The organism is Bacillus cereus group sp. BceL220 (genome assembly GCF_051776965.1).
GTDB lineage: Bacteria > Bacillota > Bacilli > Bacillales > Bacillaceae_G > Bacillus_A > Bacillus_A cereus.
This window is the reverse complement of sequence record NZ_JBPWBC010000007.1, coordinates 1-57,671: the sequence shown is the minus strand read 5'-3', so window position 1 is coordinate 57,671 and position 57,671 is coordinate 1. Positions and strand designations below refer to the sequence as shown.

The following is a 57,671-nucleotide window of genomic DNA, read 5'->3' as shown; positions in this document are numbered from 1 at the left end:
GAACGATTATATCGTGATGCTAGAATTAGTCGTATTTTTGAAGGAACGAATGAAATTAATAGATTAACAGTTGCCAAAATGTTAATGAAGCAAATCGAACAATTAGAAGATACTGAAGTAGAAAGTGATGTAGCAAATGTCGAAAGAAACCATCGTTACATTTTATTAGCGAAAAAATTGTTGAAACAATCTTTGAAAACGCTCTCTAAAACTCCAGGTCTAAAAATCGACCAAGAACAAGAATATTCACGTGTAATTTCAAATATGTTGACGGACGTGTACGTCATGGAATCAGCGTTTTTACGTACGAGAAAAGCGGTAAGTAAAAATGGTGAGGAAAAAGAACGTACGAAGCAACTCATAACGGATGTTATTTGTGAAGAAGGATACCGTAAAGTAGAAGAAGCAGCGATTTCTGTACTTTCGGCGGCTGTCACAGAAGAACAAGATAGACATGTGATTTTAGCTGAAATCCGTCAATTATTAGTACCTTTATACACGAACGTATTTACGAAGAAGAGAGAAATTGCGAAAGCTATTATAAATCGCGGGAAATATATTGTGTAAATAGGAGGAAAGCGATATGAAAAAGATTGGTTTTATCGGTTTAGGTAACATGGGTCTTCCGATGTCAAAAAATCTAGCTAAATCAGGTTACACAGTATATGGCGTGGACTTAAATAAAGAGGCAGAAGCGTCCTTTGAAAAAGAAGGCGGAATTATCGGTCTATCAATCTCAAAACTAGCAGAAACATGTGATGTAGTTTTTACAAGTTTACCTTCACCTCGCGCTGTTGAAGCGGTATATTTTGGAGCAGAAGGATTATTTGAAAATGGTCACTCGAATGTAGTTTTCATTGATACAAGTACGGTATCGCCGCAGTTAAACAAACAATTAGAGGAAGCTGCAAAGGAAAAGAAAGTAAACTTTTTAGCAGCACCTGTGAGCGGCGGTGTAATTGGAGCCGAAAATCGTACATTAACGTTTATGGTTGGTGGATCAAAAGAGGTATATGAGAAAACGGAATCTATCATGGGCGTTCTAGGCGCGAACATTTTCCATGTTAGTGAGCAGATTGATAGTGGTACAACTGTTAAGTTAATTAATAACTTATTAATTGGTTTTTATACAGCTGGTGTAAGTGAAGCTTTAACATTAGCGAAAAAGAACAATATGGATTTAGATAAAATGTTTGATATTTTAAATGTAAGTTACGGTCAAAGCAGAATTTATGAACGTAATTTTAAAAGTTTTATAGCACCTGAAAACTACGAGCCAGGATTTACTGTGAACTTATTGAAGAAAGATTTAGGGTTTGCAGTTGACTTAGCTAAGGAAAGCGAACTCCATTTACCGGTAAGCGAAATGTTATTAAATGTATATGACGAAGCGAGTCAAGCTGGATATGGTGAAAACGATATGGCTGCTTTATATAAGAAAGTTAGCGAGCAATTAATTTCTAATCAAAAATAAATTATACAAAGGAGAGAATACAATGATTACAACTGAAATTAAACGAGTGAGAAATCACATTAACGGTGAGTGGGTTGAATCGACAGGTACGGAAGTAGAAGCAGTTCCAAATCCAGCGACTGGAAAAATTATCGCTTACGTTCCACTATCTCCAAAAGAGGATGTTGAAAAAGCTGTTGAAGCGGCAAAAGCAGCATTCGAAACATGGTCTAAAGTACCAGTTCCGAATCGTTCAAGAAATTTATATAAATATTTACAGCTATTACAAGAAAACAAAGATGAGCTTGCAAAAATCATTACGCTAGAAAATGGTAAGACGCTAACGGATGCAACAGGTGAAGTACAGCGTGGTATTGAAGCGGTAGAACTTGCAACATCTACGCCAAATTTAATGATGGGACAAGCGCTTCCGAATATTGCTAGCGGAATTGATGGATCAATTTGGCGCTACCCAATCGGAGTTGTTGCTGGTATTACACCGTTCAACTTCCCAATGATGATTCCATTATGGATGTTCCCACTTGCAATTGCTTGCGGTAATACATTCGTATTAAAAACATCGGAAAGAACGCCACTTTTAGCGGAGCGACTTGTAGAATTATTCTATGAAGCAGGTTTCCCAAAAGGCGTATTAAATTTAGTACAAGGCGGAAAAGATGTTGTAAATAGCATTTTAGAAAATAAAGATATTCAAGCTGTTTCGTTCGTTGGCTCTGAGCCGGTAGCTCGTTACGTATATGAAACAGGTACAAAACACGGAAAACGTGTACAAGCGTTAGCAGGTGCGAAAAACCATGCGATTGTAATGCCAGATTGCAATCTTGAGAAAACAGTACAAGGTGTAATTGGATCTGCATTTGCAAGTAGTGGAGAGCGCTGTATGGCATGCTCAGTAGTAGCAGTAGTGGATGAAATTGCTGATGAATTCATTGATGTATTAGTAGCAGAAACGAAAAAATTAAAAGTAGGCGATGGCTTTAACGAAGATAACTATGTTGGACCATTAATCCGTGAATCTCATAAAGAGCGCGTTTTAGGCTATATTAATAGCGGTGTAGCAGATGGGGCAACTTTATTAGTAGATGGCCGTAAAATTAATGAAGAAGTTGGAGAAGGTTACTTTGTAGGTGCGACAATCTTTGATGGCGTGAATCAAGAAATGAAAATTTGGCAAGATGAAATTTTTGCTCCAGTATTAAGCATTGTACGTGTTAAAGATTTAGAAGAAGGTATTAAACTAACAAATCAATCTAAATTTGCAAACGGTGCGGTTATTTATACGTCAAATGGTAAACATGCACAAACATTCCGTGATAACATCGATGCTGGTATGATCGGTGTAAATGTAAACGTTCCAGCACCAATGGCATTCTTCGCATTTGCAGGAAATAAAGCTTCATTCTTTGGTGATTTAGGTACAAATGGTACAGATGGCGTTCAATTCTATACACGTAAAAAAGTTGTAACTGAGCGCTGGTTTTAATATAGAGTAAACAGCCAAATCAGCTATTAAATGAAAACCACCACCACTATTAATAGTGGTGGTGGTTTTCATTTTGTTAATTATTTTTTTCAAAAGCTAGTTTAATACCAAATCCAATTAGGACGACTCCTGTTAGCCCTTGAATATAACGTTGCGTCTTTGGTTTTTTCATAAAAGCACTAATTTTATCAATTAAAAATATATAAAATGCAAACCAAATGACTGTTAAAACGAGGTAAGTAAGGCCCATTACAAGAAGTTGAATAAATGTATTATGATTTGGATTTAAAAATTGCGGTAAAAAAGTTAAAAAGAAGACTGCAACTTTAGGATTTAATAAATTTGTAAGAAATCCTTGGCGAAAGCAAGAAGTATGTTCGTTTTCATTATTCAAAGATAGATCATTTGTATCTAAGTTTTCTTTGTTTCTTACTGCTAAAAGGGCTTTAATACCGATATATATTAAATAGAGAGCCCCAACGTACTTGAAAATAGAAAATAAAAGAGCTGACTTTACAATAAGTGCAGAAAGACCAATTACAGCAGCTAAAGTATGAATTAATAGTGCAATACATGTACCAAACACTGTTTTCACTCCACCGACTTTACCAGCAACCAATGTGTTTTTCGTAGCCATTGCTGTATCTGGACCAGGTAAAATGATAAGGCAAATAGACATAATGATGAAAAGAAGATAATTTTCTATCATAGCTGCCCCTCCTTTTTATTTTTAGAATATTTGATTAAAATCAGTGTAGCACAAAAATGGATTTAATAAAATTAAATTTTATTAAAAATTATTAAATAAAAAAGGCTATATAGTAGCTGTAATTTCACTACTATATAGCCTCGATTTTATCCCGCTATTTGCGAGTAGTATGATTTCCACCGCACAAGATTTAGCTGAAGCAAAGAAGTTAGGTGGGGGATGAACAAAACACCCACTCATTACAGTTTCATTTTATGCATTAAGTAAATTAAAGAAACGATTCACATCTTCTTCTGAAACGTCACTTAACTGTTTATATTTATAATTCGGATTTTGATCTTTATCAACGACAACGGAGCGTACTCCTTCGAAGAAATCTTCATGTCTCATGAAGTTTTTAGCAAGTATAAGGTCCGTAGCGAAACATTCTTCAACGGATTTATCTTGTCCATCAATAAACTGTTTTAATGTTACTTTTAGTGAAATAGGTGATTTTGATAACAGTGTTTCTTTCATTTTTAGAGCAAAGGAGCTTTCATCTTTCTCCAATGAATGGATGATTTCTTCAATTGTATCGTAAGCAAAATGTGAATTAATTACTTCTAATGAAGGAGTCAGCTCGCTTTCTAAGTTTGGAGCAGTTGCGAATGTACGAATAACTTCTTTTAAATTAGTATGTACATCATCTTCTTTATGCCAATTTACACTTTCAAGTTCAGTAAGAAACTCTGGTAATGAATCAGATGTCATAAAGTAATCAGCAGCATTAATAAATAATACGTCAGAAGCTTTTAAAATAGATGCTGTTAAAGCAACGAAGCGTCCTGTATATCCAGGTGCTTTATTTAAGAAATATGCAGCTCCGACGTCTGGGAAGAAGCCGATATTCATCTCTGGCATTGCCCATTTCGTACGTTCAGTTACAATGCGATACTTCGCACCATTTGTAAGACCGACACCACCGCCCATTACAATTCCATCTAAACAAGCAATAATCGGTTTTGTATATTGATAAATATATGTATCAATTTCATACTCTTCTTCAAAAAAACGTTCTGCATGTTGCAATGCCACTTCATTGGAACGCGCTTCATAAAGAGTTTTAATGTCGCCACCTGCACAAAAACCTTTTGTGCCAGCTCCTTTTAACACGATAAGTGCAATACGCTCATCGTGTTCCCACTCTTTAAGTTTTTGTCCGATAGGTTGTAACATGTCATAAGATAAAGAATTAAGTGCTTTTGGACGGTTTAAAGTAATTGTTGCAACGCCGTTTTCACTAACAGAAAATAAAACGTGTTCAGTCATAATGCATCCTCCCTTACATATCTTCTTATTCTTAATTCTTGATATGTACTGAAATGTCCTTTATAAATTTTGTCAAAAGTTGACGGTAAATATTAATTTGGTCACCGCATATTTTGACGAGTTATCTTTGCAGGATTTCAGAGACTGAGGGGGAATATTACAACATTACTGTAAGTGTAATTATTTGAAGTTATAATGATAAAAGCGCTATTATATAGGTGTGAATTGTTCATTATCAATTCTAAAAAGAGTGTTTGAAGAAAAAATGAATCGTACAATTGTAATAAAAAATTTTACACTGAATTAGAAATAGAGAAAGGAGAAATCGGAATGCCAGGACCTTTACTATTGTCGGTTATTATTTTGTCTTCTTTAATGATAGGGATAACGCAGTATTTTCATCATACAGATACGACAGAAGAAGTGAAGGATAAAGTACGTCTCGTATTTCCGATTTTTATAATATCTATTTCATTCTGTATTTTATTAAATAAAGATGGGTACATTGTCGCAGTGTTCTCATTTTTCGTCGCAATCGTTTTAATTACCGTTTTATATTATGTAATGAAAGACTTTATACAAAAATAAAGATGTCACAATAGGCATTTTTATTTTGGAGAAAATATAAAATTTCACATACCGTATTTTATATAAAATACATAAAACATATAACAATAGAAAAGTGTGTACTTTGCTGTGTATGTACTTGTCAATCTTGCATAGCCACTATACTATTAAAATGTAGAGATTATAAAAAGGGGTTGTATCTATCATGAAATTTGAGATGCACACAAAAATTATTTCAAATGAAAAAGAAGTAAGATTACATATTGAAGAAAATATATTTCAATTAATATTGGATGGTTATCACTTATTTACAATTCAAGAAATATTGCCTTTATATAAATCAAATGAAGAAAGAATTGGAAGTGCAACGATATTGAAGCTAGAGTGGGAGAACGGAAAAACTACAATAAACTATCAACTCGTTTCACTAAAATCAGTAAATTAAAAGGAGTAGAAAAATATGAAGTTATTTCATACAGCGGATTGGCATTTAGGTAAGCTTGTTCATGGCGTGTATATGACTGAAGACCAAAAGATTGTATTAGATCAGTTTGTACAGGCTGTTGAAGAAGAAAAACCAGATGCTGTAATTATTGCAGGGGATTTATATGACCGAGCAATTCCACCTACAGAAGCAGTAGACTTATTAAATGATGTGCTGCAAAAAATAGTTATTGATTTACAAACACCAGTTATTGCAGTAGCTGGTAATCATGATAGTCCGGATCGTATCCATTTTGGGAGTAGTTTAATGAAAAAACAGGGATTACATATTGCAGGCCAATTTCAATTCCCGTATGAACCTGTTGTACTAAATGATGAATATGGAGAGGTACACTTCCATCTAATACCGTATGCAGACCCAAGCATAGTTAGACACGTGTTGAAAAATGAAGACGTACGTTCTCATGATGATGCGATGCGCATTTTTATGAATGAGCTCTCTGAAACAATGGATAAAGAAGCTAGACATGTATTTGTTGGACATGCATTTGTAACTTCTTCAGGAGAAGCGGAGGAGAATACAAGTGATGCAGAACGACCACTTTCAATTGGTGGTGCTGAATATGTAAATAGTCATTATTTTGATAAGTTTCATTACACAGCGCTTGGACATTTACATCAAGCGCATTTCGTACGTAATGAGACCATTAGATATTCAGGTTCACCACTTGCCTATTCAATTTCTGAAGAGAAACATAAAAAAGGTTATTACATTGTAGAACTGAATGAAACTGGTGAAGTAGCAATTGAAAAAAGGTTACTTTCACCACGTCGTAAAATGCGAACAGTAGAAGCGAAAATAGATGAATTATTACAGCACCCAGTAAGTGAAGATTACGTATTTGTAAAATTATTAGATGAAAACCCTGTCTTACAGCCAATGGAGAAAATACGATCTGTATATCCAAATGCAATGCACGTTGAAAGAGCGATGCAAAGGCGAGAACTCACAGATACAAATGAAGTAACTGTTTCAAGACATAAAACGGATGATTTATCTCTTTTAAAGGCTTTCTATAAAGAAATGAAAGGGTTAGATTTATCAGAAGAGAAAGAACGTCTGTTTATAGATGTATTACAAACAGTGCAAGAACGGGAAGGTGAACGAGGATGAGACCGATTCAGCTTATTATGACAGCATTCGGGCCATATAAACAGAAAGAAGTAATCGATTTTGAAGATCTTGGAGAACATCGTATTTTCGCTATTTCTGGGAATACGGGAGCTGGAAAAACAACGATTTTTGATGCGATTTGTTATGTGTTATATGGTGAGGCTAGTGGAGAGGAACGTAGTGATACGAGCATGCTTCGAAGTCAATTTGCTGATGATGATGTTTATACAAGTGTAGAATTAACCTTTCAATTAAAAGGGAAACGCTATGAAATAAAAAGACAACTTGGACATAAAAAACAAGGGAATAAGACCATTACAGGACATGCAGTAGAATTATATGAAGTTATTGATGGAGAAAACGTTCCAGCCGTCGATCGTTTTCATGTAACAGACGTAAACAAAAAAGTGGAAGATTTAATTGGGTTAAGTAAACATCAATTTAGTCAAATTGTTATGTTACCACAAGGTGAATTCCGAAAACTATTAACATCTGAGACGGAAAACAAAGAAGAGATTTTACGTCGTATTTTTAAAACGGATCGTTATAAATTAATGCGTGAGTTACTTGATCAAAAGAGAAAACAATGGAAAGATGTTTTACAAGAAAAACAAAAAGAGAGAGAGCTCTATTTCCGTAATGTTTTTAAATTACCAATCCGTGATGGAGCATTATTAGAGACATTAGCGGCACAAGAACATGTAAATACGCATCAAGTAGTAGAAGCGTTAGAACAAGAAACAACAGTGTATAAGGCAGAGGTTGAGCAATTACAAGTAGAACAAGATGTTCAAACGAAGCAATTAAAGGATGCAGAAACACGTTTTCATGCAGCAAAATCTGTAAATGAGAAATTTATAGATTTACAACAAAAGAATGAGAAATATAACACTTTACAAGAGAACCGTGCAGCAATTGAAAGGAAAGAAAAATCCTTTAAACGTGCGGAACAAGCAAAGCGCTTATTACCATTTGAACAATGGTATGAAGAAGCGATGCAAAATGAGCAGAAAGCTGAAAGTTTGTTAAAACAGATAATCGTCAAACAAGAACAGATAATAAACAGCTTTGAACTTGCTCAGGAGAAGTATGAAGTAGTAAAGAATAAAGAAGCTGAACGAGAAGAGGCTAAAAAACTTGTTCAAAGATTAGAAGAGTTACAAGCAATCATTGAATCATTAGCTGAGAGAAAGCTGAATTTACAAAATGCCGAAATTCAAATAGGGAAATTAAAAGAAAGTATGCAAAAGTTGGATCAACAACTAGAAGAGCATACAAGCCAAAAACAGAGAATGTCTGATGAATTGCATCAATTAGAACAAGCACTTGAGCAATATGTAGCTAAAGTAGAAGAACTAACGAATATGCGAGAAGATGCAAAAGTTTTAAAGCAAGCATATGATGTTTGGCAAGAAAAACAAAAATTCGAGCAAGAAAAAGAAGTGGCAAATAATAAAATGCACGTGGCAGTTCGTGCATATGAAAACATGGAGCGCCGCTGGTTAAGTGAACAAGCTGGTATATTAGCTCTTCATTTACATGACGGTGCATCTTGTCCGGTATGTGGTAGTACGAATCATCCGCAAAAAGCTACAGAGCAAAGTAATGCGATCGATGAAAAAGAGTTAAACGATTTAAGAGATAAGAAGAACATTGCTGAAAAATTACATGTGCAAGTAGAGGAGAAATGGAATTTTTATCGACTACAATATGAACAAGTGATAGAAGAAGTTGTGAAGCGTGGCTATAACTCCGAAAAATTAGTTGAAACATATAGTGCACTTGTTCAAAAAGGAAAACTATTAGCAGCAGACGTTAATACGTTAAAAGCAAGTGAAGAAACACGTAAGCAGATTGCTGCGAACATGAAAAGCGTAGAAGAAAAAATAGAAGAACTTCAGAAACAAAAACGGGAAGTAGAAACAATGCAGCACCGTACAGAAATGGAGTGCATGCAACTTCGTACGTCATATGAACATGATAAACGAAATATTCCAGAAAACTTGCAAACAGTACAAGCTTGGAAAGCACAGTTTGACCAAGCTATGCACGAACTTAGGTTAATGGAGGACGAATGGAAGAAAGTGCAGGAAGCGTATCAACATTGGCAAAATGAAAATATACGTATTCAAGCAGAACAGAAAGGTGCTTCTAATCAATTTGAAAGTGTAAAATTGAAGAAAGAAGAGACTTTCGCACGCTTTATGAAAGAGCTAGAACAAAGCGGATTTACAGATCAATTCACGTATAAAGAAGCCAAATTAAGCGATGCCGAGATGGAGATGTTACAGAAAGAAATTCAAGGTTATTATTCATCTCTTGAAGTGCTTGCAAAACAAATTGAAGAGCTAAACTCAGAATTAAAAGATAAAGAGTATATGGATATTACATCTTTAGGTGAACACATAAAAGAACTAGAAATTAATCTCGATATAATTAAAGAAAAACGTCAACGTGCGCAAAATGCGGTAACATATATTTCTGATTTACATGAAAACATTAGACGTATTGACGAACAAATTCACGAGGAAGAAAAAGCCTTCCAAGAACTTGTTGATTTATATGAAGTAATGAAAGGTGATAACGAAAGTCGTATATCATTTGAACGTTACATTTTAATTGAGTATTTAGAACAAATCGTTCAAATCGCAAACGAACGACTACGTAAATTATCAAATGGACAATTTTATTTAAAACGAAGTGAACGAGTTGAAAAAAGAAACCGTCAAAGTGGATTAGGCTTAGATGTGTACGATGCATACACTGGCCAAACGCGCGATGTAAAAACATTATCCGGCGGAGAGAAATTTAACGCATCACTTTGCTTAGCGCTAGGAATGGCAGATGTCATTCAAGCATATGAAGGTGGTATTTCTATCGAAACGATGTTCATCGATGAAGGGTTCGGTTCATTAGATGAAGAATCATTAACGAAAGCAGTAGATGCCTTAATTGACTTACAAAAATCAGGTCGATTTATCGGTGTCATTTCACACGTTCAAGAGCTGAAAAACGCAATGCCAGCTGTATTAGAAGTAACGAAGCAGAAGGATGGGTGTAGTCAGACTAGGTTTGTGGTGAAGTAAGCTTAGAAAATGGAGTAGGGAATCTACCGATACTTTTAGTGTCATATGTATGAATCATAAAACGTCGTCTCTTCATATTGGAGGCGACGTTTTATTTTATAAAATATCTATGAATTATCTGTAGAAGGCGGCGTATTCTCCAAACGATTATAAGTTTTAAAGGCTGAAATTGCTGAGATAACCCCGCCAACTAAAAATAAAGCGGATCCTCCAACTAAAATGATACGACTGACATATGTTTCCCGTGCTTCTTCGACTTCTTCTTGTAACGCTGTAGGCATATGAATTCCCCTTTATAAAAGTTGTTTTATAAATAGTATATACAAACGCCTAAAATGTGTTAAAATAACTGATGATTTTATGCAGTGGGTAATTAGATGAGTAGGATGGGAGCGCCTAAATAAATCTTCATCACAAATTTATGCGAACTTCACATAGAGCACATATTAACATTGTATTATGTATATGTACCAAATAAATAAATAAATAAAGTGAATGTAAGTTCTGTTTTCAAAAATTTAAAATCCTTTTATTTCTATATGAAAGTTTTAATCGAGGGTTTTAAAAAATTTGGAAATAGATCTTATGAATATGGAATTCATATAAAAGGGGAATGTCTTATGACAACATATACGAGTGAAATGAGAAAAACTTTAGTTTCAGAAGAAGATGTAGATATTTTAAAAATTATGGCGCATCCAATCCGACTGCAAATTGTAAATGAATTAAGTACGAGAAAAACTTGTAATGTAACACAATTAACAGAGTTACTGAATATTCCGCAATCTACTGTTTCACAACATTTATCAAAAATGAAGGGTAAAGTGTTACGAGCAGAGAGAAGAGGTTTAGAAATTTATTATCATATTAACAATTTAAAAGCGAGTAAGATTGTTAATGTTTTAGGGTATATAAACTAGTGAAATATTTTTATATAAAATAGCCCCTGCTGTTGAGCAGGGGCTATTTTGTGTTGTTTTATGTATTTGTATTTAAAACTTTATAGTTTTTATGATTTACAATTGTTCGATCAAATTCAAAAGTACCACCGCTTACATTTGTAATTTCAACTAAGACCGATTCAGTATAAAGTTTTAATACAGATCCTGTAATCTTTAAATTATTTCGTTGAAAAAGTATAGTATCCCCTACGTTTGCTTTCATAGTACCTCCTCATTAAAGATAGAAATATTTTTTATTATATATATTAAACCACGGATAGATATATTAGTGAATATTTAGTTTTATTTATTGGAAAAAAATTTGTTCTCTAATAGAAGAGTATAAAGTACTCCTATGTTAAAAGTTATATTTTATTTAAGTTTATCCCGCTATTTGCTGGGTAGTAAGACCCTCACCTCAAAATTCAGTGGAAACAAAGCAGTTAGGTGGGGGGCCTGCTGCCCATAAAAACCCGATTGGAGAGGGTTGATTAAAGTTTCACTTTTTAAAAAAGGGTTCAAAAACAAATGTAAATCGAGCTTATACAAAAACTACTTATTAAATAACTGTTACGTATTTAATAAGTAGTTTTTGTATTTCATCCTTCGTTTTTTGTAACTGATTCTATGTTTTTGACGCTCTATATTGTAAGTGCTTACATAAACAAAAACATCTTATACAATGAAGGTGTCAAATCAAAAGAGGTGACCAAAATGAACATAAAAAAAGTAAATTTAGCGAATAGCATTGAAATAGAAAGAGGAGGCGGAAAGGTATGAAAAAATCAACTGTTAATCCATGGTTTGTTGTCCTTGGTACATTCATAGTACAAATGGGGCTTGGGACGATATATACATGGAGTTTATTCAATCAGCCTTTAGTTAGTAAATACGGTTGGAGTCTTAACGCTGTTGCGATAACTTTCTCAATTACTAGTCTTTCTTTAGCATTTTCAACTTTATTTGCGAGTAAATTGCAAGAAAAATGGGGACTTCGTAAACTTATTATGATAGCTGGATTAGCATTAGGACTAGGATTAATTCTTAGCTCACAAGCGTCCTCATTAATATTGCTTTATGTACTAGCAGGAGTTGTTGTAGGTTATGCAGATGGTACAGCATATATCACTTCACTATCAAATTTAATAAAGTGGTTTCCAGAGCGTAAAGGTTTAATTGCTGGTATTTCTGTCTCTGCATATGGTTCAGGTAGCTTAATCTTTAAATACGTTAACGCACAGTTGATTGAATCAGTTGGTGTATCGCAAGCATTTATATACTGGGGTTTAATTGTTACAGCTATGATTGTAATTGGTGCTTGTTTAATCCATCAAGCTGCAGATCAAGGAGCAGTTCATGAAACAAAAACTAAGGAATACACAACGAAAGAAATGTTAGGCACAAAACAAGTATACTTATTATTTATCATGTTATTTACATCATGTATGAGTGGCTTATACTTAATTGGTATGGTAAAAGACATTGGTGTTCAACTTGTAGGACTTAGCGCAGCAACAGCAGCTAATGCGGTGGCTATGGTTGCAATCTTCAATACATTAGGTCGTATCATTTTAGGACCGTTATCGGATAAAATTGGACGTTTAAAAATCGTTACTGGTACTTTTGTTGTTATGGCGAGTTCAGTCTTAGTTCTAAGTTTTGTAGATTTAAATTATGGTATTTACTTCGTATGTGTAGCAAGTGTAGCGTTTTGCTTTGGTGGAAATATCACTATTTTCCCAGCTATTGTTGGTGATTTCTTCGGTATGAAAAACCATAGTAAGAACTACGGAATTGTGTATCAAGGATTTGGGTTTGGGGCGCTTGCAGGTTCCTTTATCGGTGCACTTCTAGGTGGATTCAAACCAACGTTCATGGTGATCGGTGTATTATGTGTCGTGTCATTCATTATCGCAATTTTAATTCAAGCACCTAAACAGAAAAAAGAACAAGAAGAAGAGTATCGCAGCGTAGCATAAGTATACAAATCTTCTATAACACTATGATTACGAAAAAGCATCCTATTCTATTAATTAGGATGCTTTTTTTATGAGTTATTTTAACAAGGTTAAATTACTTTTGGGATTTTTATAGATGTAAAAGTGAGTGGAATACCCATTTGGAATATATTAGAATATAATGAATTGATACATCGTATTCGAAATATATATTAAATCTTAAATGATAAAGAAGACATTCATTAGTATTTGTAAGATATATTTTCAGAAAAATATTGAGAAAATATATACTTGAGTTTTTCATAAAGCATTGTAAATGAACGTATCTCTAGTTTATCTTCTTCAATTTTAAAAAGAGGAGTTTGAATTTTATTTATAATATAAGTACATTTAATGCGTTTAGGTATGATTTTATTAAGAAGCATTAAAATACTTTATCTGAAAAATAAAAAAAGATTGACAAGTCTATTGAGAAACATTATCATTTCGGTGTAAGATAGTAAATGAAAAACATTATCAATAAAACGGATTTTAAAGTAATGCGCACTTGACCAATTAGTTTAGTAAGTGTATTATTTTTTACAACACAACTGATAATGAAAATCAATATCATTGATGTTACTTAATGAAATTAATGTTTATGTGAAAGGATAGAGAAAATGAACTTAGGGGAATTTGATGGGCAAACAGTTTTAGTAACAGGTGCAGCACAAGGCATAGGCAGTGTTGTTGCCAAAATGTTTTTAGAAAGAGGAGCCACAGTTATTGCGGTTGATCAAAATGAAGAGGGGTTAAATGTACTCTTAAATCAAAATGAATTAAATAAAACACGTATGAAAACGTTTCGTTTAGATGTGAGTAATAGCGCTGCTGTTGAAGACATGGTAAATCATATTGCAAATGAAATAGCGCCAATAGATATTTTAATAAATGTTGCAGGGGTTTTACGTATGGGACCAATTCATTCGTTAAGTGATGAAGATTGGAATAAAACATTCTCTGTAAATACTACAGGGGTTTTCAATATGTCCCGAGCGGTAAGTAAAAATATGATGTTAAGAAAATCAGGGGCAATTGTTACAGTCGGTTCAAATGCGGCAAATACGCCGAGAATGGAGATGGCAGCGTATGCTGCGTCAAAGGCTGCAACGACGATGTTTATGAAATGTTTAGGACTAGAGCTTGCGGCATACAATATACGCTGCAACTTAGTTTCTCCAGGTTCTACTGAAACTGAGATGCAAAGATTACTATGGGCTGATGAGAATGGAGCTAAAAATATAATTACTGGTTCTCAAAATACATATAGACTCGGAATTCCATTACAAAAAATTGCACAACCTTCAGAAGTTGCTGAAGCAGTGTTATTTTTAGCCTCAGATAGAGCAAGTCATATTACAATGCACAATTTATGTGTCGATGGCGGTGCTACGTTAGGAGTTTAATAAAAATTCAGGAGGTTATTATATTATGAATGAACATATAGCTGTAAAAGAATTGTCAGAAAAACTTTTAGAAGATTATAAGACTGAATCTTCATTCTTTTTCGCTTCACCAACTCGAACTATATTAGCAGAAGGAGAGTTTACTACAGTAAAGCATCGTGAAATTGAAAATTTCCCAGAGCTTGTGCAAGCGACATTAAGTAATGCGAAACAAGCTGGAAATCCAAATCCTATCGTTGTGGGTGCTTTGCCATTCGATCGTAGAAAAGAAGTCCAACTTATCGTACCAGAATATAGTAGGATTTCTGAGCGTTTACAATTGGATACAACAAATCAGCTTGAAACAAATGAGAACGTAACATTTGAAATGACGCCAGTACCAGACCCTGAAGTTTATATGAATGGTGTGAAGCAAGGAATTAAAAAAATACAGGACGGTGATTTAAAGAAAATCGTTCTATCTAGATCGTTAGATGTTAAATCTTCGGAAAAGATTGATAAGCAAAAACTTCTGCGAGAATTAGCAGAACATAATAAGCATGGTTATACATTTGCTGTGAATTTACCGAAAGATGAAAAAGAGAACAGTAAGACGCTAATTGGAGCAAGTCCTGAATTACTTGTTTCACGTAATGGTATGCAAGTTATTTCTAATCCGTTAGCTGGTTCAAGGCCACGTAGTGAGGACCCAATAGAAGATAAAAGAAGAGCAGAGGAATTACTTTCTTCTCCAAAAGATTTACATGAACATGCGGTAGTAGTTGAAGCGGTTGCCGCTGCACTTCGTCCGTATTGTCATACATTACATGTTCCAGAAAAGCCATCAGTTATTCATAGTGAAGCGATGTGGCATTTGTCTACAGAAGTGAAAGGTGAACTGAAGGATCCAAATACTTCTTCTTTACAATTAGCAATTGCCCTTCATCCTACGCCAGCAGTTTGCGGAACTCCGATGGAAAAAGCAAGAGAGGCTATACAGCATATTGAGCCATTTGACCGCCAGTTCTTTACAGGAATGCTAGGATGGAGCGATTTAAATGGAGATGGAGAATGGATTGTTACAATTCGTTGTGCTGAAGTACAAGAAAATACACTGCGTTTATATGCAGGAGCTGGAGTTGTTGCTGAGTCAAAACCAGAAGATGAGTTAGCAGAAACATCAGCTAAGTTCCAAACAATGCTAAAAGCTTTAGGGTTAAGAGATAGTTCACTTAATGAAAAATAGGGGGAAGAAAGAATGCTAGTAGGTTATACAGAATGGCCAAAAGAATTTGCCGATCATTATCGAGAAGAAGGATGTTGGCTTGGTGAAACATTTGGAGGAGTGTTAAGAGAGCGGGCTGAGAAATATGGAGATCGAATCGCGGTTGTAAGTGGTAAGAAGCATATAACATATAGTGAACTTGATAAAAATGCAGATCGTTTAGCAGCAGGTTTACTGAATTTAGGAATAAAGAAAGAGGACAGAGTTGTAATCCAGTTACCTAACATTATCGAGTTTTTCGAAATATGTTTTGCACTATTTCGAATTGGAGCGCTTCCTGTCTTTGCACTACCTTCACATCGAAGCAGTGAAATTAGTTATTTTTGTGAGTTTGGCGAGGCGAGCGCTTACGTTATTTCAGATAAGGCTCTCGGTTTTGATTATCGAAAACTAGCAAGAGAAGTGAAAGAGAAAGTGCCAAATTTACAACATGTAATTGTAGTGGGAGAAGAAGAAGAGTTTGTGAACATAAATGATCTGTATATGGATCCCGTCTCATTACCAGAAGTTCAGCCAAGTGATGTTGCATTTCTCCAATTATCAGGAGGCACAACAGGTCTTTCTAAATTAATTCCTAGAACACATGATGACTATATTTATAGTTTACGTGTTAGCGCTGAAATTTGTAATTTGAATGCAGAAAGCGTCTATATGGCAGTTCTTCCAGTAGCACACAATTACCCAATGAGTTCTCCAGGGACATTTGGAACTTTCTATGCGGGTGGAAAAGTGGTATTGGCAACTGGTGGTAGTCCAGATGAGGCATTTGCTCTTATTGAAAAAGAAAAAGTTACAATTACAGCGCTCGTTCCGCCATTAGCAATGATTTGGCTTGATGCTGCATCTTCTCGTAATGTCGATTTATCGAGCTTAGAGGTTATTCAAGTAGGTGGTGCTAAGTTTAGCGCTGAGGTTGCAAGACGTATACGCCCTACATTTGGATGTACGTTACAGCAAGTATTCGGTATGGCGGAAGGATTAGTGAACTATACAAGATTAGACGATCCGGAAGAAATTATTATCCATACACAAGGTAGACCAATGTCTGCACTCGATGAAGTACGAGTTGTTGATGAAAATGACAACGATGTACAACCGGGCGAAGTAGGTAGTTTATTAACACGAGGTCCATATACAATTCGTGGTTACTATAAAGCCGAAGAGCATAATGCACGATCATTTACAAAGGATGGGTTTTATCGCACAGGTGATCTTGTAAAAGTAAATGAACAAGGATACATCATTGTAGAAGGAAGAGATAAAGATCAAATTAACCGTGGTGGTGAGAAAGTTGCTGCGGAAGAAGTTGAAAATCATCTATTAGCACACGATGCGATCCATGACGTAGCAATCGTATCTATGCCTGACGATTATTTAGGGGAACGCACCTGTGCTTTTGTTATAGCTCGCGGACAAGTTCCGGCAGTAAGTGAATTAAAAATGTTTTTAAGAGAACGTGGTATAGCGGCTTATAAAATTCCAGATCGAATTGAATTTATTGAATCATTCCCGCAAACAGGAGTCGGAAAAGTCAGCAAAAAAGAACTACGTAAAGTCATTGCTGAAAAACTTATTACAGTAAAACAATAATAAAAATCGGAAGGAAGTGATTAGATGGCTATCCCATCTATTTCAGTATATAAAATGCCAATTGAATCAGAACTACCAAAAAATAAAGTGAATTGGACACCAGATCCGAAACGTGCAGTACTTTTAATTCATGACATGCAAGAATACTTTCTTGATGCATATAGCGATAAAGAATCACCAAAAGTAGAACTTATTTCAAATATTAAAATGATAAGAGAAAAATGTAAGGAACTTGGTATACCAGTTGTTTATACAGCACAACCTGGTGGGCAAACGTTAGAACAACGAGGTTTATTACAAGACTTTTGGGGTGACGGTATACCTGCTGGACCAGATAAAAAGAAAATTGTTGATGAACTTACTCCTGATGAGGATGATATATTCCTAACAAAATGGAGATATAGTGCATTTAAAAAGACAAATCTATTAGAAATTTTAAATGAACAAGGAAGAGATCAACTCATTATTTGCGGTATTTATGCGCATATTGGCTGTCTTTTAACAGCTTGTGAAGCATTTATGGATGGTATAGAGCCGTTCTTTGTAGCAGATGCAGTTGCTGATTTTTCACTAGAGCATCATAAACAAGCATTGGAGTATGCATCTAATAGATGTGCAGTAACGACATCAACAAACCTACTGTTAAACGATTTACAAAGTGTAAAAGATGATGAGAGTGAAGGAATCACTATACAGGAAGTGCATGAACTAGTTGCACAACTACTTCGTGAGCCAGTAGAGAGTATTGATATTGATGAGGACTTATTAAATAGAGGGCTTGATTCGGTCAGAATTATGAGTTTAGTAGAGAAGTGGCGTCGTGAAGGGAAAGAAATCACTTTTGCAGATTTAGCAGAACATCCAACTGTTGCAGGTTGGTACAGTTTACTATCTTCACAAACAGCACAGGTGCTGTAACAAATAGACTACATAATAAAGGGGTAGTAAAGAATGCCTAACAGTCAAAAGATTCGTCATTCGTTATCATCTGCGCAGTCTGGTATGTGGTTTGCGCAACAATTAGATCCGCTTAATCCAATTTATAATACTGGGGAATATGTAGAAATAAACGGAAATATTCATCAAGACATTTTTGAATTAGCTGTACGTAAAGTTGTAATGGAAACAGAAGCACTTCATGTTCACTTCGAAGAGGATGAAATTGGCCCATGGCAAGTTATTGAAGAATCACAGTTTCATATGCATTTTATTGACGTTCGTAAAGAAGAAAATCCTGAAGAAGCTGCTAAAGTATGGATGAAAAATGATTTATCTATGCCAGTCGATTTGAAAAAAGATACTTTATTTACTGAAGCACTTATTCAAGTTGAAAATAATCGTTTCTTTTGGTATCAGCGCATCCATCACATTGTGATGGATGGCTATGGATTTTCACTTCTTAGCCAAAAGGTAGCGAATGAGTATACATCACTTATAGAAGAAACAAAAACGAATGAAAAGCCATTTGGTTCTCTTGCAAAAGTCGTGCAAGAAGATATTGAGTATCGTGAGTCTAAACAATTTCAGGAAGATCGTACTTTTTGGTTAGAAAAATTTGCGGATGAACCAGAAGTTGTAAGTTTGGCAGAGCGAGCACCGAGAACATCAAATGGATTTTCACGAGAAACAGCTTATTTATCTAGTTCTAGCACGAAAACTTTATTAGAAGATATCAATATTTCGTTAACAAGTTGGCCGGAATTCATTTTCGCTGTAACAAGTATTTATATGCATAAGTTAACAGGTGCAAATGATATTGTTTTAGGTTTACCGATGATGGGACGTCTAGGTTCGGTATCTATTCATACACCAAGTATGGTAATGAATTTAGTTCCACTTCGTATTACAGTAACTCCAAATATAACTCTTGCGGAATTATTGCAGCAAGTTTCTAAAGAAATCCGAGATGTACGTCGCCATTATAAATACCGTCATGAGGAATTAAGAAGAGATTTAAAGTTACTAGGTGAAAATCAAAGGTTGTTTGGACCGTTAGTGAATGTTATGCCTTTTGATTACGGGCTTAATTTTGCTGGAAATCGTGGTATTATGCATAACTTATCAGCAGGACCTGTAGATGATTTATCGATAAATGTATATAAACGTTTTGATCAAAATGAGCTAATGATTCATTTTGATGCGAATCCCGAAGTATATAATGGCGCAGAGCTAGCATTGCATAAAGAAAGATTTATGAATCTATTTGAATTAGTAATAAATAATTATGAGAAAAACGAGTCGATTGGAAAAATAAACATTACTCTGGCTGAAGAAAATCATAAAGTTTTATTGGAATGGAATGAAACGAAGGAAGACGATGAGTTAATCAGTTTACCTATATCATTTGAAAAACAAGTGCAAAAAAATCCAAATAAACTAGCGATTACTTGTGACGGTGTAATCCTTACGTATAAAGAGCTAAATGAACGAGCGAATGAACTAGCACATTATTTAGTAGAAGAAGGAATACGACCAAATCAGTTTGTAGCTTTAGTATTCCCTAGATCAATAGAAATGGTAGTTAGTATGCTAGCAGTCTTAAAGGCTGGTGCAGCGTATTTACCAATAGATCCAGAATACCCAGCAGAAAGAGTTAATTATATAGTAAATGATGCAAAACCAGTTTGTATCATAACACATTCATCTGTTTCATCTAAGTTAGTTATAGAAAAGGATATGAAAAAAATTGTATTAGATGACGAAGAAACGAAACTAGCGTTACATACATATTCTCGTATGAATATAGCATGTAAGAATGATGTATCACTTTTAAACCCAGCCTATACAATATATACTTCAGGCTCAACAGGAAACCCAAAAGGTGTAATTGTTCCTATGAGAGGTTTAAGTAACTTTTTAATGGCTATGCAGCAAAAGTTTTCATTAAATGAAAATGATCATTTATTAGCAGTTACAACGTTTGCGTTTGATATTTCTGCTCTAGAAATTTATTTACCTCTTATTAGTGGTGCAAGTTTAACAATTGCGCAAAAAGAAGTCATACAAGAGCCATCAGCATTAACGACACTTTTACAAGAAGAAAGAGTGACAATTATGCAGGCTACACCGACGCTTTGGCAGGCGTTAGTAACTGATTATCCAGAGAAGCTACAAGGGCTAAATATACTTGTTGGTGGTGAAGCTCTCCCAGCGCATTTAGCAAATAAATTAAAAGAATTAGGTTGTTCAATAACTAATTTATATGGACCAACTGAAACGACGATTTGGTCTACTTTCATGAACATTGATGAAGGTGAAAAGGGTATACCACCTATTGGAAAGCCAATTTGCAATACAGAAGTGTATGTATTGGATGCAGGGCTACAACCAGTTCCACCTGGAATTATTGGTGAATTATATATTGCAGGGGAAGGACTTGCGCGCGGATATTTAGGAAAACCTGAGTTAACAGCTGAACGGTTTGTTGCAAATCCTTATGGAGAATCAGGGAAGCGCATGTACCGTACAGGAGATCTTGTGAAATGGCGTAGTGATGGTGCGTTAGAGTACATTAGTCGCGCAGATCATCAAATTAAAATTCGTGGATTCCGAATTGAATTAGCTGAAATTGAAACGGTATTACAACGACATGAAAATATTCAACAAGCGGTAGTAATGGTACGAGAAGATCGTGCAAATGATAAACGCATCATTGCGTATATCGTTGCAGAAGAAAAGGAACCGATTAATCTTTCAGAAATTCGTTCTTATGTTTCAGAAAGTTTAGCGAATTATATGATACCATCGGCATTTGTTGTGCTAGAAGAATTACCATTAACGCCAAATGGTAAGGTTGACAGAAAGAAATTACCTGCTCCTAATTTTAATGGAATGAACAACGAGAGAGTTGCTAGAAATCCGAAAGAAGAAATATTATGTGATTTATTTGCAGAAGTACTTGGTGTTTCTCGAATTAGCATTGATGATAATTTCTTTGAAATGGGTGGACATTCACTTCTCGCATCTCGTTTAATGGCAAGAATTCGTGAAACGTTAAGTGTGGAATTAGGAATTGGGAAACTATTTGAATCACCAACTGTTGCCGAACTGGCGAAACAATTAAACCATGCAAAAAGCGCAAGACCAGCTATTCAGAAAGCAAGTAGGCCAAATGAAGTTCCACTTTCATTTGCACAGCGCAGGTTATGGTTCTTAAATTGTTTAGAAGGTCCAAGTCCTACTTATAATATTCCGCTAGTCATTCGTATGAATGGAATATTGAATCGGGAAGCATTACAAGGTGCTTTTTATGATGTAGTTGAGAAACATGAAACACTTAGAACAATTTTCCCTAACGTATTAGGTAGTTCCTATCAGAAAATTTTAGATATGGAAAATTTAAATCTAGAAATGGTTATAACTAATACATGTAAAGATGAATTAGAAAGTGTACTTTCAGAGGCGGTAAGATATAGCTTTAACCTCGATATTGAGCCGGCAGTTCGTTTGCAACTTTTTACAGTGAGTGAAAACGAACATGTATTATTAATTTTATTACATCATATTGTAGGTGATGGCTGGTCATTACAGCCGTTAACGAGAGATTTTACAGCGGCGTATAAAGCACGATGTCAAGGTGACAGAGTTCAGCTGGAGACACTACCAGTTCAATACGCAGATTATGCACTTTGGCAACAGCAATTGCTAGGTGATGAAACGACACCAGAGAGTCTTATTTCAACACAATTAGATTTTTGGAAAGAAGAACTTAAAGGTTTACCAGACCAAATGGAGTTACCTACAGATTTCCAGCGTCCAATTGAGACGAGTTACCGCGGGGAAACAATTCATTTTCATATAGATGAAGGTATGCATAGTAGGTTAGTAGAGCTTGCACGTAAAAATGGAGTTAGTTTGTTTATGGTATTGCAAGCAGGGCTTAGTGCACTATTTACAAGATTAGGTGCAGGCACTGATATACCAATTGGAAGTCCGATTGCTGGAAGAAATGATGATGTACTTTCAGATATCGTTGGTTTATTTGTAAATACATTAGTGTTACGTACAAATACGTCAGGAGATCCAAGTTTTAAAGAATTATTAAATAGAGTGAAGCAGGTAAATCTTGCAGCTTATGAAAATCAAGATGTTCCATTTGAAAGGCTTGTTGAAGTGTTAAATCCAGTACGTACTCGAAACAGCCACCCGTTGTTTCAAGTTATGTTAGCTTTTCAAAATACACCAGAAGCAACGTTTAATGCACCAGATTTAGAAGCGAGCCTTGAAATTCAAAGCGTTGGTTCTGCAAAATTTGATTTAACATTTGAAATTAGTGAGAGTAACGAGGTTGATGGTACTCCGAACGGTTTATATGGATTACTAGAGTTTAGTACCGATTTATATAAACGTGAAACGGTTCAAAAACTAATAGAACGATTCATTTTGTTATTAGATGATGCAGCTACAAATCCAGATCAATCAATTGGCAGATTAGAAATATTAACTGTAGCAGAGAAAAATACAGTGTTAGAAAAGTGGAATGGTGGTTTTCAAATTGCACCAGAAATGACATTGCCACAATTGTTTGAAAAGCAGGCTCATATAAATCCAAATTCTATAGCTGTTGTCTTTGAAAATAAGAAATTAACTTATGAAGAGTTAAATAGAAAAGCAAATAAAATAGCTCGATTCCTAATAGCAAAAGGGATTGGTCCTGATCAACTCGTTGCTTTAGCGATGCCAAGATCATTAAACATGGTTGTAAGCTTATTAGCTGTTCTTAAAGCTGGTGCCGGATACCTTCCGTTAGATCCAGATTACCCAGCAGACCGCATTTCATTTATGCTACACGATGCGAAACCATCATGTGTTTTAACGAATTCAGAAGTGGAAATTGAATGTGATGAGGCACTAAAAGTTTTAGTTGATGATGTGAAAGTAATAGCAGAAGTTGAGAAATATAGTGATGACAATATTGATGAAGTGGAACGAATTAAGCCATTATCTCCATCACATATTGCTTACGTTATTTATACGTCAGGCTCAACGGGTAGACCGAAAGGCGTTATGATACCTCATCAAAATGTAGTAAGACTTTTAGGAGCAACTGATCATTGGTTCCAGTTTGACGGAAACGATGTTTGGACGATGTTCCATTCATACGCTTTTGATTTCTCGGTTTGGGAAATTTGGGGACCTTTATTATACGGAGGGCGTTTAGTTGTAGTGCCACATACTGTAAGTCGCTCACCGAAAGAATTTTTACAGCTTCTTGTTAAAGAAAAGGTTACGGTTTTAAACCAAACTCCATCAGCGTTCTATCAATTGATGCAAGCAGATCGTGAAAATAAAGAGATTGGCCAAAAATTATCTTTACGATATGTTGTTTTTGGAGGAGAAGCACTTGAGCTAAGTCGCTTAGAAGATTGGTATAGTCGACATCCTCATAACGCACCAAAGCTTATTAATATGTACGGTATTACGGAGACGACAGTACATGTTAGTTATATTGAATTAGATGAAACTATCGTCTCTTTACGAGCAAATAGTTTAATTGGGTGCAGTATACCTGACCTTAAAGTGTATGTGTTAGACAACTATTTACAACCAGTGCCACCTGGAGTAGTTGGAGAAATGTATGTTGCAGGTGCAGGGCTTGCGCGTGGATATTTAGGAAGAGCAGGATTAACGACTGAACGCTTTATCGCAGATCCATTTGGAAAGCCAGGTACAAGAATGTATCGTACAGGAGACTTAGCTCGCTGGCGTAAAGATGGGACGCTAGATTATATAGGACGTGCAGATCATCAAATAAAAATTCGTGGATTCCGAATTGAATTAGGAGAAATAGAAGCAGTCATAATGAAGCACCCTAAAGTTGAGCAAGTAGCCGTTATTGTACGGGAAGATCAACCAGGGGATAAACGGTTAGTTTCTTATATCGTTGCATCAAATAATGAAGCGATTGATACGAATGAAATGCGTCAGTTTGCTAGTGGTAGTTTACCAGATTATATGGTTCCATACACTTTTGTAGTAGTAAATGAGTTACCTTTAACTCCAAACGGTAAATTAGATAGAAAGGCATTGCCAGCTCCAGAATTTATCGCATCATCTTCTAGTCGTGGTCCAAGAACACCGCAAGAAGAAATGTTATGTGACTTGTTTACAGAAGTGCTAAGTGTACCTCAAATTGGAATTGATGACGGATTCTTTGATCTTGGTGGCCATTCACTCCTTGCAGTACAGCTTATGAGCCGCATTAAAGAGGCGCTTGGAGTGGAACTAAACATTGGTACTTTATTTGCAGCACCGACTGTTGCAGGGTTAGCTGAAAGACTTGAGATGGGGAATGGTCAAAGTGCACTTGATGTGTTGCTTCCATTACGAGCAAGTGGGGATCAATTACCACTATTTTGTGTACATCCAGCAGGTGGATTAAGTTGGTGCTATGCAGGACTTATGAAATCTTTAGGAACAGATTATCCAATCTATGGTGTACAAGCACGTGGTATCGCTAAAAATGAAGAACTTCCAAAAAGTTTAGAGGAGATGGCGGCGGATTACTTGAAACACGTTCGTGAAGTACAGCCTCATGGACCATATCGTTTATTAGGTTGGTCGCTTGGAGGAAATGTTGTGCATGCAATGGCGGCGCAATTACAAAATGAAGGGGAAGAAGTAGAATTACTCGTTATGCTTGATTCTTATCCTGGACACTTCTTACCGAATACGGAAGCGCCTACTGAAGAGGAAGCGTTAATCGCATTACTTGCTTTAGGCGGATATGACCCAGATAACATGGATGGTAAACCACTTACAATGGAAAGTGCAGTTGAAATCCTTCGTAAAGATGGAAGTGCATTAGCAAGTCTTGAAGAAGAGACTATATTGAACTTGAAAGAAACATATGTAAATTCAGTAGGGTTGTTAGGGAAATATGTACCGAAAGTTTATAACGGAGATATCTTATTCTTTAGATCTACTGTTATACCAGACTGGTTTGATCCTATTTCTCCAAATACGTGGCTAAATTATTTAGATGGGCAAATTGTGCAGCACGATATTGATTGTAGACATAAAGATCTATGTCAGCCAGGTCCACTTACGGAAATTGGACAAGTATTAGCGAAATATTTGCAGAATAAGAAAGGGGTAAGTAGAGTATGACGAATCCATTTGAAAATGATAATTACACATATAAAGTATTAATAAATGAGGAGGGCCAGTATTCTCTCTGGCCTGCTTTTCTCGATGTACCTATTGGCTGGAGTGTCGTATATGAAGAAGCTAGTAGGCAGAGCTGCTTAGAATATGTTGAATATAACTGGAAAGATTTGAATCCAAAAAGTAATCAAGTTCGTGAAAAAACATTAGCAGGAAAACGATAATGAAAGCAAAACTAAATCCAAAAGTAGTCGTAAGTATCATTTATATAACTGCGATGTTTATGGCTGCGATGGACGCAACGATTGTAAATGTAGCACTACAAACGATAAGTAAAGAACTACAAGTACCTCCATCTGCAATGGGGACGGTTAATGTTGGGTATTTAGTTAGTTTAGCTGTTTTCCTTCCGATTTCTGGTTGGTTAGGAGATCGATTTGGTACGAAAAGAGTATTTTTAATTGCTCTTTTCGTATTTACAATTGCCTCTGCTTTATGCGGAATGGCTAACGATATTACTTCATTGAATATTTTCCGTATCATTCAAGGTGCTGGTGGAGGGCTTTTAACACCGGTCGGAATGGCGATGTTATTTCGAACATTTTCACCAGAGGAAAGACCGAAGATTTCTCGGTTCATTGTACTTCCAATTGCTGTAGCACCAGCAATTGGTCCTATCATCGGTGGTTTCTTTGTAGATCAAATGTCTTGGCGTGGGGCATTTTATATTAATCTACCGTTTGGAATCGTTGCATTGCTCTTTGGACTTCTATTTTTAGCAGAGCATGTTGAAAAATCAGCTGGTCGCTTTGATTCTCTCGGCTTTATTTTATCAGCACCAGGATTTGCGATGCTCATATATGCGCTCAGCCAGGGGCCATCAAAAGGGTGGATTTCTCCAGAAATTATGAGTACTGGGATAGCTGGGGGTGTATTCATTACATTGTTTATAATCGTAGAACTGAAAGTAAAGCAACCGATGTTAGATTTACGCTTATTAAAAGAACCAGTCTTTAGAAAGATGAGCCTTATATCATTATTTTCATCAGCTGGTTTACTAGGAATGTTATTTGTTTTTCCACTTATGTATCAAAATGTGATAGGAGTTTCCGCGCTGGAATCAGGACTTACGACATTTCCAGAGGCGATTGGATTAATGATTTCTTCACAAATTGTGCCATGGTCATATAAAAAGTTAGGAGCGCGAAAGGTAATTTCTATTGGATTAATTTGTACGGCGATTATCTTTGTTTTATTAAGTTTTGTAAATCACGATACGAATCCGTGGCAAATCCGCGCATTATTGTTTGGTATCGGTATTTTCTTAGGTCAATCTGTCGGTGCGGTTCAATTTTCTGCCTTTAACAATATCACGCCGCCTTCTATGGGGAGAGCTACTACTATATTCAATGTGCAAAATCGACTAGGTTCAGCAATAGGAGTAGCTGTTTTAGCTAGTATACTAGCTGGTTTTGGAAGTAATAACGCTCAATCCGATTTTTTACCATATCAAGCAGCACTAATTGGATCAGCAATATTTTTGCTCATAGCACTACTATTTTCTTTACGTATTTCCGATAAAGAGGTAATGTCAAAGAAGAAAGAAAAAACATTATCTGTATCAGAAAAAGAGAAAGTACTTGTCAATGAATAACAATATACGTATGCTTTTTTATGAAAATTGATATTCGTTGAATAAAGGAGAGTTTACATGATAGAAAGTAAAGTTGTAGATTCTGTTCCAACTTTGAATGAGAATGATTGTCAAATATGGTGGGCAAGAATTTCGGATTTACAATCATGGCATTACAATTTACTAAATGATATAGAGCGAGAGAAAGCAAATTCGTATCATCATTCGGCAGATCGAGCTCGTTTTATAATAGGTTGCGTAATAAGTAGATTAGTTCTCGGTAAGATACTTTCTATGTCACCAGTCCAAGTACCAATTGATCGAATGTGCTCAGTATGTAAATTGCAGCATGGGAGACCACAATTACCAGAAGGTATGCCGCAATTATCCGTTTCACATTCAGGTGAGTGGGTTGTCGTTGCTTTTACAAAATCTGCACCTGTTGGCATAGATGTAGAACAAATGAATCCAAATGTAGATGTTATGAAAATGGCAGAAGGTGTATTAACAGACATTGAAATAGCGCAAGTTATGAAACTGCCAAATGAACAGAAAATAGAAGGATTTTTAACATATTGGACTCGAAAAGAAGCGGTGCTGAAAGCGACAGGTGAAGGACTAATGATTCCGCCAGTACATATTACAGTATCAGCTCCAAATGATCCTCCAAACTTGTTGGTTTTTAAGGATAGACAAGAGTTAGCAAGTAATACAATGATGGAAGATGTAAGGCCTAGTTTAGATTATAGGGCCTCTGTTGCAATATTCAGTAAGGAAGTGACTGAAATTACGCAATTAGACGCGGCAGCACTTTTAAATCTTAAATAAAAAAATTATAGAAGAGGTGTTCCTCATGTTAGTAGCGGAAAATAGAAAGAATGAATTCACTTATAACGTACAAGCAATTAAAAATATTTTATTTTCTGGAGATACATCATCCATTCATGCTTTAGAAAAGCTTTTAAATGATACAGTTCAGTTTGATGTTCTTGAACAAGAGGCACTTGGTAGACAGTACATTCCGAAAGAAGCAAAGAATTTCTTTGATAAAGATGGAACATTTCTTTACCGTGTATCTAATGTTAGTTATAAAGGAAAGGTGTTATCTGAAAATCTAATTTTTGCAGACACTTCGTTTTTACCGGACGCAATAAAGAGTGAATTAGAGAGTGGAAATATTCCTGTTGAAAAGCTTATAGAAAAGATGGAAGTAAGAAGAAACGTATTATATGAAGGATATCAGCCATCTGGAAATATTATTGAATTGTTTGATGGATGTTCTGTTACAGCGAATGTGTATCCAACTAGAAAGTATCAAATTGTAAGTAACTGCAAATGTGTATTTTATATTTGTGAAGTGTATCATGCAGAGAATATAAAGCAATTGCTTAAATAAAAACGAGAAACCAGCCTATAAAATGGCTGGTTTCTTGTTTATTTAACAGCTTCTTTTAATTCTTTACCTGCTTTAAATGCAGGAACTTTACCAGCTGCGATTTGAATTTCTTCGCCAGTTTGCGGATTACGTCCTGTACGAGCAGATCTTTCGCGCACTTCAAAAGTTCCAAATCCGATTAATTGAACTTTATCGCCAGATTGTAATGCATTAGCAATTGTGTCAAATACGGATTGTACAGCTGCAGAAGCGTCCTTTTGAGAAATATCAGCTGATTGTGCTACGTTTTTAATTAATTCTGTTTTGTTCATGTTTTCACCTCATAAAAAAATTTTTGGAATGAATGTTTTAGTATAATAGATAGTAAAGATAAAGCTATCACTATGATTAGAAAGAATACTATATAATTATGTTAATTTCGTTGCAAGAGACTGAATCCCTTCTATTATTTAGGGATTAATTAAGAATCGATGCATATAAAAAGCTTTAATATGAGGATGAGGGGGAGTATATGAATGATTTTTCGTGAAAAAAATGAGAAGGAAAGTATATTAATTCGTCAACATGATCATGGTTTTTTAGCTGGAGAGATTGCAAAACATATAAAAGAACACTTTTTTGAAAGTAAAACATATTTAAAAGAAACAGTTGATGCAATATATGAGCATGACAGAGGATGGATAGAGCTTGATAAAGTACCAATTTTGAATGATGCTAAAAATATTCCATATACATTTATGGATTGTCCAAGCCCATTACGTTTTGTTTTTTATACGATTGGTTTGAATGAAATTGAAAATTCTAATCCATACGGGGCATTGCTTTGTAGTAAACATTTTTTATCATTTCCACTAAACGAGGAAGATGAAGAGATGATGTCATTTTATAAACATGAATTAGAACGACAAAAAAGAATCTTGAAAACGTTAACAAAGGAACAGTTTGCGATGTTCGATAAACATTATAGATTATTAAAGTTTTGTGATGAACTTTCTTTATACGTATGTATGAATAAGCCTGGTGTCAAAAAGAAAGATGAAATTGATTTATTTAAAGATGGTTTTGAAGGAACAGAAATGTTTAATAGTAAAGAGGAGAAACTTATTCAAGCTGAATGGGTGGATGAGGAAACAATTCGGATTACACCATTTCCATTTCAAACGGAATTTTATACGTATGTAAAATATAAAACGATAAATAAGCATGAAATGAAAGAAAAAGGGATTGCAAAGGCTGATAGAGAATCAGAAATGAAGAAACAAACCATTCGTTTCATACAATAAGGAGGTAAAATAAATTGAAAGATTATATATTAAAACAGTGTGATTATCATGCTTGGGCTAATACAAGATTATTCAATCGATTAAAAGAGTTACCAAACTATGAGACAATTTTTAAGGAGCAGATACAGAGTGTATTTCCATCCATTAAGGATACTTTTGTGCATATTTATATTACAGATCAAGTGTGGTTACATATATTGCATGGTAAAAGTATGAATGAAGCAATACAAGACCGAGAAGATTTACGAAAACAAATTGAAACTAAATCGTTACATGAATTAGAAAAAATGTTTGAAAACATGGCAAATCAATATAAAGATTTTTTAATTACAATACAAGATGTGAATGCTGTATTTGTTATTGAGAATCCATATGTAGGGAAATTAGAAACTTCGATTTTAGAATTAGTGCAACATGTCGTAAATCATGGTACATATCATAGAGGAAATATAACAGCGATGATCCGTCAACTTGGTCATTCGTCGACAATGATGGATTTTGTACTGTATTTACATATGGTTAAAAAGCAGGGAGAGTAATATAGTTTGTAAGAAGGAGAGGCTTTAATTATAGAAGTCTCTCCTTCTATTTTATTCCGCATTCATGGTAGATCGACTGATTAAAGTTTTCTTAAGAAGCTTTATTTTCTTGTAATTGCTTAGCGTATTGTACAGCCTTATATGCATTGACTCTACCGTTTTTCCAGTACGTACCTGTACCACTAATTTTATCAGAAGTTGACTCAATAATTTGGCGAATTTGTGTATTACTATATCCTTGATTTGCTAAAAGAGCAGCGACTCCTGCAACATGAGGTGTTGCCATAGATGTACCACTTAATGATTGATACGTGCTTCCTTTATATGTTGAATATATATTTGAACCTGGTGCTGCAACATCTACCCAGCTACCATAAGTAGAAAATGAAGATTTTCTATCTGATTGATCTGTAGAACCAACTGCAATTACTTCGCTGTAATAAGCAGGGTAATTAGCTTTTGTATTTCCAGCATTTCCAGCAGCTGCAACTATAACAGAGCCTTTATTCCATGCATATTGAACGGCTTGTTGTAATGCAGTACCACCATTTGGAGCTCCTAAACTTAAACTAATTACTTTTGCACCCGAATCAGCAGCTTCTCGAATACCTTGTGCTACAGCATCAAGAGTACCACTTCCTTGATTATCTAATACGCGGACAGCATAAATTGAAGTTTGTGGGGCAACACCAGCAATTCCGACACTGTTATTCGTAAGTGCTCCAGTAATTCCAGCGCAATGTGTACCATGACCATTACCATCATCAGATGTATTGTCGTTATCAACATAATCATGCCCGTAAATTACTTTCGAAGCCAAATCAGGATGTGAACCTTGAACTCCTGTATCAATAATAGCTACTTTTACACCAGGATCACTTCGTTGGCTATCCCAAGCTTGTGGAGCTTGAATCTTTTGTAATCCATATTGATTTTTAAAATATGGGTCGTTTGGAGTCCAAAAGGCGTGAACGTAATAATTCGGTTCTGCATATTCTACATCTGGATTATTTTTATAACTCTTTATTTTTTCTTTTACAGTACCCTTTGAAAATTGTACGACTTCAAAACCTAACTTATCATCTTTAGATAAGACATTAGCTCCGACAGATTTATGAAAAGATTGCACATTACTTAAAGATGCATTTTGCTTGAACTTAACGATTAATTGGTTAGGAACGTAATCAGTAGATGATGTTTCAGCGCTTGAAGTATTTGTGTTAAAGAAGAAACCACCAATAATAAATGATAAAACAGATAGGAAAACAATGATTTTGTTTTTCAAAAGATTTTTCCTCCCTTTTCTTGGATGAGTTTTTCAGCGACACTTTAATGTCGCATTCCTTTTCAACTATATAGTTAGACCATACGATTTATGACATTTATGTGAAAAACTTTTGGAGGAATAAAAAGGAGTAAACATTGATATAAATATATTTTTAATGATAGTAATTAAGTAAAAGAGGGGATGAAAAAAGGAATGCTCATCATGTATGAGTCATTCCTTTTTTCATAGATTAACTTGCCTGTTTTTTATTATTTTCTTTCAATTTCTCTGCTTGTAAAAAGCGATTCGTTTCAGCAACAACAATACTACTTAATCCAATTAGACCAATTAAGTTTGGAATGGCCATAAGTCCATTTGCAATATCAGCAAATGTCCATACGATTCCTAGCTTTAAATTAGCACCAATTGCAATCATGACGATAAAGATTGCTTTATAATATTTAACAGCACTTTCTCCGAATAAATAAGCTACACATTTTTCTCCATAATACGACCAGCCTAAAATAGTAGAGTAGGCAAATAAAATAATTGCGATACCGAGAATCATACTACCAGCAGTACCAAATACAGATTGGAATGCAAGTGTTGTAGCTTCAACGCCAGTTTTACCAGATTTCCAAGCACCTGTAGTAATTAATACTAGTCCTGTAATTGTACATACAATAAACGTATCTAGAAAAGTACCAGTCATTGAAACTAAAGCTTGTTTTGCAGGTGAATCAGTTTTTGCAGCCGCAGCAGCAATTGGTGCACTCCCTAAACCAGCTTCGTTCGCAAATACACCACGCGCCATTCCAATTTGAATAGCTGATGCAACTGTTGCCCCAATAAAACCACCAGCAGCTGCTGTACCATTAAATGCACCAGAAAAAATAAGTGAAAATGCTTCAGGAATTTGGTCGTAGTGATAGAAAATAATTATAAGACCAGCAATTATATAAAAGAAAGCTTTAATAGGAACGACATATCCCGTCACTTTCCCGATTTTTTTTACACCGCCTAAAATAACAATTGCGATTAAAAATGCCATTAGTATACCAGTTAAAGCAGGAGGGAAAGAGAAATTAATTCGCATTGCCTCTGCAACTGAATTAGATTGCACCATATTACCAATACCGAAAGAAGCAGTTGTACCGAATATAGCGAATAATACTGCTAGCCATTTCTTACCCAAACCACGTTCTAAATAATACATTGGCCCACCTGAATATTCACCATTTTCATTACTAACACGGTATTTCACTGCAAGTATTGCTTCAGCATACTTTGTTGCCATACCGAACAATGCGGTAATCCACATCCAAAATATTGCACCAGGTCCACCTATAGTAACAGCTGTTGCAACACCGGCTATATTTCCCATACCAATCGTTGCGGCCATAGCTGTCATAAGTGCTTGGAAGTGACTAATATCTCCAGAAGAAGAAGTATCTTCTGATTTTTTAAACGCTAGTTTGTGAGCGTATAATAGTTTACTAAACTGTAAACCTTTCAAACGCACTGTGAGAATGACACCAGTTCCAACGAGTAGCAGCAAAGTTGGTAATCCCCACACGTATTGATTTAGTTGTTCTAATACTTTACTTACTGTCTCCATCTTTATTCTCCTTTTTTAGAAAAAATAAAAACCACTTCAAGTAAATGAAATGGTCTCTGGAGAAACAAGGGATAGAAAAATAAACCGATACAATCGGCTTTTTCTTTCGCTTGTCTCTGTCCTTTTACCTGAGAGATTATCCGCTAAAGTAGCGGATTTGCTCCTTCGGTGCTCGTTTTCCTCCGCGCTCTATAAAAGCGAGAGGGAGTCTCTCCAGAGATTCGTCCCCATGCAGTTCTACTTGTAACCAAGACCTGAGAGTTTCAAAGTTGGTATAACAACTTTTTGCCCCGTCGGTAGATCAATAGACCTTCTCCTGAATGGTTCATCCGAATTATAAAATTTATAAACACATTGATTGTAAATCAATAAAAATATTATAGACATACAAATTGTGAATTGCAATCATTTTTTATTTTAAAATAGTAAATAGTTTTATTTTTTTGTAAGTCCTAATTTATCTTCAACTTCATTTAAAGTAGATAAAGCGATGACAATATGTTGATCCGCAAGTCCTAAAGCTTGTTTTGTTTTTTCAATAGTTTCATTGGTTGGAATAGAGTTATTTGTTCCGTCTATAATCAAATTTGCTGCATTTTTCATGAAATTTGATGCGGATTTAAACTGAGTTGTGAATTGAAGTAGTTGTTTTTGTATATCTATATCTGTGATGTTTTCTTCAATTTTAAGTGTGTCTATTTCGTTCATAATTGTTTCATACTGCTTGGAAACGGCATTCATTGTAACTAATAGTTTATTTCGATCTACTGAATCTCCATTCGTGTTAATCTCTTCCCAGGCAGGCAACCAATCTTTTTCAATGATTTCATTATAATTAGTAGTCAATTCATTAATTTTAGGTTGTAATTTCGTTTTGAAAGTTTTTGTATCCGCTGTTTCTACAGGTGCTTTTTCGTTGTTATTTTTAACATTAGTAACGTAGAAAATTGTACCGAAAATGATGAAAATAGAAATAATAACTGTCCATTTAGTAAAAAGTAATTTCTGCAATATGTAACGCCTCCAAAATTTAAAAACTTATAATTATAATATATAACAATAATGTTGTTTGGAGTAGAGAAAATAGGTTGGAAATGATTTAAATTATATCTTTTCTATACATAAATAATTAAAGTTAGTAAAATGATGAAAGTTATATGTGAGAAAAGAGGGTTTTTAGTGAAAATGAATAGAAGAAAACTAGTTTCAAGTATTTCAATGGCTATGTTATTAGTTGGTGTAATTGCATTCATATTTATGAATAAAGAATCTAAAATTAAAGGTTTTCCAGTACCAATGTCAGCAATTCATATTAACGATGATAAGGAAGAGGATTATCAATATATAAGTGTAATGCCAATTACAAAGGCGAGTGGATGGGAGAACTTAGGGGAAAACGGGCATACTGTTAGTTTTAAAAAGGGGGAGCGGAAGGTAACTGTATTACATTATCCAGGAGAAATTACGTATTATTTGTTTGAAAAATAATTGATGATAAAAGAGATAGGGAGTAGATGATAATGTAAGATTGTTTACTTTCTATCTTTTTTGGATTTTAATTCTGAATTGTTTGAATTAAAATTATTATGCGTATAGAATAAAATAATATGTTTTATTGAATGATATAGATAATAAGTAATACATAATAATGTTATGTAAACTATAAACGGGGGAAGAAAGCAAATCAAGAGATTTTAATTTTTATATTTTAGATGTATTTTTACACGGTAAGTATTCCAATAATCAACTTACAACATTTACGGAGGGCATCAAACTTTGAATAAGTAATGGAGTTGATAACAAAATAAATTAACGTTTGTGTATATGGAAAAATAGAAAGTATGGCGAGTGGGAAATGTATCGGATCATAAGGGGGAATTAAAAATGTTACTAAAAACAATCTACTGTAAGGTGGAAGAAGAGAAAAAGGAATTGTTTTCAAATGCGCAAGAAAAATGGCGTGATATACAGCACCTAGATGGTTTTCATGGACAATTTGGTGGATGGAATGAAGATGAGGCATGTGTATTTACTTTATGGGAAGATAGAAGTGTATATCAATCATTTATGAATGGTGCTCACGATACAATTTATTTAAATAGTAATCAAGAGGATACGTTTCTTTCATGTGAAATTGAATTATTTCAAACGTTGTATGATATAACTGATATGCATTTGAAAGACGTTGTAATAGAGGGGGCATTCGTAAGAGTTGCTATATGTGATGTAAAGTTGGAAAAGGAAAAGTATTTTTTACATAAGCAAGAAACAATTTGGAATAAAGGAATGGAAAAAGCAAAAGGAATGCTAGGTGGAGCAGTTGGGAAGTCTTTAAAAAATGAAAATCGTTACATAGTGTTAACGTATTGGAAAGATGAAATAGCGCACCAACATTATGTGGAAGAGATTTTCCCAGATTTATATAAATTAGCTAATATTCATGAAGATATAGAAAAGATACAAGGAAAACAAGCTGTATGTAAGGAAGAATGGCTTGTATATTAAACGCTGAAAAAGTGCATAAATGATTGTATAATAACGATATTTTCTTATAAACAAGTAATTAATAGAAGACGTTATATACCCTTTCATGTTAATATATTTAAGTTATAATAGGAGGCTTACCCTTTTGTATTGTACGGTAGAAGCAGTGTGAGCTTGAAATTTTTTTAGAAAAGGATGTGCCTAATTTGCGTATCAATAAATTTATTAGTGAAGCTGGAAAAGCGTCTCGACGTGGAGCGGATAAACTAATTAATGAGAGAAGAGTAATTATTAACGGTAAGGTAGCAAAAATTGGTGACCAAGTGAACCCAGGTGATGATGTACGAGTAAATGGAGAGCAGCTTCGAATTGCTCGAGATCACGTATATATCGCTTTAAATAAACCAGTAGGTATTACATGTACGAGTGAAAAAGCTGTAAAAGGTAATATTATCGATTTAGTGAACCATCCTTTACGAATTAGTCACATTGGACGTCTTGATAAAGACTCAGACGGTTTAATTTTATTAACGAATGATGGTGATATTGTTAATGAAATTTTACGTGCTGAAAACAAACATGAGAAAGAATATATCGTTTCAGTAGATAAGCCAATTACACCTGATTTCTTAGAGAAAATGGCAGCAGGTGTTAAAATTTTAGGAACAAAAACGCTTCCTTGTGAGGTTACACAGTTATCAAAATATGAGTTCCAAATTATTTTAACACAAGGGCTAAATCGTCAAATTCGCCGTATGTGTGAAGCTTTAGGTTATCAAGTATACACGTTAAAACGTACGAGAATTATGAATATCGAATTGAATAATTTACCAGTAGGGCAGTGGAGAGATTTAACGAAGAAAGAGAAAAGACGTCTATTTGCAGACTTGAATTACGAACCACAAGATTGGTAAAATTGTGAAGTGAAACCAAAAAAATTTGGTTTCACTTTTTTAATTAAATAAATAATTTTTTTAAACACTTGCAAAAATAAAATGAATAAGATATATTAAATAACAATAAATGGATGTTTTACAAAAAGCAAAGAAAAGGACACGAGTTATTTTACCCGGTTATACAGAGAAGGAAGGAAAGCTGAGAACTTCCTAACGCAGAAAAATAACTTACCACCTTAGAGCTGCACTAGGGAAATTAAGTATCTAGTGCCGTGTATGCGACGTTATCGCAAAAGAAGCCATTATGTTTTTTGTGATGGGAATCTGGGTGGAACCACGGATATAAGCATATTCGTCCCTATATTTAGGGATGAATATGCTTTTTTGCATTCAATTTCATAATAAGCGAAGAAAAGGACACGAGTTATTTTACCCGGTTATACAGAGAAGGAAGGAAAGCTGAGAACTTCCTAACGCAGAAAAATAACTTACCACCTTAGAGCTGCACTGGGGAAATTAAGTATCTAGTGCCGTATAAACGACGTTACCGTAAAAGAAGCCATTGCATTTTGTGATGGGAATCTGGGTGGAACCACGGGTATAAGCACGCTCGTCCCTATTTTAGGGATGAGTGTGCTTTTTATTATGAAATGGAGAGATGAAAAATGAAAGAACAGATGATTGAAATTAAATTTCCAGATGGTAGTGTTAAAGAATTTGTAAAAGGAGTTACTTTAGAAGAAATTGCGGGATCCATTAGCAGTAGTTTGAAAAAGAAAGCAGTCGCGGGGAAAGTAAATGATGGGTTATATGATTTACGCCGGAATATTGGAGAAAATGCGGAAGTAGAAATCATTACTATAGATTCAAATGAAGGTGTAGAAATTGCAAGACACTCTGCGGCACATATTTTAGCGCAAGCTGTAAAAAGATTGTATGGTGATATAAATCTTGGAGTAGGGCCTGTTATTGAAAATGGATTTTATTATGATATGGATCTTCCAAGTAGTGTAAACATAGAAGATTTACGGAAAATAGAAAAAGAAATGAAAAAGATTATAAATGAAAATATAAAGATAGAACGAGTTGAGGTTTCTCGAGAAGAAGCAGCTAAACCGTTTCAAGAAATGAACGATCTCTTGAAATTAGAACTTTTAGAAGCAATTCCTAGTGGGGAAAGTGTAACACTATATAAACAAGGGGAATTTGTAGATTTATGTAGAGGACCACATTTACCATCTACAGGTTATTTGAAAGCATTTCAATTAACTCACGTTTCCGGTGCATATTGGCGAGGTGATAGTAATAACCAAGTGCTTCAGCGCATATATGGTGTTGCATACTCTTCTCAAAAAGAATTAGAAGAGTATTTACATTTCGTTGAAGAAGCAGCAAAAAGAAATCATCGTAAGTTAGGCAGTGAGCTTGAGTTATTTATGTTTTCTGAAGAGGCTCCGGGAATGCCGTTTTATTTACCGAAAGGACAAATGATTCGTAACGAATTGGAATCATTTTTAAGAGAAATTCAAAAAGAGTACAATTATCAAGAAGTACGCACTCCGTTCATGATGAACCAAGAAGTATGGGAGAGATCAGGGCACTGGGGACATTATAAAGATAATATGTATTTCTCTGAAGTAGATAATAAAAGTTTTGCATTAAAACCGATGAACTGCCCAGGGCACATGCTTATGTTTAAAAATAAATTGCATTCTTATCGTGAATTACCGATTCGTATGTGTGAATTTGGTCAAGTACATCGTCATGAATTTAGTGGTGCGTTAAACGGATTATTAAGAGTACGTACTTTCTGCCAAGATGATGCACATTTATTTGTAACTCCAAAACAAATTGAAAATGAAATCAAATCCGTAATGGCGCAAATTGATTACGTATATAAAACTTTTGGATTCGAATATGAAGTAGAGCTTTCTACTCGTCCAGAAGATTCAATGGGTGACGATAAATTATGGGAGCAAGCAGAAGCAGCATTAGAAAATGTATTACAATCGCTAAATTATAAATATAGACTAAATGAAGGTGACGGTGCATTTTACGGGCCGAAAATTGATTTTCATATTAAAGATGCTTTAAATAGAAGTCACCAGTGCGGAACAGTCCAGCTTGATTTCCAAATGCCAGAGAAATTTGATTTAAATTATATAGATGAAAATAATGAAAAGAAAAGACCAGTTGTTATTCACAGGGCAGTTTTAGGGTCATTAGATCGCTTCTTAGCAATATTAATTGAGCACTTTGGAGGGGCGTTCCCGGCATGGGTGGCACCAGTTCAAGTGAAAGTAATTCCAGTTTCAAATGCAGTACATGAACAATATGCCAATGAGATTGCACATAAATTAGCACAAGCTGGAGTTCGTGTTGAACAGGATGCACGAGATGAAAAATTAGGATATAAAATAAGAGAAGCACAAATGCAAAAAGTACCGTATGTTCTTGTTATTGGGGATAAGGAAATGGAAAACGGAGCTGTAAATGTACGTAAATATGGAGAAGAGAAGTCAGAAGTTGTTGCGCTAGATGTATTTGTGGCAAGTATTGAAGAAGGAATAAAGAATAGAAAATATTGATTGTAAAGAAAGCACACTATTAGAAATTAGTGTGTTTTCTTTTTTATCTTACAAAAATGTAAGGTAAATGTAAGCGAAATCGAGGGAACGAGTTGTAGAAAAATGAGAATATGAAGTAGGAAATAGGTTCATGTTAAGGGTGTAACTCTTATTGGATGAATAATTAAAAAATTCTTAAGAATTTACATGACAAAATAATAAGAAATATGTGAGAAATTGATTTTATACAAAAGGGATGGAGTGAAAGAGATGTCAACAAATGTAGTTACTGTAGAAAGTGTAGAAAAAACGTATGGGAAAAGAAATGAGAATCAGTCAAAAGCATTAAGAGGCGTATCGTTAAGTATTAAAGAAGGAGAATTTGTTGGGATCATGGGGCCTTCTGGATCTGGAAAAACGACATTACTTAATGTGATAAGTACACTTGACCAGGCGACAGGTGGTAGTGTGACGATAGCTGGTACAAATATTACTTCTATGAAGGGCAATGCGTTATCTGATTTTCGCTCTCAAAAATTAGGTTTCATTTTTCAAGATTTTAATCTACTAGAAAACTTATCAATTTATGAAAATATAGCTTTACCACTTTCTTTGCAAGGCGTACCATCAAGTGAGATTACTGGAAAGGTAAATGACGTTGCGAAGAAATTAGGCATCACTGAAATTTTAACAAAATATCCGACGGCTGTTTCTGGGGGACAAAAGCAAAGAACAGCGGCGGCAAGAGCTTTAGTACATAATCCAGCAATTGTATTAGCAGATGAACCGACAGGAGCGCTTGATAGTAAAAATGCAAAAAGTTTATTAGAAGCGATGCAAGATTTACATGAAAATCATAATGTAAGTATTTTAATGGTTACACACGATGCATTTAGTGCAAGTTATTGTGAGCGTATTTTATTTATTCAAGATGGTCTTCTTTATAAAGAATTAAATCGTCAAGGCACTCGAGAGAATTTCTATCAAGACATTTTAGGTGTGCTCGCTCATATGGGCTCAGCTGCTGAGTCTAAGTAGGGGGCGAAACTATGTTATTTAAATTATCACGTCATAGTATGAAAAAGATGTTAAAAGATTATATGGTTTTACTTATTGGCCTCGTTATTAGTATTAGTATTTTCTACATGTTCCAAACGATGGCGATGAATAGTGAATTTACGAAAGATAATAGCCTAATTAGTAGTATTAGACTCGTCTTTTGGGTAGGTGCAATACTATTATCTTTCATTACTGTATTTTATATTATATATGCCAACTCTTTCTTACTCACGTTAAGAAGAAAAGAACTCGGTATGTACATGATGCTTGGTGCAAAAAAGAAAAAAGTAGCACAGTTATTATTTATTGAAACATTCGGTATGGGTATTGTCAGTATTATTATCGGTATTTTAGTAGGGATGTTACTTGCAAGTGTAGCAGGAAACTTTTTAATGAATGGAATGGAAATTTCAGCAAAAGGTAGTTATGCATCTGTATACACACCAGCAATTTTAGTTACAGCTATTTTCTTCTTAATACTATTTTTCATTACTGGCTTAATGAACAGTGTCCGATTGTTACGTAAAACTGAACTAGAGTTAATTCGTGAAGATGAAACACTAGACGAAGTGAAGAAAAGTAAAACTCGCATTATTATAATGACAGTACTTGGTGTATTACTAGTAAGTACAGGGTACTATTTTATGATCAATGTAAAAATATATGCTGAATTAGGTTTTATTATAGCAACCATCGTTACAACACTTGGAACATATTTTATCTTTAGTTCATTACTCCCATTTTTTGTGATGAAAATTAAGGGGAATAAAAAACGAAATGAAACTGGTCTAAATAGTTTTACATATGCACAGCTACGCTTTCGAGTAAATAGTTTATCGAGAGTATTAGGTACTGTAGCGATGTTAATTGCATTAGGCGCAGGTGCGATGACGGCAGGTATGGCGTTCCAAAAAAATGTAGGTATTATGACAGACTTTTCTCGTGTATATGATGTTGTAATTCATGATCCGAATGATCAAGACAAAGCTGCCTTGAAAGAAATGCAAATTATTGAAGAAAGCAAGTACAACTATAAAGTAGATGGAGAAGCGGTTTATTATTTACGTAACGACTTAACTGCGAAACCACCACTTGTTTCAGACCATTTTGATACAAAAACTTTAAAAGAGCCTGTTCGTAAACGTGTGACTGAACCTTTAACTGAACCTGTATATTCAGCTTTAGAGGCTCCTGAATTAGCAAAATTCCCTCATATGCCAAAGGATTGGGAAGACGCAGTTGTAAGAGAGATACAAATTACGCATAATCAATTTAGCGGAAAACCAGTAAGAATTGCAGACGAAGAGCATTATAAAGGAATTCAAGGAACAGAACACACTGTAACATTAGCAAAAGTAGATGATATGAAAAAATATAAACCGTTATTGATCGAAATAGACAAGAGACAAAAAGAACAAATTGAAAAAGCAACAGGTGAAAAGGTAGACTTATTTACGAAAATGACAATTTATCAGTTTATGAACAGCTTCATGAGCGGAACAATGTTTATGGGATTTTTCCTCGGAATTGCCTTTTTAGCAATGATGGCAAGTTCCCTTATGTTCAAAATATTAACAGGTGCTTCTAGTGACATACGACGTTATGAAATGTTACGAAAAATCGGCGTAAGACGTAGTATGTTAACGAAAAGTATATATAAAGAAATTTCATATTTATTTATCTTCCCAGCAATCATTGGCATCTCTCACGTTTTAGTTGGGCTTAACTTATTTAGCTTTATATTAGTTGACCCGTTTGTGAAAGTGTGGGTGCCAATAGGAATCTTCTTAGTCATTTATTTCATTTATTACTGGATAACTGTTCAACTTTATAAAGGTATGGTAATGCCGAAAGAAGAGGTAGCTAAATAGTTTATGAAAAGAGTCCTTGTTTAAAAACAAGGGCTCTTTTTTATTTGTTTTTATAAAAATGTGTATGTGAGATGTTTTTAATCTTTCTGTAATAAATATATAGAAAATTAAGAAAACGTTAAGGTTTTATGTAACGAAAAGTTAAGAAGTGTATGGGAGACTAATAATGTACAAACAAATTAATATTTTTATAAATTAAAAAGAAAGGAAATGTCTTATGAAGAAAATAAGAAAGTAATAAAACTTATTGGAGTCATCACTATACTATTACTAATTGTAGCACTAATATTTCCTAAATGGACCTCGCAAATAAAGGGAAACAACAGTACAAGTAGAGATAAATGGAAGTGATCATGAAATTATGATACGCGGCAAAGATAAGCGGAATCCAGTTATCATCTTTGTCCATGGTGGGCCAGGCTCTTCAGAAATACCATATGCTCAAAAATATCAGGATTTATTGGAAGAGAAATTCACGATTGTTAATTACGATCAAAGAGCAAGTGGGAAATCGTATCATTTCTTTGAAGATTATTCGAATCTTTCATCAGACTTACTCGTAGAGGATTTATTAGCAATGACAGATTATGTTTCAAAACGTCTCGGCAAAGAAAAGGTAATATTAATTGGCCATTCTTACGATACATATATTGGAATGCAAGCGGCCTATAAAGCTCCTGAAAAATATGAAGCATATGTTGGGATAGGACAAATGAGTGATACAGTAGAAAGTGAGATGGATAGTTTAAATTTTGTAATTGACCAAGCGAAAAATGCAGGAAATGAAGATGAAGTTTCCTATTTAAAAGGGCTAACTGAAAAAATCAAAAATGGTGATACATACACTCCGCGAAATTATGTTGCGAAATATGGTGGAACATCAAGAGTCATTAAAAATCCAGATAGTGATAATGTTGGTATGTTATTCATTAATGAATATAACTTGTTAGACGTAATTCGTTATAACGTTGGATTATCACATTCTCAAACTGTCTTATTAGAAAAGGATTTAAAAAATCCATTGCCTACTAAGGTGATTGAAATGAAGCTACCGTTTTATTTCCTTATGGGGAAATATGACTATAACACTTCATTGCATGCAGCAAAAACATATTTTGATACGATAGAAGCAGATCAAAAACAATTTATTACTTTTGAAAAATCAGCTCATTATCCACAATTTGAAGAGAAAGAAAAATTTTATAAGTGGATGTGCGATACATTCATAAAATAAAGTATATCCGAACTTTAGAGAACTAAAATAGTTAGCGAGATGTATAAAGATTTTTAGATGCATAGTATTAACTGAAGCGAAATTAAATAAAAAGACTCTTGATAAAAAATATGAGTCTTAAGTACAACATACTATGAATGACTTTTCTTTTTATAGAGAGATACAAAAATAAAAAAAGATAGCTGAAGACAAATTGTTTTCAGCTATCTTTTTTCGTTTAAAGTGGAGGTAAATCAATCTTACCTTCTTCAAATAATTCTTTTATCATATGCTTCGTATAACCAGCGGCTTGACCAAATGTGATTTTTGCTGGCATTGGTGCTTCGTTAGCATCTACAACTACATCAATAATACACGGTTTATTTTGTTTTACTGCACTTTCGAAAGCGGGAAGTAGTCCATCTAAATTCTCAACACGGTATCCAATACCTCCACACGCCTCTGCATATTTTGCAAAATCAGGGTTCGTTAAATCTGTTTCGAATTCGATATTACCCATAACTTCTTGCTCGAATTTAATCATCGCAATTTTATTATTGTTTAATACAACGACAACGATTGGTAGTTTATATTTTACAGCTGTTACGAAGTCATTCATCGTCATTCCAAATCCGCCATCACCACAAACTGCAAATACTTGTTTATCTGGGAATGCAATTTTTCCAGCAAGAGCACCAGGTAAACCGCAACCAAGTGTTGCGAGCCAGCTAGAAATGACAAATTGCTGGTTTGTCATACGGAAGTGCCTTGCGGTCCATACTGTTACATTTCCGACATCGACTGATAGAATTGCATCATCATGTGCTACTTGCTGCAGAGCATGCATAACGCGTTGTGGTTTAATTGGAATGGAAGAGTCTTCTTCTTGCTCGTGTAATTTTTCTTCCCACTTTTTCATCATTTCTTGATAATGTTCTAAGAAGGAATGGTCTGTGTGTTTTTCAACATTTTCAATTAACCATCGCAATGTTTTATCAGCATCACCAGCTAAACCAATATCTGTCGCGTAACGTTTCCCGATTTGGGCAGGATCTGTATCGATATGAATTGTTTTTGCTTTTTCAGGTAAGAAGCCGGTGAACGGATAAGAAGTACCGACCATAATTAAAGTATCTGCATGCTTCATTGCTTCATAAGAAGGTTTCGTTCCAATTAATCCTAATCCACCAATACAAAGAGGGTGTTCATCAGGAATAATTCCTTTAGCAGGTAATGTAAGTACGATTGGAGCACCAATATGTTCTGCCAATGCAAGTAAAGATTCTCTCGCATGTTTTGTTCCTTTTCCAGCTAAAATCACAGGCTTTTTCGCTTCATTTATTGCGAGTTTCGCTCCATCTAAATCTTCTTTTTGTGGAAACAACTCAGGCAAAGTAAAAGAAGTATTTGTAATACGAGCACCATTTTTCACTTCGAATTTCGGGACATCATCTGGAATTGTAAGAACGGATACACCTTTTTTCGTATAAGCCATTCGAATTGCTTGATTCACTACGGCAGGTAGTTGCTCTGCTGACATAATACGCTGGTTATAAACCGCAACATCATCAAACATTCTTTCTAAATTTACTTCTTGGAAAAAGTCCGTTCCAAGTAAATCGGTTTCTACTTGACCTGAAATTGCTAGAACAGGGGCTTTATCGAGTTTCGCATCATATAAACCATTTAATAAATGAATAGCACCAGGTCCTGCAATTGCCATACAAACGCCAAGTTTTCCTGTTAATTTTGCATAGGCAGCCGCTGCTAATGCACCAGCTTCTTCATGGCGAACTTGAATGAATTTAATTTTATCTTGTTTTTTTCTTAAAGCTTCAATGATAGAATTGATGGAATCTCCAGGCATACCGTATATGTGTTCTACTCCCCAGTCAATTAATAAATCAACTAATGCTTCACCGGCCGTTTTCCCAAACATAATTGTTCCTCCTTAAAAGTAGGTAGATAACATTATGTTTTGGAGAAAGAGGAAAAATATACAAATGATAAAATATATTAGTTTTAATGATGACCAGTAAATAGTGTAAATACTGTTATTAATAAAAATCCACTAGTTGCCCACATTAGAAATGTAAGGAAAGAGAGCTGTTTCTTAGCTTTCCAAAGCATTTCATGAATTGTGACATATCCAAGTGAACCAATAGCACTTCCCATAATGAGGCCTTGCAGGTGAAGAGCTTTTCCTTCCATCAAAATGCCAAAAACTGTGCCAGTACCAAGAATAAGAGAAAGTAATAAAGTCGTTAATAAAAAGGAAATATATTTATGCTTTGTAAAAAGAAATGGAATAATTAAAGCTAATCCTTCTGGAATATGGTGAACGACGATTGCTATTAAAAAGGGAATGGCAGAGTCATTATGATTTATAAAAGCTGTACCTAACGCAAATCCACTAGGTATATTATGAATAAATATAGCGAAAGAGAGAAAAAGGAAGGTTTGCCATGCTTGTTGATCTTTTTTATGTATCATTGGATGGTGACAATAGTTATCTAATAAGCTCATAACTAAAATACCGATGGCTATACCAAGTATAGGCCCAATCATTTCGTAGCTTGAAAATGTTTCAGGAATAATTTCAAGGGATAAAAGCCCAAGTAAAATTCCGCCACATAATGCGTATAAACGATGCATCTTTTCTTCAATAAGTTGGCGTGTTGCTACTCCAACAGCACCTCCTAATAGTAATCCACCGAACGAAAAAAATGTTACAATCATTGGGATCCATAAACGTTCCATAGTATCACACTCCGATTCTATTCCCTTATTTTTAGCTTACGAAAAGGAAAGTTAGATTAGTCCAAGTAATTGTGTTTGAGTATAGAGAAAAAAGTAGTGATTCGTTATAATTTATATATTAAATTTAAGTGAGAAAATGAAAAGGGGAATTGGTTATGCAACAAATTAAAAAAATAGGAAACTCATTTTGGTATATGACACCAGTTTCTGAAACAGATAGACCTATATTAGGAATGGTTGTTGGAAAAGAAAAAACTTTAATGATCGATGCAGGGAATTCAGAGGAACATGCACAATTATTTTTAGAAATGTTAAAAGAACAAAATGTATCAAATCCAGATTTCGTAGCACTAACCCATTGGCATTGGGATCATATTTTTGGATTATCCGTATTACAGAATGCATTAACTATTTCGCACGCTGAAACGAAAAAAGAAATGCAGGCAATAGTATCTTATGAATGGACAGATGAAGCTTTGGACGCACGCGTAAAAGAGGGTACTGAAATTGAATTTTGTGCGGATTGCATCAAGAAAGAGTTTGAAGAAAAAGCGAGAAATATTAATATTATTCCTCCGACCTTAACGTTCCAGAATCAACTTGAATTAGACCTTGGTGAAGTGACATGCATGTTAAAACATGTGGGTGGAGATCATGCACATGATTCAGTTGTTATGTATATAAAAGAAGAAAAGATATTGTTTTTAGGAGACTGTATATATGCAGATATTTTTTCCTCGAAGTGGAACTATACGACGAAAAGAACGTTTGCATTAATAGATGAATTAGAAAAATTTGATGCTGAGACATATATTCTCTCTCATGGGAAAGCGATAAATCGAGAGGAGTTTTTACAAGAGATTCGTATGTTAAAAACAGTAGGAACTTATACAGAAATTCATAAAGGCGATGAAGAGAAGATAAAGGCAGTGTATAAACAAGAACTAGATAGGGAATTAAATGAAGATGAGTTAGAAACAATAACTTATTTTGTCAATGGTTATGAAATGAATAATCAATAAGACACTACATTAATCCAATATAATTAAATTGCACAAAAAGAGTATTGAAATTTAATTCAATACTCTTTTCAATAGTTAAATATGTAGTTTCAACCAAATTCTAAATATGGGGGTTCATCGTCTGAAGTGATTTCAATCTATTTATTTTTCGTATAGATAGTGATTCAAGTAGAAGCTTTCTTTGCTAATTCAGTAATATACTCGAAGAAAGTATCATGTTTTACATCGTAAACGACATTTATAGGTCGTCCATCAGCAGTTTCCTCTGTACGTCCTTGGCTTGGTCCGTATGTATGAACGATACTATTAATTGTTTCAGTTTTTGCAAGGCTAGTGTTTCCGACAAGCGCGGTAGTTAGTACATCCCATAAATAGTAGGTAGAGTTCGTTGAGAAGTGAACGAGAGGGGGGACCATTGCATAGCATTGACCAAGGAAATCAACACCAATATACTTTCTCTCTTTTGCCCACTGTTCACGTATGTCTATAGTTAACGGAACTTGGTTTGTACTTTCTAGTGTCACTAAGTCGATTTTAATTTTTGTATCCCATACACGAGCTACTGCTTCAGGGTCCCAAAACGAATTCCACTCAGCTGTTCCATCATGCTCTGGTTCATGTACATTGCCTGCTGTAAGAAATGTACCACCCATCCAAACGAGACGTTCAATTTTATCTTCGATGATGGGAGCTTCATATAATGCACGAGCAAGGTCAGTTAGGGGCCCGGTAAATAATAAAGTTGTTTTTCCTTCCGTTTGTAGAAGTGTTTCTATTAAATGGTGATGTGCAGGCTTTGCTGCCATGGGTGTTACAACTTTTCCAGACTCATTTAAAATTGGTAAAGCATCTACATAAAATGCATGCATCCGCCAGTCTTTCGGAAACGGGTTTTGCCCGCGAGAGTTTGAAGCGGCTACTGCAATATTATCTTTGCTGAAGCGATCAATAATTTTACGACTTGCAGACATTGCGGGTTCTAAATAGCAGTCTGCTGGGATAACAGATACACCGGTAAGTTCAACGTTTTCCATTTGAAGTAATAAAAATAATGAAATTAAATCATCTACGCCGCCATCATGATTGAAGTACACTTTTTTCTTCATTGTAATCTCCATCCTATATGATTTAGTTAGAAATTAAATATGAATTGAGGAGAAGTCATATTTAATTTCCACCACTTCAATTTCTCCATTAATCAGTAGCTCAGGAAGCTCATTTCTAATATTTCCTTTCCAATACTCTCTAGCTTGTTCGATTTTTTGAGAAAAAGGAATACCATCTTCTTTCGGTAAAAGATTACCGTCACCTTCAAAAGAACTTCCGATTACTCGTAGTTTAACAATCTGTAAAACTTCTCGATTGTAAGAATCAAATAATGCTTTCCATTTTAAAGCATCTTCATAGCTTTTTGAAGCGTATAAACAAGATAACCTGGAAGGGTATTCAGGGAATTCTTGTAGTCTAACCATTTCTACAATTGTTTCTCTAACTGCTCTAATTGTTTGATCCATATAACTCATAACTACTTTAGCATTTTCATTATTTATATGTAATTCGTCATTTTTATAGTGATTATTTAAAATTTGTATGCCATCTTCACCATTAGCATTTAATTGTTCTCTTTCAAAAAAGAAGTGATATAGAGTATTGTGTTGATTTTTGTTAAAAGGAATCATTTGTCCGATATGCATTTTTTTCCTTGTTACGATGTGATATGCGTAAAATTCTGTTTCATTCATGGTTATCCTCCTAGTAATAATGTAATGCAATGTTAAATTTAGTAATTCAACATTGAAATATATAAAACCTTTATAAGTAAAAGTGAGAATTTGAGTTGAAAGTAAAGAAAATACATGAAAACGTTTTAAATTTGTTCACAAAATGTTCACTTACGAAGGGGGTTCCAATGTCGATATAATGACAAAGACTCAAAGAGAGAGGATGATGAAATTTGCCAACAACAAGAAAGGAAAACCTCCAATTTGGCATGATGATGTGCCTTGGAATGGTTATCGTAATGACGTTTTATAATTTACTAATGAATGAAACAGGAGGACCAATTTATATTAAAGAGATTGCATTAGAATTATTAATTGGCTTTATTATTGCGCTATTAATTGAAATATGTATCGTTGGACCTTGTGCGAAAAAAATTGTATTCATGTTACCGTTTGATAAATCTAAGAAAATAAATATTATCATTGCGATGGCAACGGCTATGGTAATCGGAATGGTGTTCTTTATGTCATTTTTCGGTATGGCTATGATGTATTTACATGGTGGACTACAAGGAGATTCATTTGTTTCAATTTATTTTTCGATTTTTATTAAAAATTTCATAATGGCATATCCATTACAATTAATTATTATGGGACCGCTTGTACGTTTCTTATTTACAAAGTTTGTTATGAAAAAGAAATCTTTTAATGTAGCGTAATTTTTATTTGTAAAACATTATATATAAATAATGAAAATAAACACATCTCGCATTTTTGAGGTGTGTTTTTTTTCATTCCAAGTTATTTTCATAGTGATGTGACATTTGTCCTTTTGCCATTATAGGATGATGGTTTTTAATTAAGTCAGAAATAAAGGATGAGGAGATGATTTTTTGAAAGGTATTCTATTTGCTGTTTTTGCGGGGATATTTATAACACTTCAAGGAACCTTTAATGCGAAACTTAGTTCACATATCGGTATATGGTCGACGAGTATTATAACCCATTTAATTGGATTCCTTATTGCAACAACTGTATTTTTGTTAAAGAAAGAAGAGAAAGTAACGGATTTAAAGAGTGTAAAAAAAATATATTTAGTAGCGGGTGCATTTGGTGGATTCATTATTTGTGCAGAAACTATGGCGATATATTCACTAGGAGTTACATTGACAGCTGGCACACTAATGGTTGCTCAATTGTTAACGGCAACAGTTATTGAAATGAAAGGACTGTTTCATATAAAAAAGATACAGATGGAGAGATATCATATTGTGGGAACAATAGTAATGATTATAGGTATTGTTGTATTTAATATGTAAATGAAAGGAGGAAATGAATATGGAGAATAGATCAGGTTTAATTACGCATTATTTGAAAATCAATAAAACGCTCGAGGTTTTTTCAGAAATAGATACAGCATATTTTCAATTAAATCATTTTGAAAAAGGCGAGCTTATTTGCAATATAGATGACGAAATGGATCGTTTATATTTTGTTGTTAAAGGTAAAGTAAAAGTTTATACGATCACACCTGAAGGGAAGAAACTAATCCTTCGCTTTATCAATCCACTCGCAATTGTTGGTGATATTGAATTAATTCAAAATAGCAAAGCACATAATGTCGTTGAAGCTTGTTCAGATGTTGTAGCAATTTCCATTTCTAATACGGTTATTAGAAACAAGTTATTACATGATCCTATATTTATGAAGTTCTTACTTGAAAACATTGCGAACACGTTAAAAATATCGACTCGTTTTACTGCTCTTAATTTACTTTATCCTGTAGAAGTACGTGTAGCTAGTTATTTACTTTCAATTTCAACAGATAGTAACGGAAATATGTACAAAGGGGATTTGGATACGACTTCGGTAACAAGTATTGCAGACTTTATAGGGGTAAGTTATAGGCACGTAATTCGGGTATTACAAAGATTTTATAATGAAAAATTAATTGAAAAAAGTAATGGAGTTATTGTCATTAAAGATTTTTCTAGAATGAAGGAAGTCGCTAAAGATAATATATATGAGCAATGAAAGGGAGAGGAAGATTTTGATTGGATTTAGTTTAGCTATATTAGCAGGAATATTAATTAGCTTACAATCTGTTTTTAATGCAAAAGTAAATGAAAATGTAGGACAGTGGTTAACGACTACATGTGTCCTTGGAATAGGTCTCATTAGTTCTATTCTATTTTATATCATTACAGAAAACAGTATTAGCATTAAAGTGTATACTGCAAATTATTTGTTTTATGTAAGTGGACTGTTTGGCATCGGGTTAATTATTTGTATAATGGGTGCAATAAAGAGTTTAGGTCCAGCATATACGGTGCTAATTAGTCTTATTACTCAATTGGTCGTTGCGTTATGTATTGATACATTTGGATTATTTGGAATGGAGAGCATTCCATTACAAATAAATAAATTAGTTGGTATAGGTTTATTAATTGTGGGAGTAGGAATTTTTAAAAATATCTTTTCTAACAAGAGAGCTATTAGAATAACCGAGGATGAGATTTAAAGGTTATAAGGATGTTGATAATCAGATTATAGATGTTTATGTAGTGGGAATACATTTCATATATGTCTCTGTTAGTGAAGGGTCTATATATATTCGATAAAAAACGTGAATTAGCTATTAGTGTAGTTGAAAAGAAGACGTCAATAAGTTGAGGTCTTCTTTATGTATTGTTCTGAAGTTATCAGAACTTAAGTATAAGGGAATGGGAAGTGGTTTAAGTTAAGAAGAATATACCCGAAAATAAAATATTACTTAACATATATAACTAATGAATACAATGTCTTTTTCAGTTATTAAGTTGTAAATCATTTTATGATAAAATCTTTTACATAATTTAATAAAGGGGTAGTATTTAATGGGTTATTTCTCAAATGGTTTATTAGTTTTGTTTGTGCTAATCGTATGCAGTTGTATATTTTTTGGTTGATAATATAATGAGAGTCTTATATAAAAGAAGTTATCTTAAGTGAGATAACTTCTTTTTATTTTATATTGAGAAGGAATTCTATCTTTCTTATTGAAGTTTGTTCTAGTTATTTTTACATCGATCAGATTTGTGTAAAGGGAATTTTATGAAATAAAAACAAGCCTGAGAATAGGGAGTATTGACATGGAAAATAGTATACGCTACACAAGTGAACATCCTACAGATTTTAATGGATTATTATTCTTATACGAATCTTTAGGATGGAATTCTCTTAAATTAACAGTTAATGAATTGGAACAAATGTGTAAACATAGTTGGTATGCAATATATGCATTTAAAGAGGAACAATTAATTGGGATGGGGCGTGTTATATCCGATGGAGTAATAACAGGCGTTATTTGTGGTGTATGTGTATTGCCAAAATATCAGTCCATTGGTATTGGGAAAGAAATAGTGGAACGATTAATCCAGCACTGTGAACAAAGCAAGGTTATTCCACAACTTATGTGTGTAGAAAAATTGCAATCTTACTATGAATGTATAGGGTTTGAGGCATTCTCTATTGGGATGACAAAACATATTATAAGATAGAGGCGCTTTATTCCGCTATTTGTCGGGCAGTAATGCCCCCACTGATTAAAGTTTCACTTTTTATTTTCAGTTTACTCGTACATATTTTCAAACTTCAACATAAAGGAGAATGGCTGTATGGAAATTGCTAAAGGGATAGAAATGTTACAACTTGAATTTCAAGAATTTGTTATTCATCCAATTCTTTTATGGGATGATGAAATGGCAGTATTAATAGATACGGGTTTCCCAGGACAAATTAAAGATATACAAGTAGAGATGGAAAAGGTTGGGGTATCATTTGATAAGTTAAAAGTCGTGATTTTGACGCATCAGGATATTGATCATATAGGTAGTCTTCCGGAGTTGTTGCAGCGCTGTCGAAGTAATATTAAAGTTTATGCGCACGAACTAGATAAGCCATATATCGAGGGGGATTTACCTTTATTGAAGGACGGAAATATAGAGAACCGACCAAAAGGAAAAGTGAGTGATACTGTGATTGACGGGCAAGAACTTCCGTATTGCGGTGGAATACTAATTCTTCATACTCCAGGGCATACTCCGGGTCATATTAGTTTATATTTGAAACAAAGTAAAATTCTTATTGCAGGAGACTCTATGTATAGTGTGAATGGGATGTTAGGAGGAATTCACGCCCCAACAACTATAAATATTAAGGAAGCACAGCAGTCTTTGAAGAAGTATTTAAATTTACATATTGAATCTGTAGTTTGTTACCATGGGGGATTTAGTAAGGGGAATATAAATGTTCAACTTCAAAATTTGTAAAAGTTAAAGTGAAATTTTTTGTTAAACAGCATTGAAGTATAATCTGATTATTAGTATATAAATAAATTATAAAAGAGCATGTTTGAAAAAATTCAAACATGCTCTTTTATTAAAGCAAATCAGTTTAATATGAATGACCTAATCCGTTCCAATAAAAAGAAACGATTTCTTGTGATAATTCATCTATATTTGCAAGAATAGGATTGTGATTTTCATCTTTAAAATTCCCAATTGATAATAAAGATACGAAAGCATGAGCCGCAAATTTAGCGTTTCCTTTCGGGATTTCTCCGATGTGCATCGCATTATCGAGTGCTTTTTCTAGTACTTCATACATATTATCTTCAGCATTTTTTAATTCTTTCAATTGTTCTTCAGATAACGACAGTTTTGCATCTTTCATAAAATTTTTCATATCAATATCCATCGTTGCGTGTAAGTAAACTTTGGCGAAGTCTAATAATCTTTCTTCTAACGTTTTGTTTGTAGAGAGTATTTGAGACATATTCTCACGTATACGTACCATCATTTGGATCATAGTAGCGGTAAATAAATCGGCTTTTGTTGAATAGTAATAGTAGACAGTTGCTTTCGTAACACCACAAACTTTTGCGACCTCATCCATAGAAACGACTTGATAATTTTGCGTAAGAAATAAGCGGGTTGCCACTTCTAAAATGGTTTCTTTTGTAGATTTTGTATTTTTATTTTGACGCGGCCTTCCGAGAGGACGTTGTTTTTGTTCCAAATACATTCGCTCCTGACATTTATGATTGAGATAATTATAACATAATTTTCAATCATTCTTGATTAATTAACCGACCAGTATATATAATTAATAATGGAGGAAAAAAGGAAGGTGGGTTTTTATGAAAAAGCATCCGTTACATATGTTAGGAAGGCTTGTAGCAGGGAGAAATACGCAATGGATCACTTTATCGGTGTGGGTTCTTATTACATTGTTACTTTCATTTACGTTACCACAAGTAAACAGTACGAAAGAACCGAATCCGAAAAATTTACCTGAAACAGCTATGTCGCAGCAAGCGGAAGCACTTATGAAAAAAGAGTTTCCGAATAATGCAGGGAATCCGTTGTTAGTAATATGGTATAGAGATGGTGGATTACGGTCACAGGATTATAAACTCATACAAGACGTTTATAAGGAGTTAAAAGCTAGTCCTTTAAAAGAACAATCCACGTTACCACCATTTGATACAATCCCAGAGCAAGTATTATCAAAAAGTGCGTCAAAAGATGGTACATCATTTGTCACACCGGTATTTTTTAATAAATCTGCTGGTACAGATATATTAAAAGAAAATCTTGAAGAGTTTAGAAAAATAGTGAATAGTAAGGTGGATGAAGATCCATTTAAACAAAAAATAAGTGAATCTGGTTTACATGTTCGATTATCAGGACCTGTAGGTATTCAAACGGATGCAGTTAGTTTATTTAGTCAAGCAGATGTGAAATTGTTAGTGGCTACTGTACTACTAGTGTTAGTTTTGTTAATTTTACTGTATCGCTCACCAATTTTAGCGATTTTACCTATACTTGTTGTTGGCTTTGCATACGGTATTATTAGTCCTACACTCGGTTTTTTAGCTGATCACGGATGGATTAAAGTAGATGCCCAAGCGATATCAATTATGACAGTATTATTGTTTGGCGCTGGAACGGACTATTGTCTATTTTTAATTTCGAGATATAGAGAGTACTTGTTAGAAGAAGAAAGTAAATATAAAGCATTGCAACTTGCGATTAAAGCATCTGGCGGTGCAATAATAATGAGTGCGTTAACTGTTGTACTTGGATTAGGAACATTACTACTTGCTCATTATGGTGCCTTTCATCGATTTGCAGTACCATTTAGTGTTGCTGTATTTATAATGGGAATCGCGGCTTTAACAATTTTACCAGCACTATTATTAATTTTCGGTAGAATTGCATTTTTCCCGTTTATACCGAGAACAACTTCAATGAATGAGGAGTTTGCAAGAAAGAAAAAGAGGGCTGTAAAAGTTAAAAAATCAAAAGGCTCCTTTAGTAAAAAACTTGGAGATATTGTAGTACGAAGACCGTGGACAATAATTATGCTAACTGTGTTTGTATTAGGTGGATTGGCTTCATTCGTACCACGTATTCAATACACATATGACCTATTAGAATCGTTTCCAAAGGATATGCCTTCTCGTGAAGGGTTTACGTTAATTAGTGATCATTTCTCAGCTGGTGAACTAGCACCAGTAAAAGTTGTTGTTGATACGAAAGGAAAAGAGCTTCCTATTAAACAAGAACTAGAGAAATTTTCTTTCGTAAATACAGTAAAAGAGCCAAAAGAGGGAAAAGAAAATAAGCAAATACAAATGTATGAAGTTTCTTTAGCGGAAAATCCATACTCAATTGAAGCGTTAGATCAAATCCCTAAATTGAAAAACAGTGTGGAAAAAGTATTAAAAGATGCTGGGATTAGTAATGCTGAAGAGCAATTGTGGATTGGTGGAGAAACAGCTTCATTATATGATACAAAGCAAATTACTGAACGTGATGAATCAGTAATTATTCCAGTAATGATTAGCATTATCGCTTTACTATTACTTGTCTATTTACAATCGGTTGTTGCAATGGTTTATTTAATTGTAACTGTTGTCTTATCATTCTTCTCAGCGTTAGGAGCAGGATGGATATTACTTCATTACGGTATGGGAGCGCCGGCCATTCAAGGTGCGATACCGTTGTACGCATTCGTATTTTTAGTTGCTTTAGGTGAAGATTATAATATCTTTATGGTTTCAGAAATATGGAAAAACAGAAAGACACAAAATCACTTGGATGCAGTAAAAAATGGTGTAATACAAACAGGTAGTGTTATTACATCGGCAGGTTTAATTTTAGCAGGAACTTTTGCAGTGTTAGGTACACTTCCAATTCAAGTATTAGTTCAATTTGGTATTGTAACTGCAATTGGAGTATTACTAGATACGTTTATCGTAAGACCGTTACTTGTACCCGCGATTACAGTAGTTTTAGGCCGATTTGCTTTTTGGCCAGGTAAACTTTCAAGAAAGAGTGAAGAAATACAAAAGGTGGATGCATAGTTAAAAAAGCCAAGGATATTTTCCTTGGCTTTTTTCAATGTAGTTAATTAATTTTTTGAAGTTAAATCATCAGCTGCAGCGTGATCAGCATCTTCAATTGTTGTTTCGGGCATTCCGTATAAGCCGTTCATTGCTTGTTCTTCGATAGTAAGATTTGCAGTATTATTATTTTGAATAGATGTAGTGTTTTCAGTAACATTTTCTTTTTTATTTATACTTTTGTCATTCATGTATGTATCCTCCAAATTTCATTTGATTTATCTATAGTATGTGGATGGATTTCCAGAAATATGTGAATTGATTCTTACATATGTTATATAATTAAATAAATAATTAGGGTCAAATGTAAACTGTTAGGAGTGAACAATTATGGTGAAAGCAAGGGAATTAGCCTTCTAAAATAAAAAGAAAATTTTAGGAGGCTATTAGAATGAAGTTTCATGTAATTGATAGAGAAGATTGGAATAGAGAGCAGCATTTTGAGCATTATTTAAAGTTGAAATGTACATTTAGTATGACTGTGAATGTTGATATCACGATGTTATTAGGGGAAGTATATCAAAAGAGAATAAAATTTTATCCCGTTTTTATATATTTAATTTCTAGAGTAGTAAATAATCATAAAAAATTTCGAACATGTTTTAACGATGAAGGAGTTTTAGGCTATTGGGAGGAAATGATACCGAGTTATACAATTTTTCATAAAGATGATAAGTCTTTTTCAAGTATATGGACGGATTATTCAAGTGATTTCCGCACTTTCTATAAAAAGTATGAAGACGATATGAGATACTATGCTAGTGTTCATGGTCTTTTCACGAAAGAAAATATTCCGCCTAATGTATTTCCGATTTCTAGCATACCTTGGACTAGTTTTACTGGATTTAATCTTAATATTAATAATGATGAAAATTTTCTATTGCCAATTATAACTTGTGGGAAATATTTTAACGAAGGAAACAAGGTTATGCTACCAGTTTCATTGCAAGTACATCATTCGGTTTGTGATGGATATGATGCGAGTAAATTTATAGAAGATTTACAGCAGTTAAGTAATACTTGCAACGAGTGGCTTAAGTAATATCTAATTTTTAATTATATAAAGTGAAACTTTAATCAGTGGGGGGGTTCAGCCCTCACCAATCGGGATTTTACGGGCAATTGATCCCCTACCTAACTTCTTTACTTTCGCTGAATTTTGAGGTGGGGGTCTTACTGCCCGGCAAATAGCGGGATAAAATTGAAAATGAATAAAAGAAGAGAACATGTTTATATGAAGTGACCCCTAAAAGTTAGACACGGTTATTTCATTAGGCAGCTTGATAAAAGTGAGTCCGGTATTGTACCGGGCTCATTTTTAATTTTGCCTTAATCCGTTTCGT

Annotated in this window: 49 protein-coding genes, 1 pseudogene, 1 riboswitch and 2 other annotated features (1 of these 53 running past the window's edge); of the genes and pseudogenes, 36 read left to right on the top strand and 14 right to left on the bottom strand. The window is 34.3% G+C overall.

Annotated features, from left to right (window positions below; genetic code table 11):
- The 3 genes in view from ACS2FK_RS18860 to ACS2FK_RS18850 are tightly spaced (at most 22 nt apart) and all read left to right on the top strand, a layout consistent with a single transcriptional unit that may run on beyond the window.
- On the top strand, window positions 1–567 hold the end of the coding sequence (locus ACS2FK_RS18860; protein ID WP_000415995.1) for an acyl-CoA dehydrogenase family protein. It extends 1,143 nt beyond the left edge of the window; only the last 567 of its 1,710 coding nucleotides appear in the window; its start codon lies beyond the left edge, outside the window; its stop codon occupies window positions 565–567.
- A 16-nt stretch (window positions 568–583) separates the two neighbouring features.
- Window positions 584–1,474 carry an NAD(P)-dependent oxidoreductase gene (locus tag ACS2FK_RS18855; protein ID WP_000719400.1) on the top strand — a complete coding sequence of 297 codons (891 nt, stop codon included), beginning with the start codon at window positions 584–586 and terminating at the stop codon, window positions 1,472–1,474.
- Between the two features lie 22 nt (window positions 1,475–1,496).
- The gene (locus tag ACS2FK_RS18850; RefSeq protein ID WP_063547176.1) at window positions 1,497–2,957 is read left to right on the top strand and encodes a CoA-acylating methylmalonate-semialdehyde dehydrogenase; all 1,461 of its coding nucleotides are present in this window, start codon (window positions 1,497–1,499) and stop codon (window positions 2,955–2,957) included.
- A 76-nt stretch (window positions 2,958–3,033) separates the two neighbouring features.
- Here ACS2FK_RS18850 and ACS2FK_RS18845 read toward each other — a convergent pair whose 3' ends face one another.
- Together ACS2FK_RS18845 and ACS2FK_RS18840 are read right to left on the bottom strand one after the other, a co-directional pair.
- On the bottom strand, window positions 3,034–3,666 hold the full coding sequence (locus ACS2FK_RS18845) for a LysE family translocator (RefSeq protein WP_000572360.1): 633 nt from the start codon (window positions 3,664–3,666) through the stop codon (window positions 3,034–3,036).
- A gap of 252 nt (window positions 3,667–3,918) precedes the next feature.
- On the bottom strand, window positions 3,919–4,974 hold the full coding sequence (locus ACS2FK_RS18840; RefSeq protein WP_063547177.1) for an enoyl-CoA hydratase/isomerase family protein: 1,056 nt from the start codon (window positions 4,972–4,974) through the stop codon (window positions 3,919–3,921).
- Window positions 4,975–5,304: 330 nt separating this feature from the next.
- On the opposite strand from ACS2FK_RS18840, the gene ACS2FK_RS18835 reads away from it, so the two are divergent.
- The 4 genes from ACS2FK_RS18835 (at window position 5,305) to ACS2FK_RS18820 (ending at window position 10,245) form a co-directional block, all read left to right on the top strand.
- Window positions 5,305–5,562 carry a hypothetical protein gene (locus tag ACS2FK_RS18835; RefSeq protein ID WP_001119409.1) on the top strand — a complete coding sequence of 86 codons (258 nt, stop codon included), beginning with the start codon at window positions 5,305–5,307 and terminating at the stop codon, window positions 5,560–5,562.
- A gap of 184 nt (window positions 5,563–5,746) precedes the next feature.
- Window positions 5,747–5,986, top strand: a complete 240-nt coding sequence (locus tag ACS2FK_RS18830; protein WP_000667344.1) for a DUF2584 family protein — start codon at window positions 5,747–5,749, stop codon at window positions 5,984–5,986.
- A 15-nt stretch (window positions 5,987–6,001) separates the two neighbouring features.
- Complete coding sequence (locus ACS2FK_RS18825) at window positions 6,002–7,159, top strand: exonuclease SbcCD subunit D (protein WP_000765150.1); 1,158 nt, start codon at window positions 6,002–6,004, stop codon at window positions 7,157–7,159.
- Entirely contained in the window at window positions 7,156–10,245 is a 3,090-nt protein-coding gene (locus tag ACS2FK_RS18820; protein ID WP_063547178.1) for an AAA family ATPase, read from the top strand. Before ACS2FK_RS18825 ends, ACS2FK_RS18820 begins: the two co-directional genes overlap by 4 nt.
- Before the next feature lie 107 nt (window positions 10,246–10,352).
- Here the strand turns inward: ACS2FK_RS18820 and ACS2FK_RS18815 are convergent, their stop codons facing one another.
- Complete coding sequence (locus ACS2FK_RS18815; protein ID WP_001141667.1) at window positions 10,353–10,526, bottom strand: hypothetical protein; 174 nt, start codon at window positions 10,524–10,526, stop codon at window positions 10,353–10,355.
- Window positions 10,527–10,865: 339 nt separating this feature from the next.
- Between ACS2FK_RS18815 and ACS2FK_RS18810 the strand changes: the two genes are divergently transcribed.
- On the top strand, window positions 10,866–11,165 hold the full coding sequence (locus ACS2FK_RS18810; protein ID WP_000214801.1) for an ArsR/SmtB family transcription factor: 300 nt from the start codon (window positions 10,866–10,868) through the stop codon (window positions 11,163–11,165).
- Window positions 11,166–11,223: 58 nt separating this feature from the next.
- On the opposite strand, the gene ACS2FK_RS18805 is transcribed toward ACS2FK_RS18810, so the two are convergent.
- Complete coding sequence (locus ACS2FK_RS18805) at window positions 11,224–11,409, bottom strand: YkvS family protein (RefSeq protein ID WP_000646793.1); 186 nt, start codon at window positions 11,407–11,409, stop codon at window positions 11,224–11,226.
- A gap of 553 nt (window positions 11,410–11,962) precedes the next feature.
- On the opposite strand from ACS2FK_RS18805, the gene ACS2FK_RS18800 reads away from it, so the two are divergent.
- From ACS2FK_RS18800 to ACS2FK_RS18755, 10 genes are all read left to right on the top strand, one after another.
- A complete protein-coding gene (locus ACS2FK_RS18800) occupies window positions 11,963–13,165 on the top strand; it encodes an L-lactate MFS transporter (protein ID WP_063547179.1) in 1,203 nt (400 codons plus the stop codon).
- A gap of 638 nt (window positions 13,166–13,803) precedes the next feature.
- On the top strand, window positions 13,804–14,589 hold the full coding sequence (dhbA, locus tag ACS2FK_RS18795) for a 2,3-dihydro-2,3-dihydroxybenzoate dehydrogenase (protein WP_001048438.1): 786 nt from the start codon (window positions 13,804–13,806) through the stop codon (window positions 14,587–14,589).
- Between the two features lie 25 nt (window positions 14,590–14,614).
- Complete coding sequence (gene dhbC / locus ACS2FK_RS18790) at window positions 14,615–15,814, top strand: isochorismate synthase DhbC (RefSeq protein ID WP_063547180.1); 1,200 nt, start codon at window positions 14,615–14,617, stop codon at window positions 15,812–15,814.
- Between the two features lie 12 nt (window positions 15,815–15,826).
- The gene (locus ACS2FK_RS18785; RefSeq protein ID WP_063547181.1) at window positions 15,827–17,443 is read left to right on the top strand and encodes a (2,3-dihydroxybenzoyl)adenylate synthase; all 1,617 of its coding nucleotides are present in this window, start codon (window positions 15,827–15,829) and stop codon (window positions 17,441–17,443) included.
- Between the two features lie 24 nt (window positions 17,444–17,467).
- Window positions 17,468–18,361, top strand: a complete 894-nt coding sequence (locus ACS2FK_RS18780) for an isochorismatase family protein (protein ID WP_063547182.1) — start codon at window positions 17,468–17,470, stop codon at window positions 18,359–18,361.
- A 33-nt stretch (window positions 18,362–18,394) separates the two neighbouring features.
- Window positions 18,395–25,552, top strand: a complete 7,158-nt coding sequence (locus ACS2FK_RS18775) for an amino acid adenylation domain-containing protein (RefSeq protein ID WP_063547183.1) — start codon at window positions 18,395–18,397, stop codon at window positions 25,550–25,552.
- On the top strand, window positions 25,549–25,773 hold the full coding sequence (locus tag ACS2FK_RS18770) for an MbtH family protein (RefSeq protein ID WP_000184060.1): 225 nt from the start codon (window positions 25,549–25,551) through the stop codon (window positions 25,771–25,773). The genes ACS2FK_RS18775 and ACS2FK_RS18770 overlap by 4 nt, the downstream gene beginning before the upstream one ends.
- Window positions 25,773–27,203 (top strand): MDR family MFS transporter, encoded by a 1,431-nt coding sequence (locus tag ACS2FK_RS18765; protein WP_063547184.1) that lies wholly within the window; start codon window positions 25,773–25,775, stop codon window positions 27,201–27,203. The genes ACS2FK_RS18770 and ACS2FK_RS18765 overlap by 1 nt, the downstream gene beginning before the upstream one ends.
- 57 nt (window positions 27,204–27,260) lie before the next feature.
- Window positions 27,261–28,010, top strand: coding sequence for a 4'-phosphopantetheinyl transferase Sfp (gene sfp / locus ACS2FK_RS18760; protein WP_063547185.1), 750 nt, complete (start codon window positions 27,261–27,263; stop codon window positions 28,008–28,010).
- A gap of 25 nt (window positions 28,011–28,035) precedes the next feature.
- Complete coding sequence (locus tag ACS2FK_RS18755) at window positions 28,036–28,578, top strand: hypothetical protein (protein WP_000959126.1); 543 nt, start codon at window positions 28,036–28,038, stop codon at window positions 28,576–28,578.
- A gap of 38 nt (window positions 28,579–28,616) precedes the next feature.
- On the opposite strand, the gene ACS2FK_RS18750 is transcribed toward ACS2FK_RS18755, so the two are convergent.
- Window positions 28,617–28,889: an HU family DNA-binding protein gene (locus ACS2FK_RS18750; protein ID WP_001043905.1), complete on the bottom strand. Its 273-nt coding sequence runs from the start codon at window positions 28,887–28,889 to the stop codon at window positions 28,617–28,619.
- A 204-nt stretch (window positions 28,890–29,093) separates the two neighbouring features.
- Here ACS2FK_RS18750 and ACS2FK_RS18745 point away from each other — a divergent pair, with 204 nt between their 5' ends.
- Together ACS2FK_RS18745 and ACS2FK_RS18740 are read left to right on the top strand one after the other, a co-directional pair.
- Entirely contained in the window at window positions 29,094–29,861 is a 768-nt protein-coding gene (locus ACS2FK_RS18745; protein ID WP_063547186.1) for a DUF3891 family protein, read from the top strand.
- 14 nt (window positions 29,862–29,875) lie between these two features.
- Entirely contained in the window at window positions 29,876–30,400 is a 525-nt protein-coding gene (locus tag ACS2FK_RS18740) for a DinB family protein (RefSeq protein ID WP_000656263.1), read from the top strand.
- 91 nt (window positions 30,401–30,491) lie between these two features.
- Here ACS2FK_RS18740 and ACS2FK_RS18735 read toward each other — a convergent pair whose 3' ends face one another.
- The 3 genes from ACS2FK_RS18735 to ACS2FK_RS18725 form a co-directional block, all read right to left on the bottom strand.
- Complete coding sequence (locus ACS2FK_RS18735) at window positions 30,492–31,685, bottom strand: S8 family peptidase (RefSeq protein WP_000790932.1); 1,194 nt, start codon at window positions 31,683–31,685, stop codon at window positions 30,492–30,494.
- Window positions 31,686–31,917: 232 nt separating this feature from the next.
- On the bottom strand, window positions 31,918–33,285 hold the full coding sequence (locus tag ACS2FK_RS18730; RefSeq protein WP_043938682.1) for an alanine/glycine:cation symporter family protein: 1,368 nt from the start codon (window positions 33,283–33,285) through the stop codon (window positions 31,918–31,920).
- 106 nt (window positions 33,286–33,391) lie between these two features.
- Window positions 33,392–33,512, bottom strand: a riboswitch (glycine riboswitch).
- A gap of 208 nt (window positions 33,513–33,720) precedes the next feature.
- The gene (locus tag ACS2FK_RS18725; protein ID WP_063547187.1) at window positions 33,721–34,296 is read right to left on the bottom strand and encodes a hypothetical protein; all 576 of its coding nucleotides are present in this window, start codon (window positions 34,294–34,296) and stop codon (window positions 33,721–33,723) included.
- Between the two features lie 132 nt (window positions 34,297–34,428).
- Between ACS2FK_RS18725 and ACS2FK_RS18720 the strand changes: the two genes are divergently transcribed.
- The 7 genes and pseudogenes from ACS2FK_RS18720 to ACS2FK_RS18690 all read left to right on the top strand — a co-directional run bounded on the left by ACS2FK_RS18720 (window position 34,429) and on the right by ACS2FK_RS18690 (window position 43,396).
- Window positions 34,429–34,773 (top strand): hypothetical protein, encoded by a 345-nt coding sequence (locus ACS2FK_RS18720; RefSeq protein WP_003278183.1) that lies wholly within the window; start codon window positions 34,429–34,431, stop codon window positions 34,771–34,773.
- A gap of 396 nt (window positions 34,774–35,169) precedes the next feature.
- On the top strand, window positions 35,170–35,790 hold the full coding sequence (locus ACS2FK_RS18715) for a YdbC family protein (protein ID WP_063547188.1): 621 nt from the start codon (window positions 35,170–35,172) through the stop codon (window positions 35,788–35,790).
- A 185-nt stretch (window positions 35,791–35,975) separates the two neighbouring features.
- Window positions 35,976–36,683 (top strand): 23S rRNA pseudouridine(2604) synthase RluF, encoded by a 708-nt coding sequence (gene rluF / locus ACS2FK_RS18710; RefSeq protein WP_001222162.1) that lies wholly within the window; start codon window positions 35,976–35,978, stop codon window positions 36,681–36,683.
- Between the two features lie 121 nt (window positions 36,684–36,804).
- Window positions 36,805–37,028, top strand: a binding site (T-box leader).
- 36 nt (window positions 37,029–37,064) lie between these two features.
- Window positions 37,065–37,286: a binding site (T-box leader), on the top strand.
- A 44-nt stretch (window positions 37,287–37,330) separates the two neighbouring features.
- Window positions 37,331–39,253, top strand: coding sequence for a threonine--tRNA ligase (thrS, locus tag ACS2FK_RS18705; protein ID WP_063553414.1), 1,923 nt, complete (start codon window positions 37,331–37,333; stop codon window positions 39,251–39,253).
- Window positions 39,254–39,502: 249 nt separating this feature from the next.
- Complete coding sequence (locus ACS2FK_RS18700) at window positions 39,503–40,270, top strand: ABC transporter ATP-binding protein (RefSeq protein WP_000106426.1); 768 nt, start codon at window positions 39,503–39,505, stop codon at window positions 40,268–40,270.
- A gap of 11 nt (window positions 40,271–40,281) precedes the next feature.
- Window positions 40,282–42,162, top strand: coding sequence for an FtsX-like permease family protein (locus tag ACS2FK_RS18695; protein ID WP_063547190.1), 1,881 nt, complete (start codon window positions 40,282–40,284; stop codon window positions 42,160–42,162).
- Between the two features lie 210 nt (window positions 42,163–42,372).
- Window positions 42,373–43,396: pseudogene (locus ACS2FK_RS18690) on the top strand (alpha/beta hydrolase).
- A gap of 217 nt (window positions 43,397–43,613) precedes the next feature.
- Here the strand turns inward: ACS2FK_RS18690 and ACS2FK_RS18685 are convergent.
- Entirely contained in the window at window positions 43,614–45,314 is a 1,701-nt protein-coding gene (locus ACS2FK_RS18685; protein ID WP_063547192.1) for a pyruvate oxidase, read from the bottom strand.
- Window positions 45,315–45,397: 83 nt separating this feature from the next.
- A complete protein-coding gene (locus ACS2FK_RS18680) occupies window positions 45,398–46,135 on the bottom strand; it encodes a ZIP family metal transporter (protein ID WP_063547193.1) in 738 nt (245 codons plus the stop codon).
- Window positions 46,136–46,290: 155 nt separating this feature from the next.
- Here ACS2FK_RS18680 and ACS2FK_RS18675 point away from each other — a divergent pair, with 155 nt between their 5' ends.
- Window positions 46,291–47,157 carry an MBL fold metallo-hydrolase gene (locus ACS2FK_RS18675; RefSeq protein WP_063547194.1) on the top strand — a complete coding sequence of 289 codons (867 nt, stop codon included), beginning with the start codon at window positions 46,291–46,293 and terminating at the stop codon, window positions 47,155–47,157.
- A gap of 164 nt (window positions 47,158–47,321) precedes the next feature.
- Here ACS2FK_RS18675 and ACS2FK_RS18670 read toward each other — a convergent pair whose 3' ends face one another.
- Complete coding sequence (locus ACS2FK_RS18670; RefSeq protein ID WP_142338432.1) at window positions 47,322–48,275, bottom strand: nucleoside hydrolase; 954 nt, start codon at window positions 48,273–48,275, stop codon at window positions 47,322–47,324.
- A gap of 21 nt (window positions 48,276–48,296) precedes the next feature.
- Complete coding sequence (locus tag ACS2FK_RS18665) at window positions 48,297–48,899, bottom strand: DUF2441 domain-containing protein (protein WP_063547196.1); 603 nt, start codon at window positions 48,897–48,899, stop codon at window positions 48,297–48,299.
- A gap of 212 nt (window positions 48,900–49,111) precedes the next feature.
- Here ACS2FK_RS18665 and ACS2FK_RS18660 point away from each other — a divergent pair, with 212 nt between their 5' ends.
- The 6 genes from ACS2FK_RS18660 to ACS2FK_RS18635 all read left to right on the top strand — a co-directional run bounded on the left by ACS2FK_RS18660 (window position 49,112) and on the right by ACS2FK_RS18635 (window position 53,188).
- Entirely contained in the window at window positions 49,112–49,597 is a 486-nt protein-coding gene (locus ACS2FK_RS18660; protein ID WP_063547197.1) for a hypothetical protein, read from the top strand.
- Between the two features lie 174 nt (window positions 49,598–49,771).
- Window positions 49,772–50,197, top strand: coding sequence for a DMT family transporter (locus ACS2FK_RS18655; RefSeq protein WP_063547198.1), 426 nt, complete (start codon window positions 49,772–49,774; stop codon window positions 50,195–50,197).
- 19 nt (window positions 50,198–50,216) lie between these two features.
- Entirely contained in the window at window positions 50,217–50,912 is a 696-nt protein-coding gene (locus tag ACS2FK_RS18650) for a Crp/Fnr family transcriptional regulator (protein WP_063547199.1), read from the top strand.
- A 16-nt stretch (window positions 50,913–50,928) separates the two neighbouring features.
- A complete protein-coding gene (locus ACS2FK_RS18645) occupies window positions 50,929–51,399 on the top strand; it encodes a DMT family transporter (protein ID WP_061667012.1) in 471 nt (156 codons plus the stop codon).
- 610 nt (window positions 51,400–52,009) lie between these two features.
- Entirely contained in the window at window positions 52,010–52,417 is a 408-nt protein-coding gene (locus ACS2FK_RS18640) for a GNAT family N-acetyltransferase (RefSeq protein ID WP_063547200.1), read from the top strand.
- 117 nt (window positions 52,418–52,534) lie between these two features.
- A complete protein-coding gene (locus tag ACS2FK_RS18635; protein ID WP_061655764.1) occupies window positions 52,535–53,188 on the top strand; it encodes an MBL fold metallo-hydrolase in 654 nt (217 codons plus the stop codon).
- A 124-nt stretch (window positions 53,189–53,312) separates the two neighbouring features.
- Here the strand turns inward: ACS2FK_RS18635 and ACS2FK_RS18630 are convergent, their stop codons facing one another.
- Window positions 53,313–53,936, bottom strand: a complete 624-nt coding sequence (locus ACS2FK_RS18630; protein ID WP_063547201.1) for a TetR/AcrR family transcriptional regulator — start codon at window positions 53,934–53,936, stop codon at window positions 53,313–53,315.
- A gap of 121 nt (window positions 53,937–54,057) precedes the next feature.
- On the opposite strand from ACS2FK_RS18630, the gene ACS2FK_RS18625 reads away from it, so the two are divergent.
- Window positions 54,058–56,289, top strand: a complete 2,232-nt coding sequence (locus tag ACS2FK_RS18625; RefSeq protein ID WP_063547202.1) for an MMPL family transporter — start codon at window positions 54,058–54,060, stop codon at window positions 56,287–56,289.
- A gap of 47 nt (window positions 56,290–56,336) precedes the next feature.
- Here the strand turns inward: ACS2FK_RS18625 and ACS2FK_RS18620 are convergent, their stop codons facing one another.
- Window positions 56,337–56,519 carry a DUF4021 domain-containing protein gene (locus tag ACS2FK_RS18620; RefSeq protein ID WP_000998505.1) on the bottom strand — a complete coding sequence of 61 codons (183 nt, stop codon included), beginning with the start codon at window positions 56,517–56,519 and terminating at the stop codon, window positions 56,337–56,339.
- Window positions 56,520–56,719: 200 nt separating this feature from the next.
- On the opposite strand from ACS2FK_RS18620, the gene catA reads away from it, so the two are divergent.
- Window positions 56,720–57,370, top strand: coding sequence for a type A chloramphenicol O-acetyltransferase (gene catA, locus ACS2FK_RS18615; protein ID WP_063547203.1), 651 nt, complete (start codon window positions 56,720–56,722; stop codon window positions 57,368–57,370).
- Window positions 57,371–57,671 lie beyond the last annotated feature (301 nt).

What these genes read in the sequence shown, in the direction of transcription:
- ACS2FK_RS18855 (WP_000719400.1), top strand. Translation starts at nt 584, where the DNA reads ATGAAAAAGATTGGTTTTATCGGTTTAGGTAACATGGGTCTTCCGATG.
- ACS2FK_RS18850 (WP_063547176.1), top strand. Translation starts at nt 1,497, where the DNA reads ATGATTACAACTGAAATTAAACGAGTGAGAAATCACATTAACGGTGAG.
- ACS2FK_RS18845 (WP_000572360.1), bottom strand. Translation starts at nt 3,666, where the DNA reads ATGATAGAAAATTATCTTCTTTTCATCATTATGTCTATTTGCCTTATC.
- ACS2FK_RS18840 (WP_063547177.1), bottom strand. Translation starts at nt 4,974, where the DNA reads ATGACTGAACACGTTTTATTTTCTGTTAGTGAAAACGGCGTTGCAACA.
- ACS2FK_RS18835 (WP_001119409.1), top strand. Translation starts at nt 5,305, where the DNA reads ATGCCAGGACCTTTACTATTGTCGGTTATTATTTTGTCTTCTTTAATG.
- ACS2FK_RS18830 (WP_000667344.1), top strand. Translation starts at nt 5,747, where the DNA reads ATGAAATTTGAGATGCACACAAAAATTATTTCAAATGAAAAAGAAGTA.
- ACS2FK_RS18825 (WP_000765150.1), top strand. Translation starts at nt 6,002, where the DNA reads ATGAAGTTATTTCATACAGCGGATTGGCATTTAGGTAAGCTTGTTCAT.
- ACS2FK_RS18820 (WP_063547178.1), top strand. Translation starts at nt 7,156, where the DNA reads ATGAGACCGATTCAGCTTATTATGACAGCATTCGGGCCATATAAACAG.
- ACS2FK_RS18815 (WP_001141667.1), bottom strand. Translation starts at nt 10,526, where the DNA reads ATGCCTACAGCGTTACAAGAAGAAGTCGAAGAAGCACGGGAAACATAT.
- ACS2FK_RS18810 (WP_000214801.1), top strand. Translation starts at nt 10,866, where the DNA reads ATGACAACATATACGAGTGAAATGAGAAAAACTTTAGTTTCAGAAGAA.
- ACS2FK_RS18805 (WP_000646793.1), bottom strand. Translation starts at nt 11,409, where the DNA reads ATGAAAGCAAACGTAGGGGATACTATACTTTTTCAACGAAATAATTTA.
- ACS2FK_RS18800 (WP_063547179.1), top strand. Translation starts at nt 11,963, where the DNA reads ATGAAAAAATCAACTGTTAATCCATGGTTTGTTGTCCTTGGTACATTC.
- dhbA (WP_001048438.1), top strand. Translation starts at nt 13,804, where the DNA reads ATGAACTTAGGGGAATTTGATGGGCAAACAGTTTTAGTAACAGGTGCA.
- dhbC (WP_063547180.1), top strand. Translation starts at nt 14,615, where the DNA reads ATGAATGAACATATAGCTGTAAAAGAATTGTCAGAAAAACTTTTAGAA.
- ACS2FK_RS18785 (WP_063547181.1), top strand. Translation starts at nt 15,827, where the DNA reads ATGCTAGTAGGTTATACAGAATGGCCAAAAGAATTTGCCGATCATTAT.
- ACS2FK_RS18780 (WP_063547182.1), top strand. Translation starts at nt 17,468, where the DNA reads ATGGCTATCCCATCTATTTCAGTATATAAAATGCCAATTGAATCAGAA.
- ACS2FK_RS18775 (WP_063547183.1), top strand. Translation starts at nt 18,395, where the DNA reads ATGCCTAACAGTCAAAAGATTCGTCATTCGTTATCATCTGCGCAGTCT.
- ACS2FK_RS18770 (WP_000184060.1), top strand. Translation starts at nt 25,549, where the DNA reads ATGACGAATCCATTTGAAAATGATAATTACACATATAAAGTATTAATA.
- ACS2FK_RS18765 (WP_063547184.1), top strand. Translation starts at nt 25,773, where the DNA reads ATGAAAGCAAAACTAAATCCAAAAGTAGTCGTAAGTATCATTTATATA.
- sfp (WP_063547185.1), top strand. Translation starts at nt 27,261, where the DNA reads ATGATAGAAAGTAAAGTTGTAGATTCTGTTCCAACTTTGAATGAGAAT.
- ACS2FK_RS18755 (WP_000959126.1), top strand. Translation starts at nt 28,036, where the DNA reads ATGTTAGTAGCGGAAAATAGAAAGAATGAATTCACTTATAACGTACAA.
- ACS2FK_RS18750 (WP_001043905.1), bottom strand. Translation starts at nt 28,889, where the DNA reads ATGAACAAAACAGAATTAATTAAAAACGTAGCACAATCAGCTGATATT.
- ACS2FK_RS18745 (WP_063547186.1), top strand. Translation starts at nt 29,094, where the DNA reads ATGATTTTTCGTGAAAAAAATGAGAAGGAAAGTATATTAATTCGTCAA.
- ACS2FK_RS18730 (WP_043938682.1), bottom strand. Translation starts at nt 33,285, where the DNA reads ATGGAGACAGTAAGTAAAGTATTAGAACAACTAAATCAATACGTGTGG.
- ACS2FK_RS18720 (WP_003278183.1), top strand. Translation starts at nt 34,429, where the DNA reads ATGATGAAAGTTATATGTGAGAAAAGAGGGTTTTTAGTGAAAATGAAT.
- ACS2FK_RS18715 (WP_063547188.1), top strand. Translation starts at nt 35,170, where the DNA reads ATGTTACTAAAAACAATCTACTGTAAGGTGGAAGAAGAGAAAAAGGAA.
- thrS (WP_063553414.1), top strand. Translation starts at nt 37,331, where the DNA reads ATGAAAGAACAGATGATTGAAATTAAATTTCCAGATGGTAGTGTTAAA.
- ACS2FK_RS18700 (WP_000106426.1), top strand. Translation starts at nt 39,503, where the DNA reads ATGTCAACAAATGTAGTTACTGTAGAAAGTGTAGAAAAAACGTATGGG.
- ACS2FK_RS18695 (WP_063547190.1), top strand. Translation starts at nt 40,282, where the DNA reads ATGTTATTTAAATTATCACGTCATAGTATGAAAAAGATGTTAAAAGAT.
- ACS2FK_RS18685 (WP_063547192.1), bottom strand. Translation starts at nt 45,314, where the DNA reads ATGTTTGGGAAAACGGCCGGTGAAGCATTAGTTGATTTATTAATTGAC.
- ACS2FK_RS18680 (WP_063547193.1), bottom strand. Translation starts at nt 46,135, where the DNA reads ATGGAACGTTTATGGATCCCAATGATTGTAACATTTTTTTCGTTCGGT.
- ACS2FK_RS18675 (WP_063547194.1), top strand. Translation starts at nt 46,291, where the DNA reads ATGCAACAAATTAAAAAAATAGGAAACTCATTTTGGTATATGACACCA.
- ACS2FK_RS18670 (WP_142338432.1), bottom strand. Translation starts at nt 48,275, where the DNA reads ATGGAGATTACAATGAAGAAAAAAGTGTACTTCAATCATGATGGCGGC.
- ACS2FK_RS18665 (WP_063547196.1), bottom strand. Translation starts at nt 48,899, where the DNA reads ATGAATGAAACAGAATTTTACGCATATCACATCGTAACAAGGAAAAAA.
- ACS2FK_RS18650 (WP_063547199.1), top strand. Translation starts at nt 50,217, where the DNA reads ATGGAGAATAGATCAGGTTTAATTACGCATTATTTGAAAATCAATAAA.
- ACS2FK_RS18640 (WP_063547200.1), top strand. Translation starts at nt 52,010, where the DNA reads ATGGAAAATAGTATACGCTACACAAGTGAACATCCTACAGATTTTAAT.
- ACS2FK_RS18635 (WP_061655764.1), top strand. Translation starts at nt 52,535, where the DNA reads ATGGAAATTGCTAAAGGGATAGAAATGTTACAACTTGAATTTCAAGAA.
- ACS2FK_RS18625 (WP_063547202.1), top strand. Translation starts at nt 54,058, where the DNA reads ATGAAAAAGCATCCGTTACATATGTTAGGAAGGCTTGTAGCAGGGAGA.
- ACS2FK_RS18620 (WP_000998505.1), bottom strand. Translation starts at nt 56,519, where the DNA reads ATGAATGACAAAAGTATAAATAAAAAAGAAAATGTTACTGAAAACACT.
- catA (WP_063547203.1), top strand. Translation starts at nt 56,720, where the DNA reads ATGAAGTTTCATGTAATTGATAGAGAAGATTGGAATAGAGAGCAGCAT.